This is a genomic window from Blastococcus xanthinilyticus, from assembly GCF_008124835.1.
GTDB classification, from domain to species: Bacteria; Actinomycetota; Actinomycetes; order Mycobacteriales; family Geodermatophilaceae; genus Blastococcus; species Blastococcus xanthinilyticus.
The window spans coordinates 339,752-394,660 of the sequence record NZ_VNHW01000003.1 but is presented as its reverse complement, the minus strand read 5'-3'; the positions used below and the strand labels follow the sequence as shown (position 1 = coordinate 394,660).

At 74.6% G+C, this 54,909-nt stretch carries 57 protein-coding genes, 1 tRNA gene and 1 pseudogene (1 of these 59 running past the window's edge); 47 read left to right on the top strand and 12 right to left on the bottom strand.

Annotated elements, in window-relative coordinates; all coding sequences use genetic code 11:
* The 12 genes and pseudogenes from BD833_RS07125 to BD833_RS07080 all read left to right on the top strand — a co-directional run.
* Positions 1-717 (top strand): ABC transporter ATP-binding protein (locus tag BD833_RS07125; protein WP_166532404.1); only part of this gene is annotated, 717 nt, incomplete at its 5' end.
* 138 nt (positions 718-855) lie between these two features.
* Positions 856-1,218 carry a chorismate mutase gene (gene aroH, locus BD833_RS07120; RefSeq protein ID WP_166532403.1) on the top strand — a complete coding sequence of 121 codons (363 nt, stop codon included), beginning with the start codon at positions 856-858 and terminating at the stop codon, positions 1,216-1,218.
* Positions 1,215-1,907: a (d)CMP kinase gene (cmk, locus tag BD833_RS07115; RefSeq protein ID WP_166532402.1), complete on the top strand. Its 693-nt coding sequence runs from the start codon at positions 1,215-1,217 to the stop codon at positions 1,905-1,907. Before aroH ends, cmk begins: the two co-directional genes overlap by 4 nt.
* Positions 1,904-3,250, top strand: a complete 1,347-nt coding sequence (der, locus tag BD833_RS07110; RefSeq protein WP_166532401.1) for a ribosome biogenesis GTPase Der — start codon at positions 1,904-1,906, stop codon at positions 3,248-3,250. The genes cmk and der overlap by 4 nt, the downstream gene beginning before the upstream one ends.
* Before the next feature lie 86 nt (positions 3,251-3,336).
* A tRNA-Pro gene (locus BD833_RS07105) sits at positions 3,337-3,410 on the top strand.
* A 106-nt stretch (positions 3,411-3,516) separates the two neighbouring features.
* Positions 3,517-4,044: pseudogene (locus BD833_RS23460) on the top strand (CoA transferase); the annotation flags it as partial.
* A gap of 56 nt (positions 4,045-4,100) precedes the next feature.
* The gene (locus tag BD833_RS22910) at positions 4,101-4,295 is read left to right on the top strand and encodes a hypothetical protein (RefSeq protein WP_243737502.1); all 195 of its coding nucleotides are present in this window, start codon (positions 4,101-4,103) and stop codon (positions 4,293-4,295) included.
* Between the two features lie 142 nt (positions 4,296-4,437).
* Positions 4,438-5,028: a hypothetical protein gene (locus BD833_RS22905; protein ID WP_243737501.1), complete on the top strand. Its 591-nt coding sequence runs from the start codon at positions 4,438-4,440 to the stop codon at positions 5,026-5,028.
* A gap of 90 nt (positions 5,029-5,118) precedes the next feature.
* Positions 5,119-6,186: a DUF2332 domain-containing protein gene (locus tag BD833_RS07095; protein WP_166532399.1), complete on the top strand. Its 1,068-nt coding sequence runs from the start codon at positions 5,119-5,121 to the stop codon at positions 6,184-6,186.
* Between the two features lie 97 nt (positions 6,187-6,283).
* Entirely contained in the window at positions 6,284-6,883 is a 600-nt protein-coding gene (locus tag BD833_RS07090; RefSeq protein WP_166532398.1) for an AAA family ATPase, read from the top strand.
* Positions 6,880-7,362: a VanZ family protein gene (locus BD833_RS07085; RefSeq protein WP_166532397.1), complete on the top strand. Its 483-nt coding sequence runs from the start codon at positions 6,880-6,882 to the stop codon at positions 7,360-7,362. The genes BD833_RS07090 and BD833_RS07085 overlap by 4 nt, the downstream gene beginning before the upstream one ends.
* 40 nt (positions 7,363-7,402) lie before the next feature.
* Positions 7,403-7,996 (top strand): 5-formyltetrahydrofolate cyclo-ligase, encoded by a 594-nt coding sequence (locus tag BD833_RS07080; protein ID WP_166532396.1) that lies wholly within the window; start codon positions 7,403-7,405, stop codon positions 7,994-7,996.
* Positions 7,997-8,035: 39 nt separating this feature from the next.
* Here the strand turns inward: BD833_RS07080 and BD833_RS07075 are convergent, their stop codons facing one another.
* The 6 genes from BD833_RS07075 to BD833_RS07050 all read right to left on the bottom strand — a co-directional run bounded on the left by BD833_RS07075 (position 8,036) and on the right by BD833_RS07050 (position 14,788).
* Positions 8,036-9,529 (bottom strand): aldehyde dehydrogenase family protein, encoded by a 1,494-nt coding sequence (locus BD833_RS07075; protein WP_166532395.1) that lies wholly within the window; start codon positions 9,527-9,529, stop codon positions 8,036-8,038.
* Between the two features lie 98 nt (positions 9,530-9,627).
* On the bottom strand, positions 9,628-10,464 hold the full coding sequence (gene folP / locus BD833_RS07070) for a dihydropteroate synthase (protein WP_208092391.1): 837 nt from the start codon (positions 10,462-10,464) through the stop codon (positions 9,628-9,630).
* A gap of 62 nt (positions 10,465-10,526) precedes the next feature.
* A complete protein-coding gene (locus BD833_RS07065; protein ID WP_243737500.1) occupies positions 10,527-11,168 on the bottom strand; it encodes a cyclodeaminase/cyclohydrolase family protein in 642 nt (213 codons plus the stop codon).
* Positions 11,165-12,967 carry an aminodeoxychorismate synthase component I gene (gene pabB, locus BD833_RS07060; RefSeq protein ID WP_166532393.1) on the bottom strand — a complete coding sequence of 601 codons (1,803 nt, stop codon included), beginning with the start codon at positions 12,965-12,967 and terminating at the stop codon, positions 11,165-11,167. Before pabB ends, BD833_RS07065 begins: the two co-directional genes overlap by 4 nt.
* Positions 12,967-13,827 (bottom strand): bifunctional methylenetetrahydrofolate dehydrogenase/methenyltetrahydrofolate cyclohydrolase FolD, encoded by an 861-nt coding sequence (folD, locus tag BD833_RS07055; RefSeq protein ID WP_166532392.1) that lies wholly within the window; start codon positions 13,825-13,827, stop codon positions 12,967-12,969. Before folD ends, pabB begins: the two co-directional genes overlap by 1 nt.
* A 97-nt stretch (positions 13,828-13,924) precedes the next feature.
* Complete coding sequence (locus BD833_RS07050; RefSeq protein WP_166532391.1) at positions 13,925-14,788, bottom strand: methylenetetrahydrofolate reductase; 864 nt, start codon at positions 14,786-14,788, stop codon at positions 13,925-13,927.
* A gap of 354 nt (positions 14,789-15,142) precedes the next feature.
* Here BD833_RS07050 and BD833_RS07045 point away from each other — a divergent pair, with 354 nt between their 5' ends.
* The 7 genes from BD833_RS07045 to BD833_RS07015 all read left to right on the top strand — a co-directional run bounded on the left by BD833_RS07045 (position 15,143) and on the right by BD833_RS07015 (position 20,378).
* Positions 15,143-16,741 carry a sensor histidine kinase gene (locus BD833_RS07045; protein WP_166532390.1) on the top strand — a complete coding sequence of 533 codons (1,599 nt, stop codon included), beginning with the start codon at positions 15,143-15,145 and terminating at the stop codon, positions 16,739-16,741.
* On the top strand, positions 16,738-17,400 hold the full coding sequence (locus BD833_RS07040; protein ID WP_166532389.1) for a response regulator: 663 nt from the start codon (positions 16,738-16,740) through the stop codon (positions 17,398-17,400). The genes BD833_RS07045 and BD833_RS07040 overlap by 4 nt, the downstream gene beginning before the upstream one ends.
* 185 nt (positions 17,401-17,585) lie before the next feature.
* Positions 17,586-17,885, top strand: a complete 300-nt coding sequence (locus BD833_RS07035; RefSeq protein ID WP_208092390.1) for a 2Fe-2S iron-sulfur cluster-binding protein — start codon at positions 17,586-17,588, stop codon at positions 17,883-17,885.
* A 194-nt stretch (positions 17,886-18,079) separates the two neighbouring features.
* Complete coding sequence (locus BD833_RS07030; protein ID WP_166532388.1) at positions 18,080-18,817, top strand: alpha/beta fold hydrolase; 738 nt, start codon at positions 18,080-18,082, stop codon at positions 18,815-18,817.
* 1 nt (position 18,818) lies between these two features.
* The gene (locus tag BD833_RS07025) at positions 18,819-19,100 is read left to right on the top strand and encodes a muconolactone Delta-isomerase family protein (protein ID WP_166532387.1); all 282 of its coding nucleotides are present in this window, start codon (positions 18,819-18,821) and stop codon (positions 19,098-19,100) included.
* A gap of 62 nt (positions 19,101-19,162) precedes the next feature.
* Positions 19,163-19,528 carry a protocatechuate 4,5-dioxygenase subunit alpha gene (gene ligA / locus BD833_RS07020; protein WP_166532386.1) on the top strand — a complete coding sequence of 122 codons (366 nt, stop codon included), beginning with the start codon at positions 19,163-19,165 and terminating at the stop codon, positions 19,526-19,528.
* Complete coding sequence (locus BD833_RS07015) at positions 19,521-20,378, top strand: class III extradiol dioxygenase subunit beta (RefSeq protein ID WP_166532385.1); 858 nt, start codon at positions 19,521-19,523, stop codon at positions 20,376-20,378. Before ligA ends, BD833_RS07015 begins: the two co-directional genes overlap by 8 nt.
* Positions 20,379-20,514: 136 nt before the next feature.
* Here the strand turns inward: BD833_RS07015 and BD833_RS07010 are convergent, their stop codons facing one another.
* Together BD833_RS07010 and ligM are read right to left on the bottom strand one after the other, a co-directional pair.
* A complete protein-coding gene (locus BD833_RS07010; RefSeq protein ID WP_166532384.1) occupies positions 20,515-21,981 on the bottom strand; it encodes an aminomethyltransferase family protein in 1,467 nt (488 codons plus the stop codon).
* Between the two features lie 78 nt (positions 21,982-22,059).
* Positions 22,060-23,460 (bottom strand): vanillate/3-O-methylgallate O-demethylase, encoded by a 1,401-nt coding sequence (gene ligM, locus BD833_RS07005; protein ID WP_166532383.1) that lies wholly within the window; start codon positions 23,458-23,460, stop codon positions 22,060-22,062.
* A 300-nt stretch (positions 23,461-23,760) separates the two neighbouring features.
* Here ligM and BD833_RS07000 point away from each other — a divergent pair, with 300 nt between their 5' ends.
* The 13 genes from BD833_RS07000 to BD833_RS06940 all read left to right on the top strand — a co-directional run bounded on the left by BD833_RS07000 (position 23,761) and on the right by BD833_RS06940 (position 36,173).
* Complete coding sequence (locus tag BD833_RS07000; RefSeq protein WP_166532382.1) at positions 23,761-24,981, top strand: MFS transporter; 1,221 nt, start codon at positions 23,761-23,763, stop codon at positions 24,979-24,981.
* Between the two features lie 174 nt (positions 24,982-25,155).
* Positions 25,156-25,938, top strand: coding sequence for an ABC transporter ATP-binding protein (locus tag BD833_RS06995; protein ID WP_166532381.1), 783 nt, complete (start codon positions 25,156-25,158; stop codon positions 25,936-25,938).
* Positions 25,925-26,635 carry an ABC transporter ATP-binding protein gene (locus tag BD833_RS06990; protein ID WP_166532380.1) on the top strand — a complete coding sequence of 237 codons (711 nt, stop codon included), beginning with the start codon at positions 25,925-25,927 and terminating at the stop codon, positions 26,633-26,635. The genes BD833_RS06995 and BD833_RS06990 overlap by 14 nt, the downstream gene beginning before the upstream one ends.
* Before the next feature lie 2 nt (positions 26,636-26,637).
* Positions 26,638-27,519: a branched-chain amino acid ABC transporter permease gene (locus tag BD833_RS06985; protein ID WP_166532379.1), complete on the top strand. Its 882-nt coding sequence runs from the start codon at positions 26,638-26,640 to the stop codon at positions 27,517-27,519.
* Positions 27,519-28,646, top strand: coding sequence for a branched-chain amino acid ABC transporter permease (locus BD833_RS06980; RefSeq protein WP_166532378.1), 1,128 nt, complete (start codon positions 27,519-27,521; stop codon positions 28,644-28,646). The genes BD833_RS06985 and BD833_RS06980 overlap by 1 nt, the downstream gene beginning before the upstream one ends.
* On the top strand, positions 28,643-29,905 hold the full coding sequence (locus BD833_RS06975) for an ABC transporter substrate-binding protein (protein ID WP_166532377.1): 1,263 nt from the start codon (positions 28,643-28,645) through the stop codon (positions 29,903-29,905). Before BD833_RS06980 ends, BD833_RS06975 begins: the two co-directional genes overlap by 4 nt.
* Positions 29,906-30,028: 123 nt before the next feature.
* Entirely contained in the window at positions 30,029-30,715 is a 687-nt protein-coding gene (locus BD833_RS06970; protein WP_243737499.1) for a GntR family transcriptional regulator, read from the top strand.
* A gap of 54 nt (positions 30,716-30,769) precedes the next feature.
* Entirely contained in the window at positions 30,770-31,423 is a 654-nt protein-coding gene (locus BD833_RS06965) for a GntR family transcriptional regulator (RefSeq protein WP_166532376.1), read from the top strand.
* 19 nt (positions 31,424-31,442) lie between these two features.
* Positions 31,443-32,147 (top strand): 4-carboxy-4-hydroxy-2-oxoadipate aldolase/oxaloacetate decarboxylase, encoded by a 705-nt coding sequence (locus BD833_RS06960; RefSeq protein ID WP_166532375.1) that lies wholly within the window; start codon positions 31,443-31,445, stop codon positions 32,145-32,147.
* A gap of 70 nt (positions 32,148-32,217) precedes the next feature.
* Positions 32,218-33,315, top strand: a complete 1,098-nt coding sequence (locus tag BD833_RS06955; RefSeq protein WP_166532374.1) for a 4-oxalomesaconate tautomerase — start codon at positions 32,218-32,220, stop codon at positions 33,313-33,315.
* Between the two features lie 61 nt (positions 33,316-33,376).
* Positions 33,377-34,369, top strand: coding sequence for a VOC family protein (locus BD833_RS06950; RefSeq protein WP_166532373.1), 993 nt, complete (start codon positions 33,377-33,379; stop codon positions 34,367-34,369).
* On the top strand, positions 34,366-35,157 hold the full coding sequence (locus BD833_RS06945) for a DUF1932 domain-containing protein (protein ID WP_166532372.1): 792 nt from the start codon (positions 34,366-34,368) through the stop codon (positions 35,155-35,157). Before BD833_RS06950 ends, BD833_RS06945 begins: the two co-directional genes overlap by 4 nt.
* The gene (locus BD833_RS06940; RefSeq protein WP_166532371.1) at positions 35,154-36,173 is read left to right on the top strand and encodes an amidohydrolase family protein; all 1,020 of its coding nucleotides are present in this window, start codon (positions 35,154-35,156) and stop codon (positions 36,171-36,173) included. The genes BD833_RS06945 and BD833_RS06940 overlap by 4 nt, the downstream gene beginning before the upstream one ends.
* Before the next feature lie 70 nt (positions 36,174-36,243).
* Here the strand turns inward: BD833_RS06940 and BD833_RS06935 are convergent, their stop codons facing one another.
* Positions 36,244-36,861, bottom strand: a complete 618-nt coding sequence (locus BD833_RS06935) for an antibiotic biosynthesis monooxygenase (RefSeq protein WP_166532370.1) — start codon at positions 36,859-36,861, stop codon at positions 36,244-36,246.
* Positions 36,862-37,146: 285 nt separating this feature from the next.
* Here BD833_RS06935 and BD833_RS06930 point away from each other — a divergent pair, with 285 nt between their 5' ends.
* The 3 genes from BD833_RS06930 (at position 37,147) to purU (ending at position 41,158) form a co-directional block, all read left to right on the top strand.
* Entirely contained in the window at positions 37,147-38,748 is a 1,602-nt protein-coding gene (locus BD833_RS06930) for a tannase/feruloyl esterase family alpha/beta hydrolase (RefSeq protein WP_166532369.1), read from the top strand.
* Between the two features lie 125 nt (positions 38,749-38,873).
* Complete coding sequence (locus BD833_RS06925; protein ID WP_166532368.1) at positions 38,874-40,034, top strand: 5-methyltetrahydropteroyltriglutamate--homocysteine S-methyltransferase; 1,161 nt, start codon at positions 38,874-38,876, stop codon at positions 40,032-40,034.
* A gap of 251 nt (positions 40,035-40,285) precedes the next feature.
* Positions 40,286-41,158 (top strand): formyltetrahydrofolate deformylase, encoded by an 873-nt coding sequence (gene purU / locus BD833_RS06920; protein WP_166532367.1) that lies wholly within the window; start codon positions 40,286-40,288, stop codon positions 41,156-41,158.
* Between the two features lie 356 nt (positions 41,159-41,514).
* On the opposite strand, the gene BD833_RS06915 is transcribed toward purU, so the two are convergent.
* The 3 genes from BD833_RS06915 to BD833_RS06905 all read right to left on the bottom strand — a co-directional run bounded on the left by BD833_RS06915 (position 41,515) and on the right by BD833_RS06905 (position 42,717).
* Complete coding sequence (locus BD833_RS06915; protein ID WP_166532366.1) at positions 41,515-41,844, bottom strand: hypothetical protein; 330 nt, start codon at positions 41,842-41,844, stop codon at positions 41,515-41,517.
* A 79-nt stretch (positions 41,845-41,923) separates the two neighbouring features.
* Entirely contained in the window at positions 41,924-42,328 is a 405-nt protein-coding gene (locus tag BD833_RS06910; protein ID WP_166532365.1) for a hypothetical protein, read from the bottom strand.
* 188 nt (positions 42,329-42,516) lie between these two features.
* Positions 42,517-42,717 (bottom strand): hypothetical protein, encoded by a 201-nt coding sequence (locus tag BD833_RS06905; protein WP_166532364.1) that lies wholly within the window; start codon positions 42,715-42,717, stop codon positions 42,517-42,519.
* Between the two features lie 145 nt (positions 42,718-42,862).
* Between BD833_RS06905 and BD833_RS06900 the strand changes: the two genes are divergently transcribed.
* From BD833_RS06900 to BD833_RS06845, 12 genes are all read left to right on the top strand, one after another.
* The gene (locus BD833_RS06900) at positions 42,863-44,941 is read left to right on the top strand and encodes an elongation factor G-like protein EF-G2 (protein WP_166532363.1); all 2,079 of its coding nucleotides are present in this window, start codon (positions 42,863-42,865) and stop codon (positions 44,939-44,941) included.
* 116 nt (positions 44,942-45,057) lie between these two features.
* The gene (gene clsA / locus BD833_RS06895; RefSeq protein WP_166532362.1) at positions 45,058-45,723 is read left to right on the top strand and encodes a cardiolipin synthase ClsA; all 666 of its coding nucleotides are present in this window, start codon (positions 45,058-45,060) and stop codon (positions 45,721-45,723) included.
* A complete protein-coding gene (locus tag BD833_RS06890) occupies positions 45,720-46,616 on the top strand; it encodes a DUF881 domain-containing protein (protein WP_243737498.1) in 897 nt (298 codons plus the stop codon). Before clsA ends, BD833_RS06890 begins: the two co-directional genes overlap by 4 nt.
* A gap of 4 nt (positions 46,617-46,620) precedes the next feature.
* Entirely contained in the window at positions 46,621-46,953 is a 333-nt protein-coding gene (locus BD833_RS06885) for a small basic family protein (RefSeq protein WP_166532361.1), read from the top strand.
* Positions 46,950-47,759, top strand: a complete 810-nt coding sequence (locus BD833_RS06880; protein WP_166532360.1) for a DUF881 domain-containing protein — start codon at positions 46,950-46,952, stop codon at positions 47,757-47,759. Before BD833_RS06885 ends, BD833_RS06880 begins: the two co-directional genes overlap by 4 nt.
* A 54-nt stretch (positions 47,760-47,813) precedes the next feature.
* On the top strand, positions 47,814-48,218 hold the full coding sequence (gene gcvH / locus BD833_RS06875; protein ID WP_166532359.1) for a glycine cleavage system protein GcvH: 405 nt from the start codon (positions 47,814-47,816) through the stop codon (positions 48,216-48,218).
* Between the two features lie 265 nt (positions 48,219-48,483).
* On the top strand, positions 48,484-48,999 hold the full coding sequence (gene odhI, locus BD833_RS06870; protein WP_166532358.1) for an oxoglutarate dehydrogenase inhibitor Odhl: 516 nt from the start codon (positions 48,484-48,486) through the stop codon (positions 48,997-48,999).
* A gap of 76 nt (positions 49,000-49,075) precedes the next feature.
* Positions 49,076-49,810: a transcriptional regulator FtsR gene (gene ftsR / locus BD833_RS06865; protein ID WP_208092389.1), complete on the top strand. Its 735-nt coding sequence runs from the start codon at positions 49,076-49,078 to the stop codon at positions 49,808-49,810.
* Between the two features lie 119 nt (positions 49,811-49,929).
* Positions 49,930-50,418 (top strand): bifunctional nuclease family protein, encoded by a 489-nt coding sequence (locus tag BD833_RS06860; protein WP_166532357.1) that lies wholly within the window; start codon positions 49,930-49,932, stop codon positions 50,416-50,418.
* 229 nt (positions 50,419-50,647) lie between these two features.
* Entirely contained in the window at positions 50,648-51,217 is a 570-nt protein-coding gene (locus BD833_RS06855; RefSeq protein ID WP_166532356.1) for a MerR family transcriptional regulator, read from the top strand.
* 246 nt (positions 51,218-51,463) lie between these two features.
* A complete protein-coding gene (gene gcvP / locus BD833_RS06850; protein WP_208092388.1) occupies positions 51,464-54,526 on the top strand; it encodes an aminomethyl-transferring glycine dehydrogenase in 3,063 nt (1,020 codons plus the stop codon).
* A 64-nt stretch (positions 54,527-54,590) separates the two neighbouring features.
* Positions 54,591-54,909, top strand: the 5' portion of a protein-coding gene (locus BD833_RS06845; protein ID WP_166532355.1) for a DinB family protein. 299 nt of this gene lie beyond the right edge of the window; 319 of the gene's 618 nt are visible here — the first part of the coding sequence; it begins with the start codon at positions 54,591-54,593; its stop codon lies beyond the right edge, outside the window.

Below are 54,909 nucleotides of genomic sequence, written 5' to 3'. Positions count from 1 at the left end.
AAGATCCTGGACCTGGAGCCGTACCTGGACCGCAAGCCCAAGGCGTTGTCGGGTGGGCAGCGGCAGCGGGTGGCGATGGGGCGGGCGATCGTGCGCCAGCCGCAGGTGTTCCTGATGGACGAGCCGCTGTCCAACCTCGACGCCAAGCTGCGCGTGCAGACCCGCACCCAGATCGCCTCCCTGCAGCGCCGGCTGGGCATCACGACCGTCTACGTCACCCACGACCAGGTCGAGGCCATGACCATGGGCGACCGGGTCGCCGTCCTGAAGGACGGCCTCCTCCAGCAGGTCGGCACGCCCCGCGAGCTCTACGACCGGCCCGCCAACGCCTTCGTCGCCGGTTTCATCGGCTCCCCGGCCATGAACCAGCTCACCGTGCCAGTGGTGGACGGCGGCGTCGTCCTCGGTGACGCCGTCCAGCCGCTGGAGCGCGCCGTGCTCGGCCGGCTGCCCGGCTCCTCGGTGCTGCTGGGGGTCCGCCCGGAGGACCTGGAAGTCGCAGAGCACGGGCTGCCGGTGGAGGTCGACGTCGTCGAGGAGCTCGGCGCCGACGCCTTCCTGTACGGCCGCACCCGGGCCGGTGACGGTGAGCACCTGGTCACGGTGCGGGTCGACGGCCGGCGCCCGCCGGCCCCCGGCAGCACCGTCCACGTCGCGCCGCGGCCGGGCTCGCTCCACCTGTTCGACCCCGGCACCGGCGAGCGCCTGGCCGCCTGAGCCGGGGGCCCTCGCTCCGCCCGGCGGCCCGGACGCGGGCCGCCGGGCGGGAACTCCCGCGGGAGCGGTGGCGGGCGCTCCCTAGACTCGGCACAGGCATGCGGCGATCCGCGTGCCGACACCGATGGAGGAGAGTGCATGGCCGTCCGAGCCATCCGGGGCGCGACGCAGGTCGAGGCCGACGACCGGGACGAGGTGCTCGAGGCGACGCGGGAGCTGGTCAGCACGGTCATGGAGCGCAACGGCCTGGCCGCCGACGACCTGATCAGCATCCTGTTCACGGCCACGCCCGACCTGGTGTCGGAGTTCCCCGCGCTGGCCGCGCGGGAGCTGGGGCTGGGGGACGTGCCGCTGATGTGCGCCAGCGAGATCGCGGTGCCGCACGCGCTGCCGCGGGTGCTGCGCCTCATGGCCCACGCGGAGACGACGAGGGAGCGGGCCGAGATCAAGCACGTCTACCTGCGGGGCGCCGTCGCGCTGCGCCGGGACATCGCCCAGTGAGCGGCTTCCGCGGCCAGGTGACCCTCGACGGCCCGTCGGGCACCGGCAAGTCCAGCGTGGCGCGCGGCGTCGCCGCCCGCCTGGGGGCCGCCTACCTCGACACCGGCGCGATGTACCGGGCGGCCACCGTCGCGGTGCTGACCGCCGGGGCCGACCCGGCCGACGCCGAGGCGGTGGCCCGGGTGGTCGCCGCGGCACGCATAGAGGTGGGCACCGACGCCGCCACCGAGACGGTGCTGGTGGACGGCGTCGACGTGGCCGAGCGCATCCGCGGCGCCGAGGTCACCCGGGCGGTCTCGGCCGTCTCGGCGGTCCCCGCCGTGCGCCGGCAGTTGGTCGACCAGCAGCGGGCGCTGGTGGCCGGGGCCGACGCGGTCGTCGTGGAGGGTCGCGACATCGGCACCGTCGTGCTGCCCGACGCGACCGTGAAGATCTACCTGACCGCCGCACCCGAGGCCCGCGCCCAGCGGCGGGCCGCGCAGCTGGGTCTCTCCGCCCCGGCGGAGATCGCCGAGCTGGCCGCGGACCTGCGCCGGCGCGACGAGTTCGACAGCAGCCGGGCCGACAGCCCGCTGCGACCGGCGGCCGACGCGATCGTCGTCGACAGCACCGAGCTGGACCAGCAGGGCGTGGTGGCCCGGGTGGTCACCCTGGCCCGCGAGGCCGTGAGCGTGGGGGAGCGGGCATGACCGAGGAGAGCACGGGGCCGCTGCCCGTCGTCGCCATCGTCGGCCGGCCGAACGTCGGCAAGTCGACGCTGGTCAACCGGTTCCTGGGCCGGCGCGCCGCCGTCGTCCAGGACACCCCGGGCGTGACCCGCGACCGGATCGCCTACGAGGCGCTGTGGAACGGCAAGCGCTTCACCGTGGTCGACACCGGTGGCTGGGACCCCAAGGCCGCCGGCCTGGGTGCGTCGATCACCCGGCAGGCCGAGTACGCGATGAAGAGCGCCGACGTCATCGTCTTCGTCGTCGACAGCCAGGTGGGCGCCACCGAGACCGACCTGGCCGCCGCGCGGGTGCTCCGGCGCAGCGACCGGCCGGTGATCCTGGTCGCGAACAAGGTCGACGACGAGCGCAGCGAGGCCAACGCCGCCGAGCTGTGGAGCCTCGGTGTGGGGGAGCCGCACGCGGTCAGCGCCCTGCACGGGCGGGCCAGCGGTGACCTGCTCGACCTCGTCCTCGACGCGATGCCGGATGCCCCGCGCGAGCAGGACGAGGAGGGTGGCCCCCGCCGGGTGGCCCTCGTCGGCCGGCCGAACGTCGGCAAGTCCAGCCTCATCAACCGGCTGGCCAAGGAGGAGCGCTCGGTCGTCGACTCCGTCGCCGGCACCACCGTGGACCCGGTGGACTCGATCGTCTCCCTCGGCGGCGAGGAGTGGCGGTTCGTCGACACCGCGGGGCTGCGCCGCAAGGTCAACACCGCCAGCGGGATGGAGTACTACGCCAGCCTGCGCACGGAGGCGGCGATCCAGGCCGCCGAGGTCTGCGTCGTCCTGCTCGCCGCCGACGAGGTGATCAGCGAGCAGGACCAGCGCGTCATCACCCAGGTCGTCGAGTCCGGCCGCGCCCTGGTGCTGGCGTTCAACAAGTGGGACACCCTCGACGAGGACCGCCACCACCAGCTCGAGCGGGAGATCGACCGCGACCTCGCGCACGTGAAGTGGGCGACGCGGGTCAACATCTCGGCGTCCACGGGCCGGGGCGTGGGCAAGCTGGCCGACCACCTGCGGGCCGCGATCGCCTCGTGGGAGACCCGCGTGCCGACCGCCGAGCTGAACACCTTCGTGCGGGCGCTGGTGCAGGAGACGCCGCCGCCGGCCCGGGGTGGGCGCGCGCCGAAGATCAAGTACGTCACGCAGGCCGACGTCCGGCCGCCGCGGTTCGTGGTCTTCTCGACCGGCTTCCTGGAGGCCGGTTACCGCAGGTTCCTGCAGCGCAAGCTGCGCGAGCAGTGGGGCTTCCAGGGCACGCCGATCGAGGTCTCGGTGAAGGTGCGCGAGGGTCGGGACAAGGACGGGAAGCGCGGCTGACCACCGTCACGGGCCCCGGTGGCCGTGCGGTAACCTTCCGGGGCGGTCATCGCGCGACCAGGGTCTCCCCGGCAGGCGGTGGCACGCGGGCTGTAGCGCAGCTTGGTAGCGCACTTGACTGGGGGTCAAGGGGTCGCAGGTTCAAATCCTGTCAGCCCGACAGTGGCACGCATCGGCATCAGGGGCCGTACTCGGAGGAATCCGGGCACGGCCCCTGATCGCATTCCCGGACGGGCAACCCGCCGGGGACGGCAGGGGCGCCGGCGGTGAACCGGGTCCCGCCCGCCCGGCCGGGCGTCAGGCGGTCGGGAGCGACTCGCGCAGCGCGGCCTTCGGCAGCTTGCCGGTGCCGGTCTTCGGCATGGAGCCGACGAAGACGAGCTCGTCGGGCAGCCACCACTCGGCGACCAGCGGGGAGAGGTGCTCCCGGAGCAGTTCCGGGGTGGTCCGCGCGCGAAGGCCTGATCGTCGGCTACGAGGGCACCGGCATCCCCCCGGCGAGGCGCGGCAACCAGAACGACATCGCGCCCAACGGCATCTACCGCACGAAGGACGACCGCTGGATCGTCCTGCCGGCCAGCACGCCGAGCATGTGGACCCGGCTACGCGCCGTGCTCCGGCGGCAGGACCTCCTGGACACCCCGCGCTACCGGACCAACGCCGACCGCGTCCGCCACCGGGAGGAGCTGGAGGGCATCATCGGACGCGAGCTCGCCGGCCGCAGCTTCGACGACCTGTACCGGGCGCTCCGGGAGGCCGAGGTCGCCGTCGGCGCGGTGAACTCCGTCGCAGATCTCTTCGACGACGAGTCGGCGTGGGAGAACGGAACGCTGATCCGCGTCCCCGACGAGTGCCTGAACCGGACGTCGCGACGCCGGGCATCGTTCCGCACCTGTCCTCGACGCCCGGGGCCGTGCACCGCCCGGGACCGGAGCCGGGCGAGCACACGGCCACGGTGCTCGGGAAGCTGCTCGGCCTCACCGACGAGCGGATCGCGGACCTCCACCAGGCCGGGACGATCGCGACAGGTCCGCGGGCGGGCTGACCGCGCGCGCGTCCCTGCCTCCGCCGGGGGCCGTCGAACTCACAGCCGGCCGCGGGGGCTGCGCACAGCCGCGTCACAGGCAGCCTCCGCACGCTCAGCGGCGAGCGGCCGGAGCAGCCGGCCCGGATCGAGGAGAGATCCCGTGCGCACGAAGCTGATCATCGCCACGACCGCCGGGGCGCTCGCCCTGGGCGGCGGCCTGGCCGTTGCGGTCCCCGCGCTCGCCGACGAGGACGCCAGCCCGTCGGCTCCCCGCGAGGACCGGATCCGCGATGCCCTCGCGGGCCTGGTCGAGGACGGCTCGCTCACCGACGAGCAGGCCGGCGAGGTCGCCGCCACCCTGGCCGAGTCGGGTGAGGGCGGCCACGGCGGCCACGGCGGGCCCGGCGGCCACGGCGGCGGCCGGTTCGGCCTGTCGGTCGCGGCCACGGCGCTGGACCTGACCGAGGACGAGCTGCGCACCGCGCTGGAGTCCGACGGCACCTCGCTGGCCGACGTCGCCGAGCAGCAGGGCGTGGCGGTCGGCGCGCTGGTCGACGCCCTCGTGCAGGACCGGGAGGAGCGGATCGCGGAGGCCGTCGCGGACGGCGAGCTGACCCAGGAGCAGGCCGACGAGCGGCTCGCCGACCTCGAGGAGCGGATCACCGAACGGGTGAGCCGCGACGCCGTCGGCCCGCACGGCCGCGGCGGCCCCCGCGGCGACCGCGAGGGGGCCGACGACTCCGGCGACTGACCGCCCCCGCCGGCTCCGGGCGGCGCCGTCCCCGTCGCGGGACGGCGCCGTCCGCGTTCCTCCGCACCGTGTCCGGTTAACGTCCCGAAGGTGCCGCACCCGACCCCGCTCGCGGAGCGGTACCGGAGAGAGGGGGGGCGTCAGGCGGCCAGGGCGTCCGCGCTGCAGGGCGCGGTCGCGGTCGCCGTCGGGAAGTCCGTCGCTGCGCTGCGCGCGCTCGAGTCGGCACCGGTCCGCGCGCGGCAGCCGGCGGTGGTGCTCGCCGCCCTGCACGACCTCGCGCTCGCCGGCCGCGCTCCCGCGCTCGCCGCCGCCTACGCCGCCGGGGACGTCGACGCGGCCGCCGCCGCGGCGGTCGACGTGCTGCTGCGGCAGCCGGACGGCGTCCTCGCCCTCGCCGCCGGCCGCCGGGTGCGCACCGACGATCCCCAGCGCTGCGCCGTCCTGCACCCGGCCGTCGCCGAGGCGGCGCGCCGGGCCGGCGCGGACGCCGTCGGGCTCGTCGACCTGCTCTGCGCGGCCGGGTTCGGCCTCCAGGCCGACCGGGTCGGGATCACCTACGGGGACGGGCGGTCGCTGGGCGACCCGTCGTCGCCCGTGCAGCTGTCGGCGGGGGTCGTGGGGGACCGGCCGGTCCCGGCGACGGCCATGCCGCGGGTGGCAGCGCGGGTCGGGATCGACCGCGATCGGGTGGACGTCACCGTCGCCGACGGCGCCCGGTGGCTGCGGGCCTGCCTGGCGCCGGAGGCGCGGGAGCGGCGGGTCCGGCTGGACGCCGAGCTGGCGCTGACGGCCGCCGCCCCGCCGGTGCTGCTGCGTGGGGACCCGGTGGAGCTGCTGCCCGACGCCGTCGCGCGGGTGCCCGCGGACGCCCTGCCCGTCGTCACCACCACGTGGGCGCTGTCGCAGCTCACGCCCGGGCACCGGCAGCGCTTCCTGGACCGCCTCCGCGGGGCGGCGGCCGGCCGGCCCGTGGCGTGGGTGTCGGTGGAGGGCGTCGGGGTGGCGCCGGAGGTGCCGACGCTCGGCGACCGCCGGGCGTCCGGGCACAGCCTCATCGGGCTGACGGTGCTCGATGGCGGGGCGCCGCGCGCGGAGGTCCTGGGCCGCTGCTGGTCGCGCGGGCGCCTGCTGTCCTGGCCGGCCGGCGGCTCCTGAGCCGCGAGCCGCGCGGTTCCCAGCGATCTCCCAGGCCGCGCACGGGCCGCCCGGAGGTTCACCGGGCACCGTCGGGTCCCGACCCGAGGAGAAGCCCATGACCGCACTCGCGAGCCCCCACCGGTCGCCGGCCGGACGGGCCGGCCGCGGCCCGGTCCTGGTGGTGATCGGCGGGCTGCCGGGCAGTGGGAAGACCACGCTGCTCCGCCGGATCCTCCGCCCGGGGGTCGCCCCGCTGGACTCCGAGCAGGTGGCCGGGCGGCTGGGGAGGACCGGCCCGCTCTACCGGCTGCTCCGCCCGCTGGTGCACGTCCGGCACCGGGTGCGGGTCCTGCGCACGGTCGCCGGCGGAGCCCGGCTGGTCGTGCTCACCGACCCGTGGACCAGCCGGCGGTGGCGGGCGGCGGTGCTGCGCGCCGCCACCCGCGCGGGCCGGCGGGTGCGGGTGGTGCTGATCGATGCGCCGCCCGCCGCCGCGGTCGGAGGGCAGGTTGCCCGCGGCCGCACCCTCCCGCGGCGCCGGATGCGCCGGCACGTGCGGCGGTGGGCGCAGCTGCTGGCCGACGTCGCCGGCGCCGGAGCGGGGGCGGAGGTCGTCGTGGTCGGGCGCGGGGAGGCCCGGGCCCTCGACGCCGGTCAGGTGCTCGGCCCGCCGGCCGGGCTGCTCCCGGGCACGCACCGCCGGCCCGGGCCATGACTCCGCCCGCCGTCCGGCTGCCCGGCCGCCCGGGAGCGCGGACGCCGGGAACCTCGTCCCCGCCGTCGGCCCGAGCTGCCCTTGCCGTCCTGCTGACCGCGGCCCTCGCCGCGGTGGCCGCGGTGACGCTCACCCCCGAGGGGCGCGGCTGGGCGTGGGCCTCGCCGGCCGCCGAGCTGCGCTGGTACGCGACCGGGCTGGACTCCACGGCCACCGTGCTGCAGCTGGTGGGCAACGCGGGTCTGCTCGTGGTTCCGGCCGCGCTGGCGGTCCTGCTGTGGCTACCGCTGCGGCGCCCCGCCCGGCTGACGGCCGCGGCGCTCGCCGCGGGGGCGGGCATCGAGCTGCTCCAGCTGGTGCTCTCCGTCGGCCGGGTCGTGTCGCCGCTGGATGCGCTGCTCAACGCCGGGGGCGCGGTCGCGGCCGGGCTGCTGGTCACCTGGGGAGCCCGGCGGGGAGGCGTGCACCCGAGGGCCTGAGACCAGGGCCCACCCGGAGCACGGTCTCTATGCTGCCGGGATGGTCGAGCCCGATCCGGTCCTCGCGAAGGTCGAGCTGCGCGCGCGGCTGCTCGCCCGGCGGCGCGCCCGCCCGGCCGGCGAGCGGGTCGCCGCCGCCGATGCGGTGGCCACGGCGCTGCTCGAGGGCCTGGCCGGCGTCGGCACGCTGGCCGCCTTCGTCCCGGACGCCGACGAGCCGGGCACCGGCCGGCTGCCCGGCGGCTACGCCGCGCTCGGGGCCCGGGTGCTGCTGCCGGTCGTGCCCGACCGGGGGCGGGTCATGGACTGGGGCCTGTTCACCGGCGGGCTGGAGCCCGGCCGGTACGGGCTCTCCCACCCCACCGGCCCGCGGCTCGGTCCCGAGGCGATCGGGCAGGCCGACGCCGTGGTCGTGCCGGCGCTGGCGGTGGACCGCGCCGGGATCCGGCTGGGCCGGGGTGGGGGCTACTACGACCGGGCGCTGGTGCACGCCCGGCCCGACGCCGTGCTCGTCACGCTCGTCTTCGACGACGAGCGGGTCGACGAGCTGCCCGCCGAGGTGCACGACCGCCCCGTGACCGCGGTGGTCACCCCGTCCGGCGGCTGGCAGGCCCTGCCGCCGCCCGGCCGCTGAGGGCCGGCGGGGGAGCACCCCGCCGGCCCCCGGCGCAGGTCAGTGCGAGCCCTCGCCCGCCCCCGGGACCAGGTGCGCGATCGAGCGGGTGTCCTGGAAGGCCCGGATGCCCGCGATGCCCTGCTCACGGCCCATTCCGGACTGCTTCATGCCGCCGAACGGCGCCCGCAGGTCCAGCCGGGTGGCGCCGTGGTCGTTGACCCAGACGTAGCCGACCGCGAGCTGGGCCCCCAGCTGGTTGGCGGCATCGGTGTCCGCCGTCCAGACCGAGCCGCACAGCCCGCCCCAGGTGTCGTTCGCCAGCCGCACCGCCTCGGCGTCGTCGTCGTAGGGGATCACCGGGATGACCGGCCCGAACTGCTCCTGGGTGACCACCCGCAGCGCCGGGTCGGGGTCCACCACGATGGCCGGGCGCACGAAGTTGCCGTCGGCGAGCTCCCCACCGGGCAGCTCGCCGAACTCCAGCACCGTGGCGCCCGAGTCCCGCGCCTCCTCGATGATCTCCGTGACGAACGCTTTCTGCGCCGACTGGTGCAGCGGCCCCATCGTGGTGTCCTCGGCCAGGGCGTGGCCGAGGACGACCTTCTCCAGCCGGGCGGACAGCCCGGCCACCACCTCGTCCAGGCGGGAGCGGTGCACGTAGATCCGCTTGGCGGCCATGCAGATCTGGCCGGTGGTGTCGTAGATGCCGGCGTACAGCCGGTCCAGGTGCGCGTCGTCGAGGACGGCGTCGGCCCGGATGATCGCCGGGTCGTTGCCGCCCAGCTCGAGGGTGACGCGGGTGAGGCTGCGGGAGGCCATCTCCATCATCCGCTTGCCGCCGTTCACGCTGCCGGTGAAGCAGACCTTGGCGACGTCGGGGTTGTCGATCAGCGAGCCCATCTCGGTGTCCACGCCGGTCACGATGTTGAGCACGCCGGGGGGCAGCTTCTCGGCGACGCGCTGCACCAGGCGGGTGATCGCCAGCGGGGTGGTGGGCGGCGGCTTCACGACCGCCGTGTTCCCGGCCAGCAGGGCGTGGGGGAGCGCGGCGCCGAGGATCGCGATCGGCCAGTTGAAGGGCACGATGATGCTCACGACGCCCAGCGGCTGGTAGCCGACCGTGGTCTCGACCGGGATCCCTGGCGCTGGCGGCAGCACCGTGGCCTGGTCCACCTCCTCGGCGTGGGACAGCGCCAGCTGCCACCGGATCTCGAAGACGAGGGCGTCGACCCAGGACTCCATCCGGATCTTGCCGTTCTCCAGCGCGAGGATCCGCGCGTCCTCGTCGCGGTCGTCGGCGATGCCCTCGATGGCGGCGGCCATCGCGGCCGCCCGCTCGGTCGCCGGCATGGCCGACCACGCCGGGTAGGCGTCCTTGGCCGCCGCGACGGCCGCGGCCACGTCCTCCCTCGTCGCCGCGGCGGCGTGCCCGACGACGACGCCGGGCCGCGCCGGGTCGACGACGTCCAGGACGTCCGCGGTCGACCGGGCCTCCCCGCCGATGTAGAGCCCCGTCGTCACCGGAGCCGTGGTGCTCACCATGTCGGTCATGTGGACCGCCACCTCTCTGTGGGTTCCGTCGTTCTGTGGGTTCCGTCGTTCCCGGGGTGCCGGGTGGCATCCCGCTTCCGCGCCGCAGCGCGAGGTTCTCAGCCGCGGGTCAGCTGGGGGACCGCCTCCCTGCGCGGCACCGCTGCCGGATCGACCGCGGCGACCACGCGGACCGCGTCGGCGTTGCCGGGCACGTCGTGCACCCGCACGCCCCAGGCGCCGGCCCGGGCGGCGAGCACGGTGGTGGCCACGGTGGCGCTCTCCCGGGAGCCGGCCGGCCGCGGTTCCCCGGCCCCGTCGGCGAGCACGGCGCCCAGGAAGCGCTTGCGGGAGGCGCCCACGAGGACCGGCAGGCCGAGCCCGGTGAGCGCCGGCAGGCCGGCGAGGAGCGCGAGGTCGTGCTCGGGCCGCTTGGCGAAGCCGAGCCCGGGGTCGAGGACGAGCCGGTCGGGGGAGATCCCGGCCGCCAGGGCGGCGTCGATCCGGGCGCACAGCTCGCGGCGGACGTCGGCCACCACGTCGTCGTACACGGCGGCGGCGGCCATGTCGCGGCTGTGTCCCCGCCAGTGCATGAGCACCCAGGGCACCCCGGCCTCGCCGACGACCCGCGCCATGTCGGGGTCGGCGAGCCCGCCGCTGACGTCGTTGACCATGACCGCGCCGGCCTGGAGCGCCGCGGCCGCCACCCGCGCCCGGGTGGTGTCGACGCTCACCGGGATGCCCAGCCGGGAGAGCGCGGCGACCACGGGCAGCACGCGGCGGCACTCGGTCCCGGCGTCGACCCGCTGCGCGCCCGGGCGGGTCGACTCGCCGCCGACGTCGACGTAGTCGGCGCCCGCGGCGGCCATCGCCAGCCCGTGCCCGACCGCCGCCTCGACCGAGTCGTGCCGCCCGCCGTCGGAGAACGAGTCCGGCGTGACGTTCAGGATCCCCATGACTACGCACCGGCCGGGGCGGGCGATCCCGGCCGGAGCCCCGGCCCGCGGCCGCGGCACCGTCATCGCCGCATCAGCTCGCGCACCGCGGCCTCCACCCTCTCGGCGCGCCGCGCCAGCTCCTCGACCGCGGCCACCTCGGCGGCCAGGCCGGCGCGCGCCGCGTCGTCGTCGATGCCGGGGAGGTTGGCCTCCACGGACAGCCGGGCGGTGGTGGCGGCGGCGCGGGCCGCGGCGGTCGCCGCGGCGACGTCGCTGACCAGGTTCCGGTTGGCCACCGGCAGCACCCGCTCGGCCAGCGACACGAGCTCGGCGGCGATCCGCAGCACCGCCAGCGGCGGCCGGGTCGCCGCCAGCTGGGCCCGGGAGAGCCGCTCCTGCCGCTCGTCGGTCTCCTGGTCGGTGTCGTGCGGCAGCTTCATCGCGTCGGCGACGGCCCGGAACGCCGCCTCGTCGTCGGCGGCGGCCTGGAGGCAGGCGTCGCGCTGGGCGTCGGCGGCCGCCACGATCTCCGCCACGAGGTCGGCGTGCTCGTCGGCGGTGCTGAACCGGCCGACCATCGCGACCAGGGAGGCTGCCAGGGCCGCCTCGACGGCCGCCGTGGCGCCCGCGCCCGGGGCCGCCACGCGCGCGGAGAGCTGGCCGAGGAAGTCGCCGATCGACTGGCCGTCCAGCTCGTCGCGGTCCGGCGCCGTCCCGCTCACGGGGCGCCCACCGGGGCGCCGGCCGCCACGTCACCGCGCACCAGCCGGGCGGTGCGCCATCCGCGCAGCGAGCTCACCACCGCGACCTCCTCGGCAGCGTGCAGGTCGGCGGCGGTCAGGACGCGCTCGCGCAGCCGGCCGGCGTCCAGCAGCCGGCCCCGCTCGACGCCGGGCAGGCAGCCCGACGTCGTGGGCGGGGTCCACCACCGGCCGGCCAGCCGGACGGCGAGGTTCGCGATGGTGGTCTCGGTCAGCTCGCCGCGCTGGTTGACCAGCACGACGTCGTCGGCCTCGGGGTGCCGCAGCGCCCGGTTCAGGTAGACGTCGCGCCGGGTGCTCTTGTGCTGGAGCCAGGGGTCCCCGGCGTCGACGGGGTCGTCGTCCAGCGCCAGCCGCACCGGCCCGGCCGGCACCGGCGGGAGGGCCGACAGCTCCACCTCCACCTGCCCGTCGCGGGCGAGCAGGATCCGCACCCGGGCCGGGCCGGGGCGCCCGGCGACGGCGTCCCGCACCGCGGCCAGGACCTCGGCGGGCTCGACCCGGTAGCCGGCCCAGCCGGCGGAGTCGGCCAGCCGGGCGAGGTGCCGGTCGAGGTTGCGCAGCCCCTGGCCGGGAAGCAGCGCGACGGTCTCCAGCAGCCGGTGCTCGGTGACGTCGAGCGCGAGGACGGCGGCCTTGGCCCGCAGCTCTGCGCGCTCCCGCGCGGCGTCGGACCCCCAGGTGATGCCGCCGCCGGCCCCGTACACGGCCTGCCCGGTGCCCCGGTCGGCCACGACGGTCCGGATGGCGACGTTGAACCGGGCCCGGAACGGCGCCGACGGCGGCGCGACCAGCCCGACCGCGCCGCAGTAGACGCCCCGCGGGGTCGGCTCGAGCTCGTCGATCAGCCGCATGGTGCGCTGCTTGGGGGCGCCGGTGACCGAGCCGCACGGGAACAGCGCCCGGAACAGGTCCAGCAGGCCGGTGCCGGCCGGCACCCGGGCGCTCACCTGCGAGGTCAGCTGCCAGACCGTGGGGTAGCGCTCCAGGGTGAACAGCTCGTCCACGGCCACGCTGCCGAGCTCGGCGATCTTGCCCAGGTCGTTGCGGAGCAGGTCGACGATCATGAGGTTCTCCGCCTGCTCCTTGCTGCTGGACCGCAGGCGGCGGCTGTGCTCCCGGTCCTCGGCGGTGCTCCGCCCGCGCGGGGCGGTGCCCTTCATCGGCCGGGTGCGGACGACGTCGCCGGCCCACTCGAAGAACAGCTCGGGGCTGGCGCTGGCGACGACGTGCCGGCCGAGGTCCAGGTAGGCGTTGTGGGCGCCGCGCTGGGCCAGCGCCAGACGGGCGTAGAGCTGCTCGAGGTCCCCGCCGACCGTCGCGCGCAGCCGGTCGGTGAGGTTGCACTGGTAGGTCTCACCGGCGGCGATGTGCTCCCGGACCGTGGCCACCGCGGCGGCGTGCTCGGCGTCGGTCCAGTCCGCCGTCCAGTCCGCCGTGCCGGGCCCGGCGGGCGGCGCCGCCGCGTCCGGCGGCCCGACCGGCGGGACCGGCCGGGGCTCGTCGCAGAGCCCGAACCACACCAGCGGGGGCTCCCCGGGCCCTGCGGGGCGGCCCGGCAGCCGCGGATCCAGGCCGGCGGCCGCCTCGTAGGCCACGTACCCGAACGCCCAGCTCCCGGCGTCCGTGGCGTCGTGGACCTGCTGGAGCACGCCGGCGACCTCGTCCGGCCGCGTCGCGACCAGGACCCGCGACGGCGGTGGGCAGCGCAGGGCCGTGCCCGACCGGAGGTCGTCGAAGCGCGCCCACGGCCCGCTCATCAGCCCTCGATGCCCTGCTGCACCCGGGCCGCGGTGAGGGTGTTGGCCAGCAGCATCGCGATCGTCATCGGCCCGACCCCGCCGGGCACCGGCGTGATCGCGCCCGCCACCTCGGCCACCGCGTCGAAGTCCACGTCGCCGTGCAGCCCGTCCTCGCCGCGGTGGATGCCGACGTCGATGACGGTGGCGCCGGGCTTGATCCCGTCGGCGCCGACCAGCCCGGGGATGCCCGCGGCGACGACGAGCACGTCAGCGCGCCGGCAGACCTCGGCGAGGTCGCGGGTGCGGGAGTGCGCCATCGTCACGGTCGCGTTCGCGCCGAGCAGCAGCTGGGCCATCGGCTTGCCGACCAGCACCGAGCGGCCGACGACGACGGCCTCGGCGCCCGACAGCGGGACGTCGTACTCCTCGAGCAGCGTCATCACGCCGGCCGGCGTGCAGGGCCGGAGCGCGGCGCGGCCCTGGGCGAGCCGGCCGGCGTTGAGGACGGTCAGCCCGTCGACGTCCTTCTCCGCCGGGATGCGGGCGAGCAGCGCGTCGGAGTCGAGGTGCCCGGGCGTGGGCAGCTGCAGCAGGATGCCCGAGACCGCCGGGTCGGCGGCCAGCTCGTCGACGAGCGCGGCGGCGGTCTCCTGGTCGACGTCCCCGGGCAGGTGGCGGTGCAGGTCCTGCATCCCGGCCGCGGCGCTGAGCCGCCGCTTGTTGCGGACGTAGACCTCCGAGGCCGGGTCCTCCCCGATGAGGACCGTCGCCAGGCCGGGGGCGGCCCCGCCGGCGGCGACCAGCCGCTCCACGCCCAGGGCGACCTCGTCGCGGACCTTCTTCGCGACGGCGGTGCCGTCGATGATGCGGGCGGTCACCGGTCGGGCCGGGGGGTGCGGGGCCGGGTGGTCGTCATGTTCCTCCGGTCGGAAGGAGGGCCGGCCCCTGTGCCGGCCCTCGGGGACGCGCGGGACCTCAGGCGAGGTCGGTGAGCATCTTCTGCCGCCACGCCTCGGTGGGGGCCAGGTCGTTGAACGTGAACACGTGGAAGCCCTCGAGGTGGTTGTCCGGCTTGCCGATGTGCGGGGCCAGACCCTTGATGATCTTGTCAGGGCTGTAGCCGCCGGGCACGAAGAACCGCCAGAGGAGGGTCTGCTGCTTCTTCAGGAACTTGGCCGACTCGCCGATGCCCAGCCCGCCGGAGACCCGCAGCAGCTTCTGCCGGTGCACCGCGCCCGGGACGCCCACGTGCACCGGCAGCTCGATCCCGCGCCGGGCGAGCTCGCGGGCCCAGCGCAGGATCACGGCAGGGTCGAAGACGATCTGGGTCTTGATGTGGGTGGCCAGGGCCGCCTTGTCCTTCAGTGCCTGGAAGAGCACGTCCTCGGAGACGGCCGGGTGCCCCTCCGGGTGGCCGCCGATGCCGATCTCGGTGAACCCGTGGTCGAGCTCGTGCAGGGCGACGAGGAGGGCGTGGGCGTCCTGGAACTCGGTGGGCGTCTCCGCGGGGTCACCGCCCACGACGAAGACGTCGGAGATCCCGGCCTCCCGGCAGCGCGCCACGATGTCGGCCAGGTGGCCGCGGTCCCGGACCTGCTGGGCCGACAGGTGCGGAGCCACGGCGTACCCGTGGCCGGCCAGCGCGACGGTGAGGTCGATCGTGGCGTCCTGCCCCTTGGCCGGGGACGCGGTGACGGTGAGCCGCACGTCCTTCGGCACGTGCGCGAGGACCTGCTCCTGGGTCTTCTTGAAGGGGATCACCTCGTAGCCGAGGTCCTCGAACGTCCGCCTCAGCGAGGCGCGGGTGGCCGTGTCGCGGACGGTCAGCGCTCGCTTCACCTGGTGTCTCCCTCTGCGTGGGTCCGCCGCGGGGTCCCGCGGCGGCCGTCGTCGGCATGCTCCGACGGGTACCCGGAGGGGCTCGTCGGGCATACCTGCCCCGGCACGTCGATCGTGACCTGGGACACCCGTCGGGGGAGACGGAGATATGGCGGCACCCGGAACGCCGGATCGGCGGCCGGGCCTACGTCAATCGTCGCGGTCGGGCCGGGAGGCGGGCCTCCGGTCGGGCACCGGGGCCGCCCGGACGGGTGGGGCCGTCCGTCCGCCGCACGCCGGGCACCCGCGACGTGTCAGCATCTGTGCAGTGCCTGGGAACGGCGGTTCCGCGGCGGGAGCAGGGGAGGGATGCGGGTGACGAGAGCAGCGCGAGCGGCCGTCGGCACGGCCGGGGTTCCCCGCACCTCGCCGGAGCAGGTGCTGGAGCACGCGCCCGACGGGCTCGCCGTCATCGACGCCGACGCCCGGTTCGTCGACGCCAACCCCGCCGCCGTCGCCCTGTGCGGGGTGGACCCGGACCGCCTGGTCGGCGTCCGGTCCCCGTTCCCCGTGCCCGACGACGACGCGCCGGCCACGCGGCCGGGCGAGCTGACCGTGGCCTGGGAGCGGCTGCCGGGCCAGCGGTGCGAGTTCGCCTACGTCGTCGCGCCGGTTCCCGGGCAGCGGCGGTGGATCGTCTCCTTCCGCGACGTGACGCTCAGCCGGCTGCGCGAGCGCCGCCTGGCCGCGATCGCCAAGGCGGCCTCCAACGTCGCGTCCAAGCGCTCGCTGGTCGGCACCCTGGAGGCGCTGGCCCAGGAGGTCGCGCGCACCGATGCCCTCGCCGGGGCCCAGGTCCTGACCGTCAACTCCTCGGGCGACCGGCTGCACGTCATGGGCGTGGCGGGCTTCGGCCGCGAGGTGCCCTTCTTCGAGGGGCTGATGGAGTGCCGGGCGCTGGGCGCCCGCCTCATGATGCTCGAGGCCCTGGAGAGCCGGCAGCCGCTCGTCGCGCCCAACCGGTACGAGGCGGTGATGCAGGATCCGACGTGGCGCCCGCTGCACGAGGTCATGCGGCACCCGCGGTGGGACTGGTTCGTGAGCGTGCCGCTGCTGGCCCGCGGCGAGCCGGTCGGCATCCTCAACGCGTTCTTCGCCCCCGGTCAGGTCGTGGGCGACACCGAGCTGGAGTTCCTCCTGGCGATGGCCGAGCAGGCCGCGATGGCCGTGGACCACGCGGCCCTCATGGAGCGGGAGCGGGACGTCGCCCGGCGCGAGGAGCGGCAGAAGCTGGCCCGCGACCTGCACGACTCGGTGGTGCAGCAGGTCTTCTCGATGATGATGCAGGCGCGGTCGCTGGGCGTGCTGGTCGCCCGCGGGCTGCCGCCCGGCCCCGAGAAGGTGGCGCAGGTCGCCGACGACCTCAGCACCAGCGCCGAGGACGTGCTGGCCGACCTCCGCGGGATGGTGGTCGAGCTGCGCCCGGCGGCGACGACGGCGGCCGGGCTGGCGTCGGCCCTGCGGTCGCTGGTGGACACGACGGCGGCCCGGACCGGCCTGGAGGTGTCGCTGGAGATCGACGACCCGGGTGCGGAGATGACCGCGCTCGACGCCGACCTCCTCGAGGACGTCTACCGCGTCGTCGCCGAGGCCCTGCACAACAGCGTCAAGCACGCCGGTCCGGCGGCGATCCGCGCCCGGCTCGCGGTGGTGTCCCACGGCCGCCGCCGCCGGCTGGTCGCCGAGGTCACCGACGACGGCTGCGGCATGGGCTCGGCGAGCACCCCCGCCGCCGGTGACGGCTCCGCGTCCAGCGGGTTCGGCATGACCGTCATGCGGGAGCGCGCGGCGCGCTGGGGCGGCAGCGTCCGGGTCCGCCGGCCGGCCACCGGAGGCACGAGCGTGCGGCTGACCCTGCCGCTGCCCACCTCCCTGTCCGTGCAGCCGGCGTCCGGCGCGGAGGGAGCCCCGTGACCGGACCGGACCCGATCCGGGTGCTCGTCGTCGACGACCACGCGGTGGTGCGCCGCGGCGTGGTCGCCTACCTCGAGGCGCTGGAGGACGTCGACGTGGCCGGCGAGGCCGGTGACGGGCAGGAGGCGCTGGACGTGCTGGCCCGGGCCGCCGCGCACGGCGAGCTCCCCGACGTCGTGCTGATGGACCTCCAGATGCCCGGCATGGACGGGGTGACCGCGACCGGCGAGGTGCTCCGCCGCTTCCCGCAGCTGAAGGTGGTCATCCTGACCAGCTTCGGGGAGACCGAGCGGGTGCACGCGGCACTGGAGAGCGGCGCCTCGGGCTACCTGCTCAAGGACGCCCGGCCCGCGGAGGTCGATGCCGCCCTCCGCGCGGCCGTCCGCGACGAGGTCTTCCTCGACGCCGCGGTCACCCGCCGGCTGACGCAGGAGATGCGGGCGCCGCGGACGGGGCTCGGCGTGCTGACCGCCCGCGAGAAGGAGGTGCTGATCCTCATCGCGGAGGGCCGCTCCAACAAGGACATCGCCCGGCATCTCGTCATCAGCGAGCGGACGGCGCGCACGCACGTCAGCCACCTGCTCACCAAGATGGGGCTCAGCTCGCGGACGCAGGCGGCCCTGCTGGCGGTCAAGGAAGGGCTCGTCCAGCCCCGGTGACGGCCCGGCCCGCTGCGGCGCCGCGCCCTCCTCGCGTCATTTGTCGCTCCCGCCGCGCGACAGGGGCATCGGCCGGCTCCGTCAACCGGGCGATACGCCGGAGTTCCGCCGGGCCTAGCGTGGACGGCGGCCGGTCGCCGGGGCCCTGCCTCCCGCGGCCCGGCCGGACGACGGAGGAGGACCGCGTGACCGCCGCTCGGCACCCCGGAGCAGACGCCGGCACGCTCCGGGTCGAGTGCGCCGCCGCCGCCGTCCACCTCCTCGTCCGGCCGGGGACCTCGATCCTCGAGGCGGTGCGCCGGGCGGGGCTGGAGGTGCCCGCCGCCTGCGCCGACGGCCGCTGCGGGGCATGCGAGACCCGCGTGTTCGAGGGCGAGCCGGACCACCTGGACGACGTCCTGTCCGCCGACGAGCGCGCGTGCGGGGAGACGATGATGATCTGCGTGTCCCGCGGGCGCACGCCGCGGCTGGTCCTCGACCTCTGACCTCTGACCACGGACCTCTGACACCGCCCACCCCCGGCGGGGGAGAGGCACGACGGATGACGTAGGCGCCCCGCGTCGCGGCGGTGGCCACGTCGTGACATCGGTCCGATCCGGTCCGTCCGGGTCCTGCCTAGCGTGAGCCGGTGGGGTGGACAACCCGTCCGGTCCGCCCGAGTCGCCGAGGAGGCCAGCGCATGACCACGTTCGTCCTCGTGCACGGGGCATGGCACGGGGGCTGGTGCTGGGACCGGGTCGCCGCGCCGCTGCGCGCGGCCGGGCACGAGGTGCACGCCCCCACGCTCACCGGGCTCTCCGAGCGCGCCCACCTGCTCTCCCCGATGGTCGGGCTGGACACGCACGTCGAGGACGTCGTCCGGCTGATCGACGTCCTGGGGCTCACCGACGTCGTCCTGGTCGGGCACAGCTACGCCGGCCAGGTCGTGACCGCCGTCGCCGACCGCCGTCCGGGCGCGATCGCCCGGCGGGTGTACCTCGACGCGTTCGTGGGCGCCGACGGCGAGGCGGCCCGCGACCTGCTCCCGGAGACGGTGGAGCACCACTGGGCGGAGTCGGCCGCGGAGCAGGGCTTCGGCTGGCTGGTGCCGGTGCGCCGGCTCTCGGTGCTGGGGGTGACCGAGCAGGCCGACGTCGACTGGCTGACCCCGAAGCTCACGCCGCACCCCTGGAAGACCTACACCGATCCGCTGCGGCTGACCGGCGCGGTCGACGGCGTCCCGGCGGCCTTCGTCGAGTGCACCGACTGGATGCGGGTGTTCGCCGCCCAGGCGGACCGCGCGCGGGCGAGGGGGTGGCCGGTGCACGAGCTGCACACCGGCCACGAGGCCATGGTCACCGCGGCCGGCGAGCTGGCCGAGCTGCTGGACCGGCTGGCGCAGCGGGCGCCGGCCGGCACGACGACAGGAGAGGCCTGAGATGGAGTTCCTCGTCCGATCGGAGAACCGGCTGCCCGCCGACACGCCGGCGGAGCGGCGGGAGGAGCTGCGGGCGGGCGAGCGGGCCCGCGCCATGGAGCTGCGCGCCGAGGGCGTCCTGAAGCGCCTGTGGCGGGTGCCCGGCCGGAACGCGACCATCGGTCTGTACGAGGCGGCGGACCCCGCCGCGCTGCACGACGCCCTGATGTCCCTGCCCATGGCGCCGTGGCTGGACGTGCACGTGGAGGCCCTGGCCACCCATCCGCAGGAGCGGACGTCGTGACGGCGACCGCGACGCCGATCCCGACCACGATCCCGCCCCTGACGCCGACCGAGGGAACCCCGATGAGCACGAACGAGACGGGCGGCCGGCTGACCGTGCCGGGCACGCCGATCTTCGACGGGCAGACCAGCCGGCGCGGGCTGCGCCTGAACAAGATGCTGATGAGCTTCCGGTCGGCGGACAACCGCGAGCGCTTCTCCGCCGACGAGGCCGGCTACTGCGCGGAGTTCGGCCTCGCCCCCGAGCAGACGCAGGCCGTGCTGGACCGCGACTGGACGGCGATGATCGACCTCGGCGGCAGCATCTTCTACGTCTACAAGCTGGCCATGATGGACGGCCGGTCGATGCAGTACCTGGGGGGCGTGTTCACCGGCATGACCGAGGAGGAGTTCGCCGCGGAGCTGAAGTCGGGTGGTCGACGTGGCTGAGGTGATCTGGGGTCTGGCGACCTCGCACGTGCCCTCGATCGGTGCGGCGATGGACCGCGGCAAGACCGAGGCCCCGCACTGGAAGGACCTCTTCGACGGTTACGCGCCGGCCCGGGCGTGGCTGGCCGAGCACCGGCCGGACGTCGCGATCGTCGTCTACAACGACCACGCCAACGGCCTGGACCTGGACATCGTCCCGACGTTCGGGATCGGGACGGCCGACCGCTACGACGTCGCCGACGAGGGGTACGGCCCCCGCCAGGTGCCCGACGTCGTCGGCCACCCCGACCTGTCGCTGCACCTGCTGGAGAGCCTGGTCGACGAGGGCTTCGACCTCACCGTCTTCCAGGAGCTCGAGGTCGACCACGGCCTGACGGTGCCCCTGTCGGTGTGGACGCCGGACCCGGGCGACGCCTGGCCCTGCCCGGTCGTGCCCATCCTGGTCAACGTCATCCAGTACCCGCAGCCGACCGCCGCCCGCTGCTACGCCCTCGGGCAGGCCCTGGGCCGGGCGATCGCCGGCTACCCGGAGGACATCACCGTCGGCATCCTCGGGACCGGTGGCATGTCCCACCAGCTCGCGGGCGCCCGGGCCGGCTTCATCAACCCCGAGTTCGACCGGATGTGGCTGGAGAAGATCCAGACCGACCCCGCCGCGCTGGCCGGCCTGAGCCGCGAGGAGCTCATCCGGCAGGCCGGCTCCGAGGGCATCGAGCTGATCATGTGGCTGATCATGCGGGGGGCGATGCACGACGAGGTGGCGCGGATCCACTCGCACTACTTCGTGCCGGCGTCCAACACCGCGGCGGGCGTCGCGCTCTTCGACAACCGGCAGGGCGCGCCCGCCTGATCGTCCGTCGACTTCGCGCCGGGGCTCCCGGGACGGCTCGTCCCGGGAGCCCCGTCGTGCGTCAGCGGGTGCGGTGTCAGCGGGTGCGGTGTCAGCGGGTGCGGTGTCAGCGGGTGCGGTGTCAGCGGGTGCGGTGTCAGCGGGTGCGGTAGCCCTCCCGGGCGAAGTCCACGAACGGGACGGGTGCGACGGTGGCCCGGATCTCGACCTGCACGTGCTCCTCGACGGCCGGCTTGCCGGACACCGGCTGCTCGCCCCACACGACGGTCACCTCGGTGCCCGGCTCGGCGTGCTCGTTCTCGACCGTGGCCAGGGAGACCATCACCCGCTCGTTGGCCAGGTAGCCGCAGTCCAGCGAGATCCCGACCTGACGCCCGTCCTTGAGGACCTTGTCCTCGTGGTGGGTGGCGTAGCGGGCCTTGGGCATCTCGATGTACTTGGCCCCGGGGCCGGGCCGGTACAGCGATCCGACGGCCGCGGCGACGTCCTCGGCGTTCCAGACGAGGGTCACCTTCGTCCGCGGCGGTGCCTCCGCCATCCGCTCGAGCGCGGCGCGGCCGATGAACTCGTGGTCGAAGCGGACGGTCTTGCCGTACCCGATGTCGAACGGCGTTAGGTAGTGGCCGCTGATGTCGGCCGGGTCGTGGCTGCCGCCGATGGAGCCGACCTTCGCGACGGGGAGCCACTCGCGGTACTCCTGCATGAGCGGGTCGTCGGAGAAGAGCGCGGCCATCGGCGCCGGCACCCACCCGGACTCCAGGTTGGCGGTCGAGTACGCCTTGGCCCCGACCCGGACCAGCCCGTGGTCCGCACCGGCGGTGAGCAGCGCCTGCAGCACGGCGTCGCCGTCCGCCCACGGCCCGAAGAGCTCGAAGCCGGGCTGCCCGGCCATGCCGTGCCGGAGGCCGCGGACGCGGCGGCCGGCGATGCCGAACTCCGCCATGTTGAAGAACTTCACGTCCGGGAGCGGCGCCCCGGTCACCTGCTCGACGAGGGCGGCGGCGGTCGGCCCCTGCAGCTCGTACCGGTAGAGCCTCGGCGGCCCGGCCGTGCGCACGGCGGAGTTGTCGTCGCGCTCCGCGGTCGCCCGGTAGCCGCCGCGCTCGAGGTGGAAGGTCACCCAGTCGATGACCATCGGGTGCCCGACCAGGTCGAACAGCTCGTCCTCGAGGTGGAAGAGGATGGCGTCACCGATCAGGAAGCCGTCGGGATCGACGGCGACGAACTGCTTGGCCTTGCCGACGCCGAAGCCGGCGAAGCTGTTGACGGCGACGTCGCCGAGCAGCCGCAGCGCGTCCGGCCCGGAGAGGAACAGGTCGGTCATGTGGTGCGACTGGTCGAGCAGGGCGCAGGTCTCGACCCACGAGCGCTGCTCGGAGCGCCAGTTGGTGAACTCCGGCCGCACCGGGAACGTGCTCGGCGGGGAGGGGAGGTTCCTGAGCAGCTCGGCCGGGCTACCGGCGCGGGCGAGGGCTGTGGCCAGGCTCTCCGAGGGCGTGGCCAGGCTCTCCGAGGACGTGGCCAGGCTCTCCGAGGACGTGGCCAGGCTCTCCGAGGACGTGGCCGGGCTCTCCGATGACAGGGCCGGGGATTCCGAGGACATGGGTGGTCGACCTTTCGGGTGCGGAGACGGCTGTGGCCGGACGCCGAGGTCTCGGCGTCCGGCCACAGCCGGGGTGGATCAGGCGTTGCCGACGGTGCGCCAGCCGCCCTGGTAGGTCTCCCGCGCCATCTTGGCGTAGGGGACGGGGCTCACGATGGCCCGGACCTCGAACTGCTCGTGCGGCTCGACCGTGGTCTTCTTGCTGCCGCCGTCGGGCTCACCCCACACCACGCGGACCTCGGCGCCGTGCGGGACGTCGGGGCTGACGGTGGCCAGGGAGAGCCCCTTCTGCTCGTTGGCCGAGATGCCGGTGAACATCGACACGCCGAGGTCGGTGCCGTCCGCATCGATGACCCGGTCGAAGTTCGACGACCCGTAGTTGGCGTTGGGCAGGTCGAAGAACTGGTACTTGGCGCCCTGCACCTGGGAGGCCAGCAGCGTGGCCAGGTCGTCGGAGTTCCACTCCAGGGTGACCTTGCGGCGCTGGGAGTCCTTGTCGAGGGCCTCGAGGGCGTCCCGGCCGACGAAGTCGTGGTCGAACTTCACGAACGAGCCGTACCCCAGCTCCCAGGGGTTGGTGTAGTAGTCCTCGATGTCGTCGGAGACGAAGCTGCCGGCGATGGCGTTGGTGGCCTCGTAGCTGTCGGCGCCCAGCCACTCGCGGTACGGGCGCATCTCCTCGCCGGTGTAGATGGCCGGGAGCGGGGAGGGGATCCAGCCGGACTCGAGGGTGTTGGTCGAGTAGGCGCGGGAGCCCACGGGCTCCATGCCGAACTCGCGGCCGGCCTCGAGGATGGCCTCGCGGATCCGGTCGTAGCTCTCGTAGGGGCCCCAGATCTCCAGGCCTGGTGCGCCGGCCATGCCGTGCCGCAGGGTGCGCACGCGCTCGCCGGCGATGGTCATCTCGCCCATGCGGAAGAACTTCAGCTGCTCGACCGTGCCGCCGTTGAGCTTCTCGATGATCTCCCAGGCGCGCGGGCCCTGGATCTGGAAGCGCCACAGGTCGCGGGTGACGGCCTTGCCGTACGGGCGCGAGGGCGACCGGGGGTCGTTGCGGATCTCGACGTCGTAGCCGCCGGTCTCGCCCTTGAACTGGAGCCAGTTGGCGCCCGGCGCGCGGCCGACGTAGACGTACTCCTCCTCGTCCAGGCGGAAGAGGATGCCGTCGCCGATGACGTTGCCGGCCGGGGTGACGGGGACGAACTGCTTGGCCATGTTCACCGGGAAGTTCGCCACGCTGTTGATGCCGGTGTCCGAGATCAGCTTGATCGCGTCCTTGCCGCGCATGAACAGGTTGAACATGTGGTGCGACTGGTCGAACAGCACGGCGGTCTCCTGCCACGCCTTCTGCTCACGCCGCCAGTTGGTGAACTCCGAGGGGACCACCGGGTAGATGTAGGCGCCGAGCTGGGAGTTGCGGAGGAGCCCGACGGTGTCGCCGGTCTGGTCGAGCAACTCCTGCAGGTTCTTGGCGGTCATGTTCTTCCGTTCTCGTCGGTTGTCACTCCTGCGGACCGGCGGAGCCGGCCCGTGGCCCGGTGGCGTGCCTTGCCAGTGGCCCGCGCCACAACGTCGGAAGCAGCGTAGAGCCGGGGCTGTGTCCCAGCACACGGCCATCCGTCACCTTGCGGCGGCCGTTCCGGCCGCCCGGCGTGCGTCGGATGACCAGCCGGCTCGGTCATTTGACGTATTCACCGGCCGATGTGCCGTTGCGGGGGCGACGACGGCGTCCGGATCGGTGACAGTGGCCCGGTCCGGACCACGGGAGGAGCACAGGCGATGGCGCGACGGCCGGTCGGCGCGGGCCCGCGCCCCCCGGCCCCGGTCCTCCCCGGCGCGACGTCGTGGGGCGCCGTGGCCGCCCTCATGGGCGCCGGGGTGGTCGCCGCCGCCCAGATCGGCGGCGCGGCGGCCGCCCTGCCGGTCCTCCAGGACGAGTTCGGGCTGAGCGCCACCACCGCCGCCTGGTACCTCTCGACGGTGAGCGCCCTGAGCGCCCTCGGCGGCGTCCTGCTCGGCTGGCTCGGCCAGACGCTGGGCTTCGGCCGCCAGATCCGGCTCGGGCTGCTCGCGATCGTCGTCGCCGACCTGGGCGGGGCGCTGGTCGACACCCTCCCGGGGCTGCTGGCCGCGCGGGTGGGGGAGGGGCTCGGGCTGGTGATGGTCATCCTCGCGGCCCCGCCCCTGCTCGCCGAGGTGTCCACCCCGGCGCACCGGCGGCTGGTCGCCGGCACGTGGGGGGCCTACATGCCGGTGGGCTCGGGCCTGGCGGCGCTGCTCGTCCCGGTCGCGATCGGGCTGGTGGGCTGGCGGGGGGCCTCGGTGGCCGATGCCTGCCTGGCCGCCGGCGTCCTCCTGGTGGTCCTGCGCCGGGTGCCCTCCACCGCGGTGCGCGGGCCGGCGTCGCTCGGCGGGCTGCTCGGCGCCTTCCGCTCGCCGACGGTCGTGGTCATCGCCGTCGTCTTCGGGCTGTACGCCGCCCAGTACCTGGCCGTGGTCGGGCTCTTCCCGGCCGCCCTGGTCGCCGGCGAAGGGCTGACCGTCGCGGCCGCCGGGCTGGTGGGCGCCGTGGTCTTCCTGGTGAACGCGCCGGCCAACGTCCTGGGCGCCTACCTCCTGCACCGGGGCGCCCCGCTGCGGTGGGTGGTCGGAACCGGGTGCGCCGGCATGGCGGGCACCGTGTGGGGAGTGCTGGACCCGGCGCTCCCGGTGTCCGCGCGGGTGGCGTCGGCGATCGCCTTCTCGTTCGTCGCCGGGCTGGTGCCCGCCGCCCTCTTCGCCGCCCTCGCCGCGGTGTCGGCGGGCACCGGCTCGGCCGGCGCGGCCATCGGCCTGGTCACGCAGGGCTCCGGCGTGGGGCAGCTGCTCGGGCCGCCGCTGGTGGTCGCGGTGGGTGCGGCCGCCGCTCCCGGGGCGGCCCAGGCGGCCGTGCTCGTGTGCCTCGCCGCGCTCGTCGCGGTCGGCGCCGGAGTGCTGCCCCGTGGCGGGCGGGCCGCCTGATGCGGGGCCGGCGGGTGGGCGACGGGCGGGGGACCGGAGGGTTCCGGAGACCGCTGGTGACGTCCCGGCAACTTTCCCGCCAAAATCGTTGTCAATCCCAGGTGCGATCCGTAGGTTCCGGGCGGACCGACGTCGGTGACCCACGCAACACCCGAACGGTGGGAGAAGTGCTCCATGGCGGCTGAGCTGGCGCTGCAGGACGTGAACCTGCAGTTTGGCGGCATCAAGGTCCTGCAAGACGTGAGCTTCACGGTCGAGCCGGGCCAGATCTTCGGGCTGGTCGGGCCCAACGGGGCCGGCAAGACCTCGCTGTTCAACTGCATCAGCGGGCACTACAAGCCGACCTCTGGAAGCGTGCGGATCGACGGGACCGAGGTGCAGGGGGCGCGGCCGGCGACGCTGGCCCGCCACGGCCTGGCCCGGACGTTCCAGCACCCGGCGCTGCAGCTGCACGCGACCGTGCTCGAGAACGTGCTGCTCGGTGCGCACTCGCGCCTCCCCGGTGGAGCGCTGGAATGGGCGTTGCGGCTGCCGCGCACCCGGCGTGCGGAGAAGGCGCTGCGCGCCGAGGCGCTCGACCTCCTGGAGCGCAACGGCCTCGGCTGGGCCGCGCACCTGCCGGCCGACGAGCTCTCGCACGGGCTGCACAAGGGCGTGGAGCTCTGCCGCGCGCTGCTCATGAAGCCGAAGCTGCTGCTCCTCGACGAGCCCGCCGCCGGCCTGCCGCACAGCGAGGTCGAGACGCTGATCGCGACCGTGCGGCGGCTGCGCGCCGAGGACGACATCACCGTCGTCGTCGTCGAGCACCACATGGGCCTCATCGCGGCCCTCACCGACCGCGTCGTCGTGCTCGACCACGGCGCCAAGCTCATGGAGGGGACGGCCGCCGAGGCGCAGTCCGACCCCCGGGTCATCGAGGCCTACATCGGAAAGGACGCGGCGGATGACGCTGCTTGAGCTCGAGGACGTCACCGCGTCCTACGGACCCGTGCAGGTGCTGGACGGTGTCTCGCTGAGCGTTCCCGACAACGGGGCCTTCGGCATCCTCGGCGCGAACGGCGCCGGCAAGACGACCACGCTGCGCGCGATCAGCGGTGCCGTCCGCACCAGCGGCCGGATCGTCTTCGACGGCAAGGACATCAGCGGGCTGCGCCCCGACCAGGTCGCGGCGCTGGGGATCGCCCACGTCCCGGAGGGGCGCGGTTCGTTCGGTGACCTCACCGTCCGCGAGAACCTGCGGGTCGGCGCCTACCTGCGCAAGGACCGCAAGGGCATCGACGAGGACATCGACTACTGCCTGGACCTCTTCCCGAACCTGCAGGACCGGATCAGGTCGAACGCCTCGGCCCTGTCCGGCGGTGAGCAGCAGATGCTCGCGGTGGCCCGGGCGATCATGAGCAAGCCGCGGATGCTGCTCCTGGACGAGGCCTCGCTCGGCCTGGCGCCGAGCACCGCGAAGAACGTCTACGACGCGATCCGGCGGCTGCGCGACGAGTCCGGCATCGCCATGGTCGTGGTCGAGCAGAACGCCAATCTCGCCTTCACCGTCGTCGACAGCGCGACTGTCCTGGAGACCGGGCGGAGCGTGCTCACCGGCACGTCCGCCGAGCTCAAGGGCATGGACGAGATCCGTCGCGCGTACCTGGGAGGCTGATCATGGAGAAATTCGTCCAACTCGTCGTCGACGGACTGTCCACCGGCTCGGTCTACGCCGCGCTGGCGCTGGCGATCGTGCTCGTCCACTCGGCGACCGGCCTGGTCAACTTCGCGCAGGGCGGCATGGCGGTGCTGGCCGCCTACGTCGCCTGGGTGCTGACGAACCAGGGCGTGCCGCTCATCCTGGCCATCCTCGCGTCGATCATCTTCTCCTTCCTGCTCGGCGCGGTGCTCGAGCGGTTCCTGATGCGGCGGTTCGAGCGTGGCGACCCCGACACCGCCGTCGTCGTCACGATCGGTCTGCTGACCCTGATCACCGGCATCGCCGGCTGGCTGTGGGGATACAACAACCAGCAGTTCCCGTCGCTCTTCCCGCTGGACACGGTCTCGGTCCTGGGCGTCTCGGTCAGCATCCGCTCGCTCGGGACCACGCTGGTGATCGTCGTGGCGATGGTCGCGATGCAGGCGCTCTTCGCCGGCACGAAGCTGGGCCTGGCGCTGCGGGCCGTGGCGATCAACCCCCAGTCCGCGGGGTACTCCGGGCTCCCCGTCGAACGCCTCCTCATGGTCGGCTGGGGCCTCGCCGCGGTGCTCGGGGCCGTCGCCGGCGCGCTCGTCGCGCCGCAGCTCACCCTGACGCCCGGCATGCTCGACAGCGCCCTCGTGTACGCGCTGGCCGCCGTCATCCTCGGCGGGCTCACGAGCCCGGTCGGCGTCGTCGTCGCGGCGTGGTTGATCGGTGTCCTGGAGAACCTGGCCGCGGTGTACGTCGGCTTCATCGGCTTCGACCTGAAGGTCGCGGTGCCGTTCATCCTCATCTTCGTCGTGCTCATCGTCCGACCCCAGGGCCTGTTCGGCCGGAAGACCGTGGTGCGTGTGTGATGGCCTCCTCCTCGAAGACGTCCGCACCGACGACGCCCGCCCCGGCGTCGTCCGCCGCCGCGTCGTCGGCCTCGTCGTTCCGGCAGCGCCCGTGGGTGCGCTGGGGGGCTCCGCTGCTGCTCGTGGTCGGGCTCGCCGTCCTGCCGCTCGTGATGACCGAGTCCGCCAACGACACGCTCGCCCGCATCGGCGTCTTCGCCGTCGCCGTGCTGGGGCTCAACGTGGTGATGGGCTACACCGGGCAGGTCTCGCTCGGCCAGATCTTCTTCCTCGGGCTCGGCGCCTACGTCACCGCGTACGGCGTCCAGAGCGGGTGGAACATCGGCCTGGTCTTCGTGCTCACCTGCTTCATCCCCGCCGTCGTGGGACTGCTCGTGGCACTGGCCGCCGCACGCCTGGGTGGGCTCGCGATCGCGATGGTCACCATCGCGCTGCCCATCGTCGGGGTGCCGCTGGCGAAGCGGTTGAGCGAGTTCACCGGCGGCTCGCAGGGCCTGTCCGCGCGCTTCGTCGCGGCGCCGGAGGGGAGCGGGCTCTACGACGACCAGTGGCAGCTCTACATCGTGCTGGTCATCGGCGGGATCGTGTTCCTGCTGACGTACTTCCTCGTCCGCGGCAAGTACGGCCGGGCCTTCGCGATCGTCAAGGGCAACGAGAACGTGGCCTCGTCCATGGGCATCTCGCCCTACCGCTACAAGGTGCTGGCCTTCACCATCGCGTCGCTCATCGGCGGTGTGAGCGGCTTCCTGTACATGGTCGTCGTCCAGTACACGTCGCCGGAGACCATGAGCTTCGGGCACTCGATCGAGCTGCTCGTCGCGATGGTGATCGGCGGCGCCGGCAGCATTGTCGGCTCGCTCCTGGGCGGCGTGTTCTACGTGGTGGTCCCCGACATCACGAACGCCATCGACCCGAGCCTGACGGCGCTGCTGCAGGGCGCGCTGCTGCTGGCCGTGCTGTTCGTCCTGCCCGGTGGCCTCGTGTCGCTACCCCGCGCGGTCATGCGCGGGCTGCGGCGCTCTTCCACCGGTCGCGGCTCCGCCGCACCACCGACCACTCCGTCATCGACCTCCGGGTCGGGCACCGCGGCGGAGCCAACCGAGACAGAAAGGCAAGGTTCCGCATGAACAGGCACTTCGGATCGCGTCAGGCGGTCGGCATCGCCGCGGTGTCGGCGCTCGCGCTGACGCTCACCGCGTGCGGCGGCGGGCGGGACAGCGGGCGCAGCGGCGACGCCGCGGAGGGGGCACCCAGCCCTGGCATCACCGACGACTCGGTCACGCTCGGCATCACCACCCCGCTCAGCGGTGCCACGGCGGGCCCGGGCACCTGCACGGTCGCCGGCGTCACCGCGTACTTCGGCATGAAGAACGCCGAGGGCGGCGTCGAGTTCGGCGACGGGCAGACCCGCACCGTCGAGATCGAGGCGCTCGACGACACGTACGACCCGCAGCAGGCGGCGGCGAACTACGACTCGCTCAAGGACGACGTCTTCGCGATGACCGCGGGGCTGGGCACGCCGACGAACCGCGCCTGGCGCGAAGCGGCGATCGCCGACGAGGTGCCGCAGGCCCTGATCATGACCGGCGACCCGCTGTTCAGCGACACCGAGGAGAGCCCCTGGCAGCTCGGCTTCGTGCCGATCTACCAGAACGAGGGCGAGGCGTTCGGCGAGCTGCTCGCGTCGTCGAGCGAGGAGCACCGGGTCGCGATCCTGTCGCAGAACGACGACTTCGGTGCCGGCTACGTCGAGGGCTTCAAGTCCGCCGTCGAGGGTGCGGACAACATCGAGATCGTCGAGGAACTCACCTACGAGGCGACCGACACGTCCGTCGACGCGCAGATCACCCAGCTCGCCGCCAGCGACGCCGACGTCTTCTTCAACGCGATGTCGGTGACCCCGCTGGTGATCTCGGCGCTGCAGCAGGCACAGCAGCTGAACTGGCTGCCCAACTGGTTCCTGCCCTCGAACACCTCGAGCCCGGGGGCGATCCTCCAGCCCGGCGGCGCTGATGCGTTCCCCGGCATCTACTCCGTGTCGTTCTCCAAGGCGCCGCAGAGCCCCGCCTTCGCCGAGGACGAGGACGTGCAGACGTACCTCTCCGCCCTCGCGGAGTACGGCAACTACCCGGACCCGCCGGCGTTCCCGCACTGCCAGTGGAGCTGGATGGTCGGCGCGACGCTCGAGCAGGCCTTCATGGAGATGGAGGAGCCGACCCGGGACAGCTTCATGGAGGCGCTGCGCTCGATCGAGGACTTCCAGGCACCGCTCATGCTGGAGGGCACGGCGGTGACCACCAGCGAGGATGGCCAGCCCGCGGTGTCGACGCTGAACGTGCAGAAGTACAACGGCACGGGCTACGACACGGTCGAGTCCTTCGAGTGATCCCCGCCTGACGCGTGAGGGGCGGCCCGTCCCCGGACGGGCCGTCCCTTCGCACGTCGTCCGCACCGCTCCCTGCGAGGTCCCCGTTCCCGTGTCCGAAGCCGCGCTGCACCGGTGGTGCCGGTGATCCCGGACGACGGGCACCTCCTGAGCGGGGTGCGCGCCCGGCGGCTCGCCGAGGAGCGGCTGCGGGAGGAGATCACGCGGGGCGTCGTCGTCCCCGGGCAGCGGCTGGTGGAGCCGGAGCTGGCGGAGCGGTACGGCGTCACCCGCAACAGCGCCCGGCTGGCCCTCGACGCGCTGATCGGCGAGGGCCTGGTCGAGCGGATCCCCAATCGCGGCGCCCGCGTCCGCGTCGTGCCGACGTCCGAGGTGGTGGCGATCCTCGAGTGCCGCCAGGTGCTCGACGGGATGCTCGCCCGCCAGGCGGCGCAGCACGCGACCGCCGGCGACCTCGCGGGCCTGCGCGAGAACCTCGCGCGGATGGGGCGGGCCGTGGCCGACCGGGAGCTGCTCGAGTTCGCGACCCTCGTCCAGGAGCACTCCCGGTTGCTGACGGCGGCCGCGCGGCACCCCTTGGCCGCCTCGCTGGTCGACCGCCTGGCGGGTCAGGTGGCCCGGCACCACTTCCAGCTGCTGCTGCTGCGGCCGGGGCGGGCCCAGGCGCAGCTCACGGAGCTGACGAGGGTGGTCGAGGCCCTCGCCGAGGGCGCCGCCGACGCCGCCGAATCGGCCGCGCGGGCCCACCTGCAGGCCGTCGTCGGCGCCCTGCTCGGGCCGCCCGCCGGAGAGCCGCCGCCCGGCCCCTGACGATTGCCCACAGGATCGTTGGCAATCCTCCCCGCATGGGTTAGCGTGCCGGGCATGGCGTCCCCGGCTCAGGACTCGGCGGAGCAGGTACTGCGCGTCGCGATCTCCCGCGGTGACATGCCCCCGGGATACCGGCTGGTCGAGGCCGAGCTGGTCGCCCTCACGGGGGTCAGCCGCAGCGCCGTCCGGCTGGCGATCGACGCGCTGGCCGTGGAGGGCCTCGTCGAGCGGATCCAGAACAAGGGCGCCCGGGTGCGGGTCGTCTCCACCGAGGAGGCCGTCGCCATCACCGAGTGCCGGGAGCCCCTCGAAGGGCTGCTGGCGCGGAAGGCCGCGGAACGGCGGACCGCCGAGGAGGCGGAGCGGCTGCAGGCCCACCTGCGGGTCATGGCCTGCGCGGTGCACGAGGGCGACCTGGTCCGGTACTCCGAGCTCATCCAGGAGGTGCACGGGCTGATCCGCGACGCCGCCCACCACCCGGTCGCCGCCGGCCTGGTGCAGCGGCTGCAGGCCCAGCTCGTCCGCCACCAGTTCCGGCTCTCGCTGCGGCCGGGCCGGCCCAGGGTCAGCCTCGCCGAGTTCACCGCCCTCGTCGACGCCGTCGTCGCGGGCGACGCCGACCGCGCCGAGGAGGCCGCCCGCGCCCACATGCGCAGCGTCGTCGCGGCGCTGGCGGAGACCGTCTCCGACACCGGAGCCACCGCATGAGGGACAACGGAGGTACCGCATGAGGAACGTCGTCGTCACCGATCCGCCGCGCGCCGACGCGGGCGACGCCGCCCGGCTGGGCGGGTTCGGCGTCGCCACCGTCCACGAGGCCCTGGGCCGGGTGGGCTTCCTGGGCCCGGAGCTGCGGCCGGCGTGGCCGGGTGCCCGGATCGGCGGCACGGCGGTCACCGCGCTGTGCTGGCCGGGGGACAATCTCATGATCCACGTCGCCGTGGAGCAGTGCCGCCCCGGTGACGTGCTGGTGGTGGCCACCACCTCGCCGTCCACCGACGGGCTGTTCGGCGAGCTGTTCGCCACGGCGCTGGCCCAGCGCGGCGTGCGCGGTGTGGTCCTGGGCTGCGGCGTCCGCGACGTCGCCGAGCTGCGCGGGATGGGCTTCCCCGCCTGGTCGCGGGCGGTCAGCGCGCAGGGCACCGTCAAGGCGACCGCCGGTGCGGTGAACGTGCCGGTCGTGCTGGGCGGCCAGACCGTCCGGCCCGGCGACGTCGTCGTGGCCGACGACGACGGGGTGCTCGTGGTCCCGCGGGCCGACGTGCCCCGCGCGCTGACCGCGGCGCAGGCCCGGGTGGACAAGGAGGACGCCACCCGGGCGGCCTTCCAGCAGGGCGAGCTCGGGCTCGACCGGTACGGCCTCCGCGACAAGCTGGCCGGCTTCGGCATCGAGTACCTGAGCTCCGCGGAGTACGCGGCGGGGGAGCCGTGAGCGAGCTCGCGAGCTCACCAGGGGCACAGCAGCCCGCGAACGCGGCCGACGAGCGCAGCGAGGAGGACTCGTGAGCTACGACGACGCGGGGGTCCGCTGCACCATGCTGCGCGGCGGCACCTCGCGCGGGCTGTTCTTCGAGGCCGGCGACCTGCCGGCGGACCCGGCGGAGCGCGACGACCTGCTGCTCCGGCTGATGGGCACCCCCGACCCGCGGCAGATCGACGGCCTGGGCGGCGCCACCTCCCTCACGAGCAAGGTGGCGGTCGTCTCGCCGTCCGACGCCCCCGAGGCCGACGTCGACTACCTCTTCCTGCAGCTGGGCGTCGACCAGCCGACGGTCAGCGACACGCAGAACTGCGGCAACATCCTCGCCGGCGTGGGCCCCTTCGCCGTCGAGCGCGGCCTGGTCGCGGCGGCCGACGGCGAGACCAGCGTGCGGATCCGGATGGTCAACTCCGACAGCGTCGCGGTCGCGACGTTCCCGACGCCCGGGGGCCGGCCCGAGTACCGCGGCGACGTCGAGATCGCCGGCGTGCCCGGGACGGCGGCGCCCGTGGTGCTCGCCTTCACCGACACGGAGGGGTCGGCGACCGGCAGCCTGCTGCCCACCGGGAACGTGCGGGACACCGTCGAGGGGGTCGAGGTGACCTGCGTCGACAACGGCATGCCGGTCGTGCTGGTGCTCGCCGAGTCCTTCGGGCTCACCGGCTCCGAGCCGCACGAGCAGCTGGCCGCCGACACCGCCCTGCTGGAGCGGGTCGACGCCTTCCGCCGCAAGGCCGCCGAGCTGATGGGCATGGGCGACGTCTCGACGGCCTCGGTGCCCAAGACGGTGCTGCTCTCCGCGCCGCGGGACGGCGGCCAGGTCTGCACCCGGTCGTTCATCCCGGTCACCCCGCACACCTCGATCGGCGTGCTCGGGGCCGTCAGCGTCGTCACCGGGATGCTGCTGCCCGGCGCCGTCGGGCACGAGCTCACCGCCGACTGGCCCGCCGGGACCTCCCGGGTCGACGTCGAGCACCCGACCGGGCACCTGATGGTCGACGTCGTCGTCGACGGGTCCACCTCGCCGCCGCGGGTGGTCCGCTCCGGCGTCGTCCGCACCGCCCGCAAGCTCTTCGACGGCCTCGCGTTCCCGCGGGATCGAGCCCTCCCGCGCGGCTGAGCCCTCCCGCGGGGCCGAGCCTTCCCCCGCTCCGCCACCACCCCCACCTGAGGAGACCCCCGTGCCGCCGCTGCACGACATCGCGCACCTCGCCCACGTCGAGCTGCTCACCCACAAGCCCGAGGAGAGCCTGGACTTCTTCGTCCGGTACCTCGGTCTGACCGAGAACGGCTCCGAGGGCGACTCGGTCTTCCTGCGCGCCTGGGACGACTACGAGAACACCACGATCAAGCTGACCGCCGCGAAGCGGCCGGGGGTGGGCCGCACCAACTTCCGGGCCAGCAGCCCCGAGGCGCTGCAGCGCCGGGTCGCGGCCATCGAGGCGACCGGGCTCGGGAAGGGCTGGCAGGACGGCGATCCCGGCTACGGCCCCGTCTACGTCTTCACCGACCCCGACGGCCACGAGATGGGCGTGTACTACGAGACCGAGTGGTATCGCGCGGAGGGGGACCTGAAGCCGGCGCTGAAGAACCAGGCGCAGGCCTATCCGGGGCGCGGGGTGAGCGTGCGCCGGATCGACCACATCAACTACCTCGGGGTCGACCCGGTCGCCAACCGGGACTTCGCCGTCGACGTGCTCGGCGGGATGATCACCGAGCAGATCGTCCTCGACGACGGCGTCGCCGGGAGCTGGACGACGTTCACCAACAAGGGCTACGACGCGGTGTGGACCCGGGACAACACCGGTACCTCCGGGCGGCTGCACCACCTGTCGTTCGCCGTGGACAGCCGCGACGACATCATCCGGGCCGCCGACCTGGCGCTCGAGCACGGCATCCACATCGAGACCGGCCCGCACAAGCACACGATCCAGCAGAGCTTCTTCCTCTACGTCTGGGAGCCCGCCGGCAACCGGATCGAGCTGGACAACCCCGCCGCCCGGCTGGTCCTCGCCCCCGACTGGCAGCCGATCGACTGGAACGCCGAGGAGCGGGCCAAGGGCCAGGCCTGGGGTCTGCAGACCATCTCCACCTTCCACACCCACGGCACCCCTCCGGTCGAGCCGGAGCGGGAGGAGACGCCGGAGACCGACCCGGAGGGGAAGGCCTGGTGAGCGCGGTCCTCGTGCCCATCGCGGTGCTCGGGCTCGGCGAGGCCGGCTCGGCGATCGCGCGCGACCTGGTCGCCGCCGGCGCCGACGTCCGCGGCTACGACCCCAAGGGCATCGTCGTCGACGGCGTGCAGTCGCGGGGGAGCGAGGCCGAGGCGGTCGCCGACGCCGGCCTCGTACTCAGCCTCAACAGCTCCCACGACGCCTCCGTCGCGCTGGAGAACGCCCTCCCGGCGCTGCGACCGGGCACCCTGTGGGCCGAGTGCAACACCGCCTCGCCCGGGCTCAAGGCCCGGCTCGCCGAGCGGGCCGCCGCCGGGGGGGTGCCCGTCGTGGACGTGGCGCTGATGGGCGTCGTCCCGGGCAGCGGGGTGCGCACCCCGATGCTGGTCTCCGGGGAGGGGGCGCAGCGGTACGCCGAGCTGCTGGGGGCGTTCGGCGGGGAGGTCACCGTCCAGGAGGGCCCGGCGGGGGCGGCGATCTCCCGGAAGCTGCTGCGCAGCGTCTTCTGGAAGGGGCTGGCGGCCGCGGTGGTCGAGGCCCTGGAGGGGGCGGAGGCGGCCGGCTGCGGCGACTGGCTGCGCGGCAACATCGCCGCCGAGCTGGCGGCCTTCGACGAGCACACCGTCGACCGGCTGGTGGACGGCAGCCACGCGCACGCCCGCCGCCGCACCGACGAGATGGCCGCGGCCGCCGAGCAGCTCACCGAGCTCGGGGTCGCGCCGCGGATCGCGACGGCGGCCCGCGACCTGCTCGCCCAGCTGCGCGACGCCCAGGGGGGAGCGGCGTGATCATCGACTGCCACGGGCACTACACCACCGCCCCGGCAGCGCACACCGCCTGGCGGGAGCAGCAGGTGTCGGCGTGGCAGGCCGGGGCCACGCCGCCGGCCTACCCCTCGATCACCGACGACGAGATCCGGGAGACCATCGAGGGCAGCCAGCTGCGGCTCATGGACGAGCGGGGGATCGACCTGACCCTGTTCTCCCCGCGGGCCTCGGCGATGGCGCACCACGTGGGCGACGCCGCGGTGAGCCTGGAGTGGGCCCGCCGCTGCAACGACCTGATCCACCGGGTGACGCAGCTGTTCCCCGACCGGTTCGCCGGGGTCTGCCAGCTCCCGCAGTTCCCGGGGGCCGACCTCGCCGCGTCGGAGGCCGAGCTGCGCCGGTGCGTCGAGGAGCTGGGGTTCGTGGGGTGCAACCTCAACCCCGACCCCAGCGGGGGGTTCTGGACGTCGCCACCGCTGACCGACCGCAGCTGGTACCCGTTCTACGAGGCGATGGTGGAGCTCGACGTGCCCGCCATGGTGCACGTGTCCGCCTCGGCGACCCCGGCCTTCCACGCGACCGGCGCCTACTACATCAACGCCGACACCACGGCGTTCATGCAGCTCCTGCAGGGCTCCCTGTTCACCGACCTGCCCGGCCTGCGGCTGGTCGTCCCGCACGGCGGGGGAGCGGTGCCGTACCACTGGGGGCGCTACCGGGGGCTCGCCGACATGCTCGGGCAGCCGCCGGTCGAGGCCAACGTCATGGGCAACGTCTTCTTCGACACCTGCGTCTACCACCAGCCCGGCATCGACCTCCTGCTCGACGTGGTCGACATCCCGAACATCCTGTTCGGCTCGGAGATGGTGGGGGCGGTGCGCGGCATCGACGAGCGGACCGGCCACCACTACGACGACACCCGCCGCTACGTCGAGGCGGCGTTCGCCAGGGGGGCGCTGGACGACGCGGCGCGGGCCGCGGTCTTCGAGGGCAACGTCCGGCGGGTCTACCCGCGCCTCGCCGCGACCCGGGGCTGATCACCGGCGCTTGACCACCGGCACCCGACCACCGGTCCCGGGGCGGCCGCCCCGGGACCGGGCCGGGGGCTCAGAGCGTCTCGGGCACGCGGAGGTGGGCGATCGCCACCTCCAGCTCGGCGGTGGCCACCGTCTCGATCCCCATGGACGGCGCGAACTCCTCCCGGAACTCCCGGGCACCCTCGGCCGCCCGGTCGAGCTGCTCGCGGCTGTCGTAGGACACCGCGGCCACGGTCAGCCCGTCGGCGCGGCGCACCATGGCGCTGACGCTGCAGAAACCCGGCAGGTCGTCGAGCTTGGGCATCAGCGACAGCCGGACGGCGTCCACCGCGCGGCCGACGGCGTCCGGCGCGGTGCGCAGCCAGGTGACCCGCGACCACGACCCCTGGGCCTCGTCCACCCGGTGCATCGCCGCGATCTCCCACTGCTCCAGCTCCGGCCGGCCGCCGAGGATTGCGGCCGTGCGCTCCGCCGACGCCCGCACGTGCGCCTCGCTCGCGCGCATAGCCGCCTCGTCCCGCCAGGACGTGGTGACGATGCAGCGGCCGGTGCCCCGGTCGACCAGCATGGACAGGCCGACACAGCCGTCCACCCGCTCCAGGGTCGGCATGGCGTCGTCCCGCACGTGGGCGACCGCCTCCTCCACCGAGCGGGGGTCGCCCGTGATGGTGGTCGATCGGGCATGCATCTGGGCCACTGGTCCTCCGAGTGCCGGCGGGGGAGGCGCCGCCTGCGGCGGCGCCGTCCGGGCCAGGCTGCCCGGGTCGCGCCGGTACCGGCAAGCCCGGACGGCGCCCGGAACGGCATCCGAGACGCTTGTCGCGGACGGCCTGCGACGGGCGGGCCTGTGGCCCACGTCACCGTCCGGTGAGGATCTGCCCCGTCGGAAGCCCACGGCTCGACCGGCCAGCGCGTCGGCGCCGTCGGACTGCTCGACGGACCCGTCCGAACGTCCCGGAGGAGAACCACGCCCATGCGATCACGTCCACACCGGGGACACGGGCGCGCGACGCTCGCGGCCCTGGCCACCGCGGCGTCGAGCCTCGTGCTCATCGCCCCCACCGCGCAGGCGGCGCCCGGCCCCCGGGGCGGCGAGCCGCAGCCGGTTCCCCCGGTCATGGCCTGCGCGGACCTCGCGGACCTGCAGCTGCCGGGCACGACCGTCACGGCGGCGGTGCCCGACGCCGGCGACGCCACCACCCCGGCCTCCTGCCGGGTCACCCTCACCGTCGAGGACCCGGAGGACGACGGCGTCGTCACCGTCTGGGTGTACCTGCCCCAGGACACCTGGAACGGCCGCTTCCAGGGCGTCGGCGGCGGCGGCTTCTCCGGCGGGAGCGCCGAGCGCCTGATCGCGCCCCTGACCGCCGGCTATGCCGCGGCGGCCACGGACGCCGGGCACGAGGGTTCCGCGGGCACCTTCGGGCTCAACCCCGACGGCACCCCGGACTGGGCCGCCCGGGAGGACTTCGGGCACGAGGGCGTGCACGACATGACGGTCACCGCCAAGGCCGTGATCTCCGCCTACTACGGGCAGGACCCGGCGTACTCGTACTGGAACGGCTGCTCCACCGGCGGCCGGCAGGGCCTCATGGAGGCGCAGAAGTACCCGGACGACTACGACGGCATCCTGGCCGGCGCACCGGTGATCAACTTCCCGGAGATGCAGACGGGCCAGATCTGGGGCCAGATCGTCATGCTCCAGGAGGACAACCCGGTCCCGGCGTGCAAGTTCGAGACCGCGCTGGCGGCGGCGGTCGAGGCGTGCGACACCGTCGGTGACGGCATCGTGGACGGCGTCATCGGCGACCCCTTCGCCTGCGACTTCGACCTCGCGACGCTCGTCGGCACGGAGACCCCGTGCGGCGTGATCACCGCCGAGGACGTCGCGGTCATGCAGCGCAGCCACGAGGGGCCCCGGGGCACCGACGGCCGCTTCCTCTGGTACGGGCTGCCCTACGGCGCCCCCTACGCGGGCCTGCACGACGTGACCCTGGACCCGGACACCGGCCGGCTGGTGGGCAACCCGTTCATCTACGACATCTGGTGGCTGCGGTACTTCGTGGCCGACGACCCGGAGCTGGACTGGCGGACCATCGACTACCCGGAGTTCGAGCGGCTGTTCGACGAGGCCGTCGCGCGGTACGGCGACATGATGGGCGCGAGCGACCCGGACCTGTCGGAGTTCCGCAGGAACCACGGCAAGATCCTCATGTGGCACGGCCTCGCCGACTTCGGCGTCACCGTGAAGGGCACGATCGACTACTTCGAGCGGGTCGAGGACGAGCTCGGCCCGGGCCGCACCCGGCAGGTGCTGCGGCTGTTCCTCGCACCGGGCGTGGGGCACTGCGGAGGCGGGGCCGGGGCGCAGCCGAGCGACCCGTTCAGCGCGCTGGTCACGTGGGTGGAGGACAACCGGCCGCCCAAGACCCTCGACGCGGTGACCGCCGACGGCGGCGAGCGGCCGATCTGCATGTACCCCTACGTGGCCCGGTTCGTCGGCCGGGGCGACCCGGGTGACGCGGGCCGGTACCGGTGCGTGCCGGCCACCCGGATGGAGCTGCGCCAGCCGTGACGGCAGCAGCCGGATGACCCCGGCCCGGTTCCGGCGGATCCCGCCGGAACCGGGCCGGTTCCCGCCGGGCACGATGAGCGCCGACGCGCGCCCCGGCGTGCATGCGACGACGACGAGGAGACGCAGTGCTCAGTCCGGCCGACCGCCCCGTTCCCGGCACCCCGGGGGATCCGTCGGGGCCGCCCTTCCGCGCCGACCACGTCGGCAGCCTGCTGCGCCCTGAGCGGCTGCTCCGCGCCCGCGCCGACCGGGCGGCCGGGCGGATCGACGCCGCCGAGCTGCGCGCCGTCGAGGACGAGGCCGTCGCCGACGCCGTCCGCATGCAGCGGGACGCCGGGCTGCGGACCGTGACCGACGGGGAGTTCCGCCGCGCCACCTGGCACATGGACTTCATCTACGCCATCGAGGGGATAAGCCGGGTCGACGGCGAGGGGCGGCCGGTGCACTTCAAGAACGCCGACGGCACCATCGACTGGGCGCCGGCCGGCCTGCACGTCGACGGGCCGGTGTCGATCGGCGAGCCCATCTTCGGCGACCACCTGGACCACCTGCGGAGCGTCGCGGCGCCGGAGCAGATGCCGAAGCTCACCATCCCGTCGCCCTCGATGGTCCACTACCGCGGGGGAGCGGCCTCGATCGACCCGGCCGTCTACCCCGACGAGGACGCCTTCTGGGCGGCGCTGTCGGCGGCCTACGCCGACCAGATCCGGGGCGTGGCCGCGCGGGGCTGCCGGTACCTCCAGCTGGACGACACCAGCCTGGCCTACCTCAACGATCCCGCGCAGCGCGCCGAGATCGCCGCCCAGGGGCGGGACGCCGAGCACCTGCACGAGCGCTACATCCGCCAGGTGAACGCCGCGCTCGCCGACCGGCCGGCGGGCCTGACCGTGACCACGCACCTGTGCCGGGGCAACTTCCGCTCCTCGTGGGTGGCCGAAGGTGGCTACGACTTCGTCGCCGAGGCGCTCTTCGGCGGGCTGGACGTCGACGGCTTCTTCCTCGAGTACGACGACGAGCGCTCCGGCGGTTTCGCGCCGCTGCGGTTCGTGCCGCCGGGCAAGCGGGTGGTGCTCGGGCTGGTGACGACGAAGCGTCCCGAGCTGGAGTCCAAGGACGACCTCAAGCGGCGGATCGACGAGGCCGCCCGGTACGTGCCGCTGGAGCAGCTGTGCCTGTCGCCGCAGTGCGGGTTCTCCTCGACGGTGGAGGGGAACGCGCTCACCCTGGACGACCAGCAGGCCAAGCTGGACCTGGTGGTGGAGACCGCCGCGGAGGTGTGGAGCTGAGCGGCCGGTCGCGCCGGGTCCACGCACCTGGCCTACGTCGATTGTCGCAGCCGACCCGACATCTCCTGCCGCTCAGGGGAGGTCATCTGCGGCATTCGCCGGACGTGACGCACGCCATAGGTTCTGGATGGTCCCGCGCCCGGCGGACCGGCCCGGCCGGTCCGCCGCCGGCCGTCGGCCGCCCCGGAGCTGCCGCGGGCGGCCCGCCGGCCCGTGGGACCCATCGGTAGCAACCCGTAGGAGGAGGAGTGATGACGCGGCCGGCCGAAGGTCAGCACGGCGTCCTGGTGCTGTCCTGCCAGGACGCGCCGGGCATCGTGCACGCGGTGTCCGGGCTGCTCGTGGAGCAGCGGTGCACCATCGTGGAGAGCCACCAGTTCGACAGCCCGTCGACCGGCATCTTCTACATGCGGGTCGAGTTCGCCCACCTCGACGGGACGTCGCTGGACTTCCCGGCGCTGCGTGCGGCGTTCGAGGAGACCGCCCAGCGGTTCGGCATGTCGTGGCGGCTGGCCGACGCGGCCGAGCGGCAGCGCGTCCTCATCATGGTCAGCCAGTACGCGCACTGCCTGAACGACCTGCTCTTCCGGAACTCGGTCGGCGAGCTCAACCTCGACGTGGTCGCCATCGTGTCCAACCACCCGACGCTCGAGGGCATCGCCGACTTCTACGGGATCCCCTTCCGGCACATCCCGGTCACCCGGGACACCAAGCCCGAGGCCGAGGCGGCGCTGCTGGACATCGTGCGCGAGGAGCAGGTCGACCTGGTCGTCCTCGCCCGGTACATGCAGATCCTGTCCGACGGCCTGTGCCGGGAACTGGCCGGCCGGGCCATCAACATCCACCACTCGATGCTGCCCAGCTTCAAGGGCGCCCGCCCGTACCACCAGGCGCACGCCCGGGGGGTCAAGTTCATCGGGGCGACGGCGCACTACGTCACCGCCGACCTGGACGAGGGCCCGATCATCGAGCAGGAGATGCTCCGGGTGAACCACTCGCTGAGCCCCGACGGGCTGGCCGCCCGGGGGCGGGAGGCCGAGACGCGGGCGCTGGCGCACGCGGTGCGCTGGCACACCGAGAACCGCGTCGTGATCCACGGGAACCGGACCGTCGTCTTCGAGTGACCGGGTGACCGGGGTGCCGGGACCACCGGCACCCCGTCCCCGGGGACGCGCTCTCCGATCGACCGTTATCCCCAACAACCGCGCATCACGAGCGACGGCGGACCACCGCAGCGACGAGGGAGGGGCCCGGCCGCGGGGTCAGCCGGAGGTGGGTTCGGCAGCAAGATGGGATCGTTTCACCCCGTCGTGTTGATGTTGCTCAACGTCGCGGGGAGAGGGATGGCTGGCAACCCTTCGGCGAGCTCGACGAGGAGGGCAACCCCGGCCCGGTCCGGCGGCACCACCCCGCCGAGCCGCGGAGGACGCGAGGCTGGCGGCTCGTCATCCGGTAGCCCGGCACGGTCTCCAGTCCCAGGTCACCACGAGCGCTGGGTCGGCGGCGCGTGATGAGTCGTGGCCGAGGTGCTGCTCTTCCGCGGTTCAGGAAGAGGCAGGGGCACCACGTGGTACGCCTTCACCGCCGAGCTGGTCCGCATTCCTCCGGCGATCCGCTGGGCGTCGGACTCCGAGGAGAAGCGGGTCGCCTGGGACTCCCTTCCCCATCGCTCAGGTGGCCGGCCTTGGTCGTCGCGATACCGGTCGTCGCGGAAGTAGTACGACCATGAGCCGTCAGCGAAGCGTGCGACGACGCCGTACTCCTGCGGGGGCCGGCCGCCGCCCTTCGGCTTCTTCTTCTCCTTCGACACGCGCCTCTCCTCGGCGACCTCGTCGTTCTGCTGCTGCTGCTGCTGCGGCGGCTGGGTGGAGGACCGCCTGCGCGACCAGTCAGCACGACTCCTCGATGATGAGCAGCAGGCGGCGCTCGTCGTCCCTGAACTCCCCGGCCTGGAAGTCGGTGAAGTCGCCCGGGGCGCGGATCACGGGCTCGCGCAGGTAAGGGCGTATCCGCTGCCACAGCGCATCCCTGTCGGCCGGCGCGACTTCGGTCGGCGCGGCGGGCCCGTAGAACAGCAGGATCTTGGCCTGCGGCGACCCCAGCAGGTGCTCCACGCGCTTGGCGGGGGTCTGCCAACGCTCGCCGCGGAGCCGCCATCGCGTGCCGGCGGCATCCACCCACTCGCCGTCGCGAATCGGTGACGGCCACTCGACCACGCCACCGCCGGAAGCGCTCGGCTCGACGGCCTCGCCCGGCGGGGCGGGCTGCTCCCGCTGCTTCCGTCGCTTGCTCATCGCGCCATCGTGCCTGCCCCACGCAGTCGGCACTCATCAACGAACGCCGTGTCGCTGATGACCCCGACCTGGTCAGGCCTGCCTCCATGCGACGCACCTGCGGCTGCCACAGTTCACTCCGCAGGCGACCCGGCCACTTCGGAACGGCGTCGCGACGTACGCACGTCCGGCCCACCTTGCTGCCGAACTCAGCCGGACGTGATCCGGAGGCAGTCCGGGCAGGGATCGGCCGACTCGCGCCCGCGCGGGCCGTCCCAGCGTCCCTGGACGACCCCGACCGAGGCGCCGCAGACCGCGGCCCACGGCGCGGGAAGATCGGCGGTGCTGCGGAGGACCGCGTGCGCCCGGCCGGTCGCCTGGTCCCGGCCGGCGGCGTGATCGCTCGTCATGGACCCAGCATGCTGCCCCGGGCGTGCGGCCAGGGCGACGGGGTGGCGCAGCGGCCGGCTCCGGGGTGCCGGGGACTTGTCCGACGACCCGTCCGCGCGGCAGGCTGTGTGACGCAGCACACACCAGCCACCCCGGGAGGGCGCCGTGGGCAAGGACATCCCTCCGGCTCCGGCCCCGCGTCCTCCGGAGCAGGTGCGGAACGTGGCGCTGGTCGGCCGGGCGGGCGCGGGCAAGACCACGCTGGCCGAGGCCCTGCTGGCGGCCACCGGCGCGGTGGCCCGGGCCGGCCGGGTCGAGGACGGCACCACCTGCCTCGACGCCGAGGAGGTGGAGATCCGGCAGCAGCGGTCGGTCTCCCTCGGCGTGGCGGCGGTCGAGCACTCCGGCCACCGCCTGACCCTGCTCGACACCCCCGGTTCGCCGGACTTCGTGGGGGAGCTGCGCGCCGGGCTGCGGGCCGCCGACGCGGCGCTGTTCGTCGTCTCCGCGGTCAGCGGCGTGGACGCCGGCACCGTGGCGCTCTGGGAGGAGTGCGCCGCCGTCGGGCTGCCCCGGGCGGTCGTGCTCACCCAGCTCGACCGGCCCCGGGCCGACGCCGACGACGCGGTCCGGTCCTGCCAGCTGATGCTGGGGGAGGGGGTCCACCCGCTGCACCTGCTCGACCGCGGCCCCGACGGGGCGGTGCGGGGGCTGCTGTCGCTGCTCGAACCGCACGTCGAGACAGGAGCGGGCGGGAGCCCGGACGCCGATCGCCTCCGCGGCGAGCTCATCGAGGGCATCATCGGCGAGAGCGAGGACGAGACGCTGATGGAGCGCTACCTCGCCGGTGAGGAGCTGTCCGTCGCCGACCTCGTGGCCGACCTGGAGACCGCGGTGGCCCGTGGCCACTTCCACCCGGTGCTGTGCGTCGCGCCGCTGGCCGGCGTCGGCGTGACCGAGCTGCTCGACCTGCTGGTCGCGGCGTTCCCGTGCCCGGCCGAGCACGGCTGCCCGCCGGTCACCCGCCCGGACGGCTCGCCGGCGCCGCCCCTGGCCTGCGACCCCGCCGGCCCGCTGGTCGCCGAGGTGGTGCGGACGACGACCGATCCCTACGTCGGCCGGGTCTCGCTGGTCCGCGTGTTCTCCGGGACGCTGCGGCCGGACACCGCCGTGCACGTGTCCGGGCACGGCATGGCCGACCGCGGGCACCCCGACCACGACGCCGACGAGCGCATCGGCGCCCTGTCCTCCCCGCTCGGCGCGGCCCTGCGCCCGGTAGCGGCCTGCCCCGCGGGGGACATCTGCGCGGTGAGCCGGCTGGCGACCGCGGAGACCGGTGACACCCTGAGCGAGCCGGGCGACCCCCGGCTCGTCCCGCCCTGGCAGCTGCCCGTCCCGCAGCTGCCCGTGGCGGTCGAGGCCGCCTCCCGCACCGACGAGGACCGCCTGGCCACCGCGCTGGCGAGGCTCGTCGCGGAGGACCCGACCGTCCGGCTGGACCGGCGGGGCGACACCGGCCAGCTCCTGCTGTGGTGCGTGGGGGAGGCGCACGCCGAGGTGTTGCTGGACCGGCTGCGCACCCGGCACGGCGTCTCGGTCACGACCGTGCCGGTGCGGGTGCCGCTGGTGGAGACGCTCCGGGGGCCGGGGCGGGTGACCGGCCGGCACGTCAAGCAGTCCGGCGGGCACGGGCAGTACGCCGTCGTGGTGGTCGAGGGGGAGCCGGGGCCACCCGGCTCCGGGATCGTGTTCGACCAGCGGATCGTCGGGGGGACGGTGCCCACCCAGTTCCACGGCAGCGTGGAGAAGGGCATCCGCGCCCAGGCGCAGCGCGGGGTCGACGCCGACCGGCCGGTCGTCGACATCCGGGTGACCCTGGTCGACGGCAAGGCGCACTCGGTCGACTCCTCCGACGCCGCGTTCCAGGCCGCCGGGGCCCTCGCCCTGCGGGAGCTGGTGGCGGCGGTGGGCACGCGGGTCCTGGAACCGTGGTGCGAGGTGGCGGTCCGGGTGCCCGGCGAGCACGTCGGCGCGGTGATGAGCGACCTGTCGTCCCGCCGCGCCCGGGTGACCGGCACCGAGGCCGAACCCGACCGGGACCTCACCACCGTGCGGGCCGAGGTGCCCGAGGCCGAGCTGCTGCAGTACCCCGGCGTCCTCCGGTCGCTGACCCACGGGACGGGCAGCTTCGAGCGGCGCCCGCTGCGCTACGAGCCCGCCCCGGCGGCGGCCGTCCCCGCCTGAGGTCGCCCGGCGGCCGGGCGGTCCCGTCCGGGGGGGCTCGCCGCGCGGGCGCGTGGTGGGAGGCGGGGGGTCCTTCTACTAGCCTCGGCCCCGGTGGTGCAGGGGCTGGAGGGAACGTGACGTCGTCGAACGGGTCGTCGGCGCCCGCACCCGTACCCCGGGCCGGGTCCACGCCCCCCGTGCCGGACCGCGACGCGCTCCCGGAGCGGACCTGGACGCTGCCCAACGCCCTGTCGGTGCTGCGGCTGCTCGGCGTGCCGCTGTTCCTCTGGCTGCTGCTCGGCCCGGAGGAGGACGGCTGGGCGCTGGTCGTGCTCATGGTCTCCGGGTTCACCGACTGGGCCGACGGCAAGCTGGCCCGCTGGCTGGACCAGAGCAGCCGGCTGGGGGCGCTGCTGGATCCCGCCGCCGACCGCCTCTACATCGTCTCCACGCTGGTGGCGCTGGCCTTGCGCGAGGTGGTCCCGGTGTGGCTGGTGGCCCTGCTCCTCGGCCGCGAGCTCGTGCTCGGGATCACGCTGCTGGTGCTGCGGGCGCACGGGTACCCGCCGCTGCAGGTGCACTACCTCGGCAAGGCCGCCACGCTGCTGCTCCTCTACGCCTTCCCGGGCCTGCTCATGGCCGTGGGCGACGGGCTGCTGGCCACCGTCGCCGCGCCGTTCGCCTGGGCGCTCACCATCTGGGGCACCGCGCTGTACCTGCTGGCCGGGCTGTTCTACGTGATCCAGGCGGTCGGCCTGCTGGCCGCCGACCGGGCGGCCGGCGCCGGGAGCCGGCGGTGACCGGCGGGCGCGCCCCCGGCGGCGTGCGGTCGCTGGGGGCCTCGCTGCTCGACGACGTCCTCGCCGAGACCCTCGACCCCGCCTACGCGCAGGCCGCCGCGGCCCGGGCGGCGCGCGGCACCCCGCCGCGCCGGGGGCGGGTGCTGCTCGGCGTCACGATGGCCGGAGCCGGCCTGCTCGCCGCCGTCACCTACGGCCTGGCCGCCGACCGGGCGCAGGGCCGGCAGGAGATCCGCGCCGCGCTGGTCCGCGACATCCAGGACGAGTCCGCCCTCGGCGACGAGCTGGCCGGCCAGCTCGAGACGCTGCGCGCCGAGGTCACCCGCACCAGCGACGACCTGCTCGCCGCGACGGCGGTGGGTCAGCGCGCCCGCGACGCCCTGGCGCGCGCCGAGCAGGGCACCGCCGGCGTCGCCGTCACCGGGCCGGGGCTGCTCGTCACCCTCGCGAACGCCGACGCCGACGCCGACGACGACCCGGTCGGCGGCACGACCGAGGAGGACCCGCTGGGGCGGGTCCAGGACGGTGACCTGCAGCGCGTGGTCAACGCGCTCTGGGCCGCCGGCGCGGAGGCGATCAGCATCAACGGGCAGCGCCTGGGGCCGACCAGCGCCATCCGGTTCGCCGGGGAGGCGGTGCTGGTCAACTTCCGGCCGGTCACCGACCCGTACGAGATCAGCGCGATCGGCGACCCCGACGAGCTGGCCAACTCCTTCCTCCTCAACCCGCTGGTCCGGGCCCTGGCCGAGGACTCGATCAACTTCGGACTCCGGTTCGAGTTCGCCAAGGAGGAGGAGCTGTCCCTGCCCGCCGCCAGCCCGCCCGAACTCCGCTCCGCCCAGCCGCTCGACCCCGGCGGGGCGACCGGTACCGAGCCCACTCCCGGAGGCTGACGCCGTGATCCCGATCCTCGGCCTCGCCGTCGGTGTGCTCCTGGGGCTGCTCTTCGACCCCACCGTGCCGCTGTGGCTGCAGCCCTACCTGCCGATCGCCGTGGTCGCGGCGCTCGACGCCGTGTTCGGCGGCCTCCGCGCCCGCCTCGACGGCATCTTCGACGCGAAGGTCTTCGTGATCTCGTTCGTGTCCAACGTGGTGGTGGCCGCGCTGATCGTCTTCCTGGGCGACCAGCTCGGGGTCGGGGCGCAGCTGTCGACGGCCGTCGTCGTGGTCCTCGGCATCCGCATCTTCGGCAACGCGGCGGCCATCCGGCGGCACGTCTTCCGCGCATGAGCGACCCCGAGGGGCCGGTGCCGACCGGTCCGGCGGGACGACCGCCCGGCGGGGACGGGACGCCGCCGCCGGCCGACGACGGGACGGCGCCGCCCGGCGCCGGCACGGCGTCGGCGCGCCGCCGCCGTGACCGGCTGGCCGCCGCGCTCATCGGCGTGCTCACGCTGCTGCTCGGGTTCGCCCTGGCGGTGCAGGTGCGCAACGCCGACGAGGCACAGCTGCTGGCCGGTGCCCGCGAGGAGGACCTGGTGCGCATCCTCGACGAGCTGGGCAGCCGGGAGGACCGGCTGCGGGAGCAGATCTTCGAGCAGCGGGCGGCGTTGCGGGAGCTCACCGGCTCCGGCAGCCGGACCGGCACCGCGCTGGAGGAGGCGCGCAGCCGGGCCGAGGCCCTCGGCATCCTCGCCGGCTCGCTGCCCGCGCAGGGGCCCGGGATCACCCTCACCGTGCGGGACCCCTCCCGGGAGGTCGAGGCGTCCAACCTCGTCGACGTCATCCAGGAGCTGCGCGGCGCCGGCGCGGAGACGATGCAGGTCGACGACGTCCGCATCGGCCCCTCTAGCGCCATCAGCGGCACCGCGGGCCGGCTGCGGGTCGACGGCACGCCGCTGCAGGCGCCGTACGACTTCGTGGTGCTCGGCGAGCCGCAGGACATGGAGACCGCCATGAACATCCCCGGCGGGATCGTGCAGACCATCGAGCGGATCGGCGGCGACGTCGAGATCGCGCAATCGCCCGCGCTGGTGGTGGACGCGTTGCGGCCGCTGGACCGCCCTCAATACGCTTCGCCCGCAACCGGTGACTGAACGAGGACCTCGGTGCCCCGCACCGCGGCCACAGCGCTCTTGGAGACCCCACACATGGCAACACCCGACGACCGCCGCTACACCGACCAGCACGAGTGGGCGATGGTGCAGGGCACCGACGGCACGTCGACCGTCGTCCGGATCGGCATCACCGACCACGCGCAGGACGCGCTGGGCGACATCGTCTTCGTGCAGCTGCCCGAGGTCGGCGCGGAGGTCGCACCGGGGACGGCGATCGGCGAGGTGGAGTCCACCAAGTCGGTGTCGGACTTCTACGCGCCGGTGACCGGCGTGGTCGCCGCGGTCAACGACGCCCTCGCCGACACGCCCGAGACGATCAACGCCGATCCCTACGGCGCGGGCTGGCTGGCCGACATCGCCGTGCCCGGGGAGGGCGGCGACCCGATCGGTCAGCTGCTCGACGCCGACGCCTACCAGGCGCTGGTCGACGGCTCGTAGCCGGGGCCACCGGGAGGCTGCTCCCCGCCCCGATCACTATGATCGCGCTGGTGCCGGGAACGGTGGGGGACCGCAGGGGAACCTGCCAGCCCCGGCTCCGCGCCTCCGGTTGACCCTCGGGCCGACCGGCTGGTTCCATGACCCACGGTCCGCCGCCCTCCCGCGGAGGCCGACCCACGGAGGGCCACCCGGCCTCCCGTCCGCCGGCCGCCCGCGGCCCGTTCGAGGCCCCGCGGCGGGCCCCTCGCACCGGAGGAGACGCAACGTGCACTGCACTCGATGTGGCCACGAGAACCCCGAGGGCAGTCGCTTCTGCGCGCAGTGCGGTGCGGCGCTCGCCCCCGAGCGGATCGGCGAGGCGACCAGCGTGATCCCGAAGGTCGGCGGTGAGGACTCCGGCGACCAGCCGGAGGTCACCGAGAGCGCCGACGCGCACGCCGGTGCGGTCGAGTCCCTGCCGGCCGGGTCGGCCCTGCTGGTGGTCAAGCGCGGGCCCAACGCCGGCAGCCGGTTCCTGCTCGACCAGGACGTCACGACGGCCGGCCGGCACCCCGACAGCGACATCTTCCTCGACGACGTCACCGTCAGTCGGCGGCACGTGGAGTTCCACCGCGAGGGCGGCGGCTTCTCCGTGCACGACGTCGGCAGCCTCAACGGCACGTACGTCAACCGCGAGCCCGTCGACGTCGCCACCCTGGCCGGTGGCGACGAGGTGCAGATCGGCAAGTTCCGGCTGGTCTACCTGACCGGGCCGCGCACGGGCGAGCCGGCCGCTCGCTAGTGCACCGTCCGGCACTGCTCGGCAGGAGCGGACCGCGGCCCGGGGACCCACGACGGGATCCCGGCGAGAGAGGGGCGTGACCGCCGTGCCCGAGCGTGAGCGCGCGCTCGGGGACGCCGGCGACCAGCACGCACCACGCCTGACCATCGGCGAGGTGCTGGCTGTGCTGCGCGACGACTTCCCCGACGTGACGATCAGCAAGATCCGGTACCTCGAGTCCGAGGACCTGGTCCACCCGCAGCGGACGCCGTCGGGCTACCGGAAGTTCTCCCGGGCCGACGTCAGCCGGCTGCGGTACGTGCTGACCGCCCAGCGGGACCACTACCTGCCGCTGCGCGTCATCAAGGACCACCTGGACGCGCTCGACCGCGGCGAGCCGCTGCCCGGATCCACCGGTGGGTCGGCGCCGCTGCCCCCGGCGTCGACCGACGAGGACGCGGCGGCCCCGCTGACCGCGGAGCAGTTCGCCCGGGCCGCCGGTCTGGAGCCGGAGCAGCTGGCCGACTGCGTGCAGTTCGGCCTGCTGTCCACCGACGCGGCGGGCCGGCACCCCGTCGCGGACCTGCCGATCGCCCGGGCGGCCGCGGGCCTCGCCCGGCACGGCGTCGAGCCGCGCCACCTGCGGGTCTACCGCAGCGCGGTCGAGCGGGAGGCCGGGCTGGTCGAGCAGCTGGTCGCTCCGGTGCTCCGGGCGCGTTCGGAGGAGGCGCGCACCCGGGCCACCGAGAAGCTGCGGGAACTCGCCGCGCTGTCCGCGCAGCTGCACACGGCGCTGCTCGAGACGCGGCTGCGCGACCTCCTGCGGCCCTGACCGCGGGCGTACCGTGGACCCGTCGCAGTCCGGGTCCGACCGGCGTACCGACGAGTCGCCGGCGCCGTCACACCAGTTCGTCCCGCCCGAGTCCGGGCCGCAGCCGAGGGAGCCGCACCGTGCAGGAGCTTCGAGTCGTCGGCGTCCGCGTCGAACTGCCCGGCAACCAGCCGATCCTGCTGCTGAAGGAGACGCAGGGGGAGCGGTACCTGCCCATCTGGATCGGGGCCGTCGAGGCGGCGGCGATCGCCTTCGAGCAGCAGGGCGTGCGCCCGGCCCGCCCGATGACCCACGACCTGCTGCGCGAGGTGGTGCGGACGCTGGGTGCCGAGCTCGAGGCGGTCAACATCACCGAGATGCGCGACGGTATCTACATCGCCGAGCTGGTGTTCGGCGACGAGCGGGTGGTCAGCGCCCGCCCCTCGGACGCCGTGGCCCTGGCGGTACGCACCGGGGCGCCGATCTTCGGCGCCGACGACCTGCTCGACGAGGTCGGCATCGAGATCCCGGACGAGCAGGAGGACGAGGTGGAGAAGTTCCGCGAGTTCCTCGACCAGATCTCCCCGGAGGACTTCGGCGCCGGCTCGGGATCCGGCGGCTCCGCCTAGCCGGTGGCCCGGCGCCGGCGACCGGGGGCCATCAGGTACCTATCGGCAGGCCGCGGCCGCACATCACCCGAAATGGGGCGGGTGTGGCGACACGCCGCCCCGCTCAGTTGACCGGCCCCGGTGCCCGGCTTACCGTCGGCGAACAACAACGGTGTGACACCTGAGGTCACTCAAGGTGCCGAACCGTCGACCTGCCGCAGGCGTGGTGGGACTGAGGAGGACGCTGGACGTGAGCGACCAGGGCAACGGCTCGCAAGGTCAGCTGTTCAGCGACGCCGCCGTCGGGGCACCGCAGTACGACGAGGTCGACACCGACCTCGTCGGCTACCGGGGCCCGACCGCCTGCGCCGCTGCCGGCATCACCTACCGCCAGCTGGACTACTGGGCTCGCACCGGCCTGGTCGCCCCGTCGGTGCGCAGCGCGACCGGATCGGGCACGCAGCGGCTGTACTCCTTCCGCGACATCCTCGTCCTCAAGGTCGTCAAGCGGCTGCTGGACACCGGCGTCTCGCTGCAGAACATCCGCAAGGCCGTCGACCACCTGCGCCAGCGCGGGGTCAAGGAGCTGGCCAACGTCACGCTCTTCTCCGACGGCGCCACCGTCTACGAGTGCACCTCCGCGGAGGAGGTCGTCGACCTGCTCGCCGGTGGCCAGGGGGTCTTCGGCATCGCCGTCTCCGGTGCGCTGCGGGAGCTCTCCGGCGAGCTCGCCGAGCTCCCCGCCGAGCGGATCGACGGCGGGCAGGTCGTCCCCTCCGACGACGAGCTGTCCATGCGCCGGCGCCGCCGCGCTATGTGATCTGTCGTCCTCCGGACGACCACCGCGGCCACGTGCCGTTCCCCCTCTGCGTGGAGCTCTTCTCCGTCCTCTCCTCGGGGGACCCTCCGGGCCCCCGCTCGTCGGGCCGGCCTCGCGGGGCGGCGTGCGTCCCAGCGTCTTCGTCCTGCGTCCCGCCCCTCCTCGGGGCAGCCTCCGGGCCCCCGCTCGTCGGGGCGGCCTCCGGTCTCCCGCTCGTCGGAACGGGTCGCTGGTAGCGTCGCAGCAGTGACCGACCGTGCCGCCGCGGACGGGAGGGCGGGGGCGACCCCTCCGCCGCTCGTCGGGCCGCTGCCCTCGCTGAACGCCCTCCACCCCGCCGGCTCCTTCGCCGGCCGCCACATCGGGCCGCGCCCCGCCGACACCGCGGCGATGCTGGAGGTGGTCGGCCACGGCTCGCTGGAGTCCCTGGTCGACGCCTGCGTCCCCGAGAGCGTCCGGGACCGCGCGCCGCTGGCCCTGCCGCCGGCGGCCGACGAGGCGACCGTCCTGGCGCTGCTGCGCGAGCGCGCCGCGGCCAACGAGGTGTTCACCTCGATGATCGGGCTGGGCTACTCCGGCACCGTCACCCCGCCGGTCATCCAGCGCACCGTCCTGGAGAACCCGGCCTGGTACACCGCGTACACGCCGTACCAGCCCGAGATCAGCCAGGGCCGGCTGGAGGCGCTGATCAACTTCCAGACGACGGTCGCCGACCTGACCGGTCTGCCGGTCGCCGGCGCCTCGATGCTGGACGAGGCCACCGCCGCGGCCGAGGCCATGACGCTGGTCCGCCGGGCGGGCCGAGCCAAGGCCGACGCCGTGTTCGTCGTCGACGAGGACACCCTGCCGCAGACCCTCGGCGTCCTCCGGACCCGCGCCGAGCCGCTCGGCATCCGGCTGCACGTCACCGACCTCTCCGCCGGGTGGCCGGCCGACCTGCCCGAGGCCGGTGCGTTCGGCGTGCTGCTGTCCTACCCGGGCGCGAGCGGCGCCGTCCGCGACCACCGCGCGCTGGTCGCGGCCGCCCACGACGCCGGGGCCTCCGTCGTCGTCGCCGCCGACCTGCTCGCCCTCACGCTGCTCGAGGCGCCGGGGGAGTGGGGCGCGGACGTCGCCTGCGGCACCACCCAGCGCTTCGGCGTCCCCATGGGCTACGGCGGCCCGCACGCCGGCTACCTGTCGGTGCGCGAGGGCCTGGCCCGGCAGCTGCCCGGCCGGCTGGTCGGCGTCTCGGTCGACGCCGACGGCGACGTCGCCTACCGGCTGGCGCTGCAGACGCGGGAGCAGCACATCCGCCGGGAGAAGGCGACGAGCAACATCTGCACCGCCCAGGTGCTGCTGGCGGTGATGGCCGGCGCCTACGCCGTCTACCACGGGCCCGAGGGCCTGACCGGCATCGCCGCCCGCGTGCACCGCAGCGCGACCACCCTGGCCGGGTGGCTGCGCGCCGGTGGCCTGGAGCTGCGGCACGCGTCGTTCTTCGACACGCTCGAGGTGTCGGTGCCCGGCCGGGCCGGCGAGGTCGTGGCCGCCGCGGCGCAGCGGCGGATCAACCTGCGGCGGGTCGACGCGGACACCGTGGCCGTCGCCTGCGACGAGACGACGACGCCGGAGATCCTCCGGGCGGTCGCCGCGGCCTTCGGCGTGGCCGCCGACGACGCGCTGCTCGACGACGAGGGCGCCGACGCGCTCCCGGCGGAGCTGCGCCGCCGGACGCCGTTCCTCACCCACCCGGTGTTCTCGGCCCACCGCTCCGAGACGGCGATGCTGCGCTACCTGCGCTCGCTGAGCGACAAGGACCTGGCGCTGGACCGCACGATGATCCCGCTGGGCTCGTGCACGATGAAGCTCAACGCGGCGACCGAGATGGCCGCCATCACCTGGCCGGAGTTCGCCGGCCTGCACCCCTTCGCGCCCGTGGAGCAGGCCCGCGGCTACGCGCAGCTGATCGAGGAGCTGTGCTCCGGGTTGGCCGAGGTGACCGGGTACGCGGCGGTGAGCGTCCAGCCCAACGCGGGGTCGCAGGGCGAGTTCGCCGGCCTGCTGGCCATCCGGGGCTACCACCGCTCCCGGGGCGACGAGCAGCGCGACGTCTGCCTCATCCCCAGCTCCGCCCACGGCACGAACGCCGCCAGCGCGGTGATGGCCGGCATGCGGGTGGTCGTGGTGGCCTGCGACGAGGCCGGCAACGTCGACCTGGCGGACCTGCGCGGCAAGGTGGCGCAGCACGCCGAGCGGCTGGCCGCGATCATGATCACCTACCCGTCGACGCACGGGGTGTTCGAGACCGACGTGCGCGACATCTGCGCCGCGGTGCACGACGCCGGCGGCCAGGTCTACGTCGACGGCGCCAACCTCAACGCCATGGTGGGGCTCGCCCGCCCGGGCCGGTTCGGCTCCGACGTGAGCCACCTGAACCTGCACAAGACCTTCTGCATCCCGCACGGCGGCGGTGGCCCCGGCGTGGGCCCCATCGGCGTCGCCGAGCACCTGGTGCCGTTCCTGCCGGGGCACCCCGTCGTCGGCACCGGCAGCGACGGCCCGGTCGTCTCCGCGGCGCCGTGGGGTTCGGCGGACATCCTGCCGATCTCCTGGGCGTACCTGCGCCTGATGGGCCCCGACGGCCTGACGCGGGCCACCCAGCACGCGATCCTGGCGGCCAACTACGTGGCCACCCGCCTGCGGGAGCACTACCCGGTGCTCTACACCGGCGGGAACGGGCTGGTGGCCCACGAGTGCATCCTCGACATCCGGCCGCTGACCAAGGCGACCGGCATCACCAACGACGACATCGCCAAGCGGCTGATCGACTTCGGGTTCCACGCGCCGACGATGAGCTTCCCGGTGGCCGGGACGCTCATGGTCGAGCCGACCGAGAGCGAGGACAAGGCCGAGCTGGACCGGTTCGTGGCGGCGATGATCGCCATCCGCGCCGAGATCGAGAAGGTCGCCACCGGGGAGTACGACCGCACCGACAACCCGCTCCGCAACGCGCCGCACACGCTGGCGATGCTGGCGGGGGAGTGGGCGCGCCCGTACCCGCGGAGCACGGCGGTGCACCCCGTGCCCGGGCTGCGCGGCCGGAGCTACCTGAGCCCGGTCCGGCGGATCGACCAGGCCTACGGCGACCGCAACCTGGTGTGCTCCTGCCCGCCGCCGGAGGCGTTCGCCGACCCCGAGGCACCGGAGGACGGGCAGCCGGCGGAGCGAGGGACGGCGGCACCGGGCGACGGCACCGTGCCCGGCCGGAGCCAGGGCGCCCCCGACGACCTCGGCACGGCGGCCGACGTGGTGGGCGCCCGGGCGTGATCGACGGCGCCCGCGCGTGATCGACGGGGCCCGGAACGTCGGCGCCCCGTGGCAGGGTGCCGGCATGACCGACGCCCGGACCTCCCTGCGGAGCTATCTGCAGCAGGGCCGCGACACGCTGCTGTGGAAGATGGACGGGCTGTCGGAGTACGACGTCCGCCGGCCGCTCACCCCGACCGGCACGAACCTGCTCGGCCTGGTCAAGCACCTGACCTTCGTCGAGCTGGGGTACTTCGGCCCCGTCTTCGGCCGCCCGGCCCCCGGCATCGAGGCGTGGTTCGACGAGGACGCCGGGCCGAACTCGGACATGTGGGCCACGTCGGCGGAGCGCCGGGCGGACCTCGTGGCCGGGTACCGCGCGGCCTGGGCCCGGTCCGACGCGA

Bases quoted from the DNA above. Each gene is read 5' to 3' on its own strand.
- aroH (WP_166532403.1), top strand. From the start codon at position 856: ATGGCCGTCCGAGCCATCCGGGGCGCGACGCAGGTCGAGGCCGACGAC.
- BD833_RS07090 (WP_166532398.1), top strand. From the start codon at position 6,284: ATGACCGCACTCGCGAGCCCCCACCGGTCGCCGGCCGGACGGGCCGGC.
- BD833_RS07000 (WP_166532382.1), top strand. From the start codon at position 23,761: ATGGCGCGACGGCCGGTCGGCGCGGGCCCGCGCCCCCCGGCCCCGGTC.
- BD833_RS06990 (WP_166532380.1), top strand. From the start codon at position 25,925: ATGACGCTGCTTGAGCTCGAGGACGTCACCGCGTCCTACGGACCCGTG.
- BD833_RS06905 (WP_166532364.1), bottom strand. From the start codon at position 42,717: ATGACGAGCGATCACGCCGCCGGCCGGGACCAGGCGACCGGCCGGGCG.
- BD833_RS07085 (WP_166532397.1), top strand. From the start codon at position 6,880: ATGACTCCGCCCGCCGTCCGGCTGCCCGGCCGCCCGGGAGCGCGGACG.
- BD833_RS07075 (WP_166532395.1), bottom strand. From the start codon at position 9,529: ATGACCGACATGGTGAGCACCACGGCTCCGGTGACGACGGGGCTCTAC.
- BD833_RS06965 (WP_166532376.1), top strand. From the start codon at position 30,770: ATGGCGTCCCCGGCTCAGGACTCGGCGGAGCAGGTACTGCGCGTCGCG.
- pabB (WP_166532393.1), bottom strand. From the start codon at position 12,967: ATGAGCGGGCCGTGGGCGCGCTTCGACGACCTCCGGTCGGGCACGGCC.
- folP (WP_208092391.1), bottom strand. From the start codon at position 10,464: ATGGGGATCCTGAACGTCACGCCGGACTCGTTCTCCGACGGCGGGCGG.
- purU (WP_166532367.1), top strand. From the start codon at position 40,286: ATGACGCGGCCGGCCGAAGGTCAGCACGGCGTCCTGGTGCTGTCCTGC.
- der (WP_166532401.1), top strand. From the start codon at position 1,904: ATGACCGAGGAGAGCACGGGGCCGCTGCCCGTCGTCGCCATCGTCGGC.
- BD833_RS07010 (WP_166532384.1), bottom strand. From the start codon at position 21,981: ATGTCCTCGGAATCCCCGGCCCTGTCATCGGAGAGCCCGGCCACGTCC.
- BD833_RS06995 (WP_166532381.1), top strand. From the start codon at position 25,156: ATGGCGGCTGAGCTGGCGCTGCAGGACGTGAACCTGCAGTTTGGCGGC.
- BD833_RS06980 (WP_166532378.1), top strand. From the start codon at position 27,519: ATGGCCTCCTCCTCGAAGACGTCCGCACCGACGACGCCCGCCCCGGCG.
- BD833_RS06975 (WP_166532377.1), top strand. From the start codon at position 28,643: ATGAACAGGCACTTCGGATCGCGTCAGGCGGTCGGCATCGCCGCGGTG.
- BD833_RS07030 (WP_166532388.1), top strand. From the start codon at position 18,080: ATGACCACGTTCGTCCTCGTGCACGGGGCATGGCACGGGGGCTGGTGC.
- gcvH (WP_166532359.1), top strand. From the start codon at position 47,814: ATGGCAACACCCGACGACCGCCGCTACACCGACCAGCACGAGTGGGCG.
- BD833_RS07080 (WP_166532396.1), top strand. From the start codon at position 7,403: ATGGTCGAGCCCGATCCGGTCCTCGCGAAGGTCGAGCTGCGCGCGCGG.
- BD833_RS06985 (WP_166532379.1), top strand. From the start codon at position 26,638: ATGGAGAAATTCGTCCAACTCGTCGTCGACGGACTGTCCACCGGCTCG.
- ligA (WP_166532386.1), top strand. From the start codon at position 19,163: ATGAGCACGAACGAGACGGGCGGCCGGCTGACCGTGCCGGGCACGCCG.
- BD833_RS06930 (WP_166532369.1), top strand. From the start codon at position 37,147: ATGCGATCACGTCCACACCGGGGACACGGGCGCGCGACGCTCGCGGCC.
- BD833_RS07025 (WP_166532387.1), top strand. From the start codon at position 18,819: ATGGAGTTCCTCGTCCGATCGGAGAACCGGCTGCCCGCCGACACGCCG.
- BD833_RS06880 (WP_166532360.1), top strand. From the start codon at position 46,950: ATGAGCGACCCCGAGGGGCCGGTGCCGACCGGTCCGGCGGGACGACCG.
- BD833_RS06960 (WP_166532375.1), top strand. From the start codon at position 31,443: ATGAGGAACGTCGTCGTCACCGATCCGCCGCGCGCCGACGCGGGCGAC.
- BD833_RS06935 (WP_166532370.1), bottom strand. From the start codon at position 36,861: ATGCATGCCCGATCGACCACCATCACGGGCGACCCCCGCTCGGTGGAG.
- ligM (WP_166532383.1), bottom strand. From the start codon at position 23,460: ATGACCGCCAAGAACCTGCAGGAGTTGCTCGACCAGACCGGCGACACC.
- BD833_RS06910 (WP_166532365.1), bottom strand. From the start codon at position 42,328: ATGAGCAAGCGACGGAAGCAGCGGGAGCAGCCCGCCCCGCCGGGCGAG.